Origin of the sequence: Pseudomonas oryzae (assembly GCF_900104805.1) — a bacterium.
Taxonomy (GTDB): domain Bacteria; phylum Pseudomonadota; class Gammaproteobacteria; order Pseudomonadales; family Pseudomonadaceae; genus Geopseudomonas; species Geopseudomonas oryzae.
On record NZ_LT629751.1, the window covers coordinates 1035001 to 1091240 of the forward strand.

The 56240-nt window shown below is 69.5% G+C and carries 50 protein-coding genes and 2 rRNA genes (2 of these 52 only partly in view); 37 read left to right on the forward strand and 15 right to left on the reverse strand.

From position 1 onward, the window contains the following. Nucleotides 1-516, forward strand: a 23S ribosomal RNA gene (locus BLT78_RS04760) (it extends 2376 nt beyond the left edge of the window). Between the two features lie 130 nt (nt 517-646). Next, nucleotides 647-762 (forward strand): 5S ribosomal RNA (gene rrf, locus BLT78_RS04765). Between the two features lie 94 nt (nt 763-856). Here rrf and BLT78_RS04770 read toward each other — a convergent pair. The 4 genes from BLT78_RS04770 to BLT78_RS04785 form a co-directional block, all read right to left on the reverse strand. Beyond that, on the reverse strand, nt 857-1303 hold the full coding sequence (locus BLT78_RS04770; RefSeq protein ID WP_090347870.1) for a nuclear transport factor 2 family protein: 447 nt from the start codon (nt 1301-1303) through the stop codon (nt 857-859). Nucleotides 1304-1452: 149 nt separating this feature from the next. Then, nucleotides 1453-3582: an FAD-dependent oxidoreductase gene (locus BLT78_RS04775; RefSeq protein WP_090347871.1), complete on the reverse strand. Its 2130-nt coding sequence runs from the start codon at nt 3580-3582 to the stop codon at nt 1453-1455. A gap of 219 nt (nt 3583-3801) precedes the next feature. Further along, nucleotides 3802-4638 carry an alpha/beta fold hydrolase gene (locus BLT78_RS04780; RefSeq protein WP_090347872.1) on the reverse strand — a complete coding sequence of 279 codons (837 nt, stop codon included), beginning with the start codon at nt 4636-4638 and terminating at the stop codon, nt 3802-3804. Nucleotides 4639-4652: 14 nt separating this feature from the next. Then, nucleotides 4653-5987, reverse strand: coding sequence for a spinster family MFS transporter (locus tag BLT78_RS04785; RefSeq protein WP_090347873.1), 1335 nt, complete (start codon nt 5985-5987; stop codon nt 4653-4655). A 179-nt stretch (nt 5988-6166) separates the two neighbouring features. Here BLT78_RS04785 and BLT78_RS04790 point away from each other — a divergent pair, with 179 nt between their 5' ends. The 9 genes from BLT78_RS04790 (at nt 6167) to BLT78_RS04830 (ending at nt 16521) form a co-directional block, all read left to right on the forward strand. Beyond that, the gene (locus tag BLT78_RS04790) at nt 6167-6904 is read left to right on the forward strand and encodes an SDR family NAD(P)-dependent oxidoreductase (protein WP_090347874.1); all 738 of its coding nucleotides are present in this window, start codon (nt 6167-6169) and stop codon (nt 6902-6904) included. Between the two features lie 13 nt (nt 6905-6917). Then, complete coding sequence (locus BLT78_RS04795) at nt 6918-7691, forward strand: SDR family NAD(P)-dependent oxidoreductase (protein WP_090347875.1); 774 nt, start codon at nt 6918-6920, stop codon at nt 7689-7691. 73 nt (nt 7692-7764) lie between these two features. Beyond that, nucleotides 7765-8397: a nuclear transport factor 2 family protein gene (locus tag BLT78_RS04800; RefSeq protein ID WP_090347876.1), complete on the forward strand. Its 633-nt coding sequence runs from the start codon at nt 7765-7767 to the stop codon at nt 8395-8397. A 10-nt stretch (nt 8398-8407) separates the two neighbouring features. Continuing rightward, the gene (locus tag BLT78_RS04805; protein WP_090347877.1) at nt 8408-9481 is read left to right on the forward strand and encodes an alkene reductase; all 1074 of its coding nucleotides are present in this window, start codon (nt 8408-8410) and stop codon (nt 9479-9481) included. A 21-nt stretch (nt 9482-9502) separates the two neighbouring features. Then, complete coding sequence (locus tag BLT78_RS04810) at nt 9503-11362, forward strand: long-chain-acyl-CoA synthetase (protein ID WP_090347878.1); 1860 nt, start codon at nt 9503-9505, stop codon at nt 11360-11362. Next, the gene (locus BLT78_RS04815) at nt 11355-12440 is read left to right on the forward strand and encodes an MBL fold metallo-hydrolase (RefSeq protein WP_090352141.1); all 1086 of its coding nucleotides are present in this window, start codon (nt 11355-11357) and stop codon (nt 12438-12440) included. The genes BLT78_RS04810 and BLT78_RS04815 overlap by 8 nt, the downstream gene beginning before the upstream one ends. A gap of 70 nt (nt 12441-12510) precedes the next feature. Beyond that, complete coding sequence (locus tag BLT78_RS04820; RefSeq protein ID WP_090347879.1) at nt 12511-14106, forward strand: DUF1302 domain-containing protein; 1596 nt, start codon at nt 12511-12513, stop codon at nt 14104-14106. Between the two features lie 259 nt (nt 14107-14365). Next, nucleotides 14366-15577 (forward strand): thiolase family protein, encoded by a 1212-nt coding sequence (locus BLT78_RS04825; RefSeq protein ID WP_090347880.1) that lies wholly within the window; start codon nt 14366-14368, stop codon nt 15575-15577. A gap of 5 nt (nt 15578-15582) precedes the next feature. Beyond that, complete coding sequence (locus BLT78_RS04830) at nt 15583-16521, forward strand: bifunctional OB-fold nucleic acid binding domain-containing protein/MaoC family dehydratase (RefSeq protein WP_090352142.1); 939 nt, start codon at nt 15583-15585, stop codon at nt 16519-16521. 85 nt (nt 16522-16606) lie between these two features. On the opposite strand, the gene BLT78_RS04835 is transcribed toward BLT78_RS04830, so the two are convergent. Continuing rightward, the gene (locus tag BLT78_RS04835) at nt 16607-17002 is read right to left on the reverse strand and encodes a DUF892 family protein (RefSeq protein ID WP_090347881.1); all 396 of its coding nucleotides are present in this window, start codon (nt 17000-17002) and stop codon (nt 16607-16609) included. Between the two features lie 331 nt (nt 17003-17333). On the opposite strand from BLT78_RS04835, the gene BLT78_RS04840 reads away from it, so the two are divergent. Then, nucleotides 17334-18197 (forward strand): LysR family transcriptional regulator, encoded by an 864-nt coding sequence (locus BLT78_RS04840; protein WP_090347882.1) that lies wholly within the window; start codon nt 17334-17336, stop codon nt 18195-18197. 51 nt (nt 18198-18248) lie between these two features. Here the strand turns inward: BLT78_RS04840 and BLT78_RS04845 are convergent, their stop codons facing one another. Further along, on the reverse strand, nt 18249-18728 hold the full coding sequence (locus tag BLT78_RS04845) for a SixA phosphatase family protein (RefSeq protein ID WP_090347883.1): 480 nt from the start codon (nt 18726-18728) through the stop codon (nt 18249-18251). A 213-nt stretch (nt 18729-18941) separates the two neighbouring features. Here BLT78_RS04845 and BLT78_RS04850 point away from each other — a divergent pair, with 213 nt between their 5' ends. Next, nucleotides 18942-19625 (forward strand): TetR family transcriptional regulator, encoded by a 684-nt coding sequence (locus BLT78_RS04850; protein WP_197673138.1) that lies wholly within the window; start codon nt 18942-18944, stop codon nt 19623-19625. Between the two features lie 3 nt (nt 19626-19628). Next, on the forward strand, nt 19629-20675 hold the full coding sequence (locus BLT78_RS04855) for a metal-dependent hydrolase (RefSeq protein WP_090347884.1): 1047 nt from the start codon (nt 19629-19631) through the stop codon (nt 20673-20675). A 46-nt stretch (nt 20676-20721) separates the two neighbouring features. Here the strand turns inward: BLT78_RS04855 and BLT78_RS04860 are convergent, their stop codons facing one another. The 6 genes from BLT78_RS04860 to BLT78_RS04890 form a co-directional block, all read right to left on the reverse strand. Continuing rightward, nucleotides 20722-21123 carry a helix-turn-helix domain-containing protein gene (locus BLT78_RS04860; RefSeq protein ID WP_090347885.1) on the reverse strand — a complete coding sequence of 134 codons (402 nt, stop codon included), beginning with the start codon at nt 21121-21123 and terminating at the stop codon, nt 20722-20724. Nucleotides 21124-21292: 169 nt separating this feature from the next. Further along, nucleotides 21293-22219, reverse strand: coding sequence for a TauD/TfdA dioxygenase family protein (locus BLT78_RS04870; protein ID WP_090347886.1), 927 nt, complete (start codon nt 22217-22219; stop codon nt 21293-21295). A gap of 20 nt (nt 22220-22239) precedes the next feature. Next, a complete protein-coding gene (locus BLT78_RS04875; RefSeq protein WP_090347887.1) occupies nt 22240-23010 on the reverse strand; it encodes a class II aldolase/adducin family protein in 771 nt (256 codons plus the stop codon). Nucleotides 23011-23220: 210 nt separating this feature from the next. Beyond that, nucleotides 23221-24294, reverse strand: coding sequence for an AraC family transcriptional regulator (locus BLT78_RS04880; protein ID WP_331715151.1), 1074 nt, complete (start codon nt 24292-24294; stop codon nt 23221-23223). A gap of 33 nt (nt 24295-24327) precedes the next feature. Further along, the gene (locus BLT78_RS04885) at nt 24328-25506 is read right to left on the reverse strand and encodes an acyl-CoA dehydrogenase family protein (RefSeq protein ID WP_090347889.1); all 1179 of its coding nucleotides are present in this window, start codon (nt 25504-25506) and stop codon (nt 24328-24330) included. Further along, on the reverse strand, nt 25503-26663 hold the full coding sequence (locus tag BLT78_RS04890; protein ID WP_090347890.1) for an acyl-CoA dehydrogenase family protein: 1161 nt from the start codon (nt 26661-26663) through the stop codon (nt 25503-25505). The genes BLT78_RS04885 and BLT78_RS04890 overlap by 4 nt, the downstream gene beginning before the upstream one ends. A 254-nt stretch (nt 26664-26917) precedes the next feature. On the opposite strand from BLT78_RS04890, the gene BLT78_RS04895 reads away from it, so the two are divergent. The 11 genes from BLT78_RS04895 to BLT78_RS04945 all read left to right on the forward strand — a co-directional run bounded on the left by BLT78_RS04895 (nt 26918) and on the right by BLT78_RS04945 (nt 37992). Further along, nucleotides 26918-27808 (forward strand): VOC family protein, encoded by an 891-nt coding sequence (locus BLT78_RS04895; protein WP_090347891.1) that lies wholly within the window; start codon nt 26918-26920, stop codon nt 27806-27808. Nucleotides 27809-27819: 11 nt separating this feature from the next. Next, nucleotides 27820-28698 (forward strand): CoA transferase subunit A, encoded by an 879-nt coding sequence (locus tag BLT78_RS04900; protein ID WP_090347892.1) that lies wholly within the window; start codon nt 27820-27822, stop codon nt 28696-28698. 12 nt (nt 28699-28710) lie between these two features. Then, nucleotides 28711-29517: a CoA-transferase subunit beta gene (locus BLT78_RS04905; RefSeq protein WP_090347893.1), complete on the forward strand. Its 807-nt coding sequence runs from the start codon at nt 28711-28713 to the stop codon at nt 29515-29517. Nucleotides 29518-29527: 10 nt separating this feature from the next. After that, nucleotides 29528-30451, forward strand: coding sequence for an enoyl-CoA hydratase (locus BLT78_RS04910; protein WP_090347894.1), 924 nt, complete (start codon nt 29528-29530; stop codon nt 30449-30451). Continuing rightward, nucleotides 30448-31545 carry an NAD(P)H-dependent flavin oxidoreductase gene (locus tag BLT78_RS04915; protein ID WP_090347895.1) on the forward strand — a complete coding sequence of 366 codons (1098 nt, stop codon included), beginning with the start codon at nt 30448-30450 and terminating at the stop codon, nt 31543-31545. The genes BLT78_RS04910 and BLT78_RS04915 overlap by 4 nt, the downstream gene beginning before the upstream one ends. Before the next feature lie 31 nt (nt 31546-31576). Beyond that, nucleotides 31577-32329 (forward strand): enoyl-CoA hydratase family protein, encoded by a 753-nt coding sequence (locus tag BLT78_RS04920; protein WP_090347896.1) that lies wholly within the window; start codon nt 31577-31579, stop codon nt 32327-32329. Nucleotides 32330-32338: 9 nt separating this feature from the next. Then, nucleotides 32339-33496 carry an acyl-CoA dehydrogenase family protein gene (locus BLT78_RS04925; protein WP_090347897.1) on the forward strand — a complete coding sequence of 386 codons (1158 nt, stop codon included), beginning with the start codon at nt 32339-32341 and terminating at the stop codon, nt 33494-33496. A 10-nt stretch (nt 33497-33506) separates the two neighbouring features. Next, nucleotides 33507-34565, forward strand: coding sequence for an acyl-CoA dehydrogenase family protein (locus BLT78_RS04930; protein WP_090347898.1), 1059 nt, complete (start codon nt 33507-33509; stop codon nt 34563-34565). A gap of 3 nt (nt 34566-34568) precedes the next feature. Then, the gene (locus tag BLT78_RS04935; protein WP_090347899.1) at nt 34569-35720 is read left to right on the forward strand and encodes an acetyl-CoA C-acetyltransferase; all 1152 of its coding nucleotides are present in this window, start codon (nt 34569-34571) and stop codon (nt 35718-35720) included. A 110-nt stretch (nt 35721-35830) separates the two neighbouring features. Then, nucleotides 35831-36709, forward strand: a complete 879-nt coding sequence (locus BLT78_RS04940; RefSeq protein ID WP_090347900.1) for an SDR family oxidoreductase — start codon at nt 35831-35833, stop codon at nt 36707-36709. A 287-nt stretch (nt 36710-36996) separates the two neighbouring features. Further along, complete coding sequence (locus BLT78_RS04945; protein ID WP_090347901.1) at nt 36997-37992, forward strand: AraC family transcriptional regulator; 996 nt, start codon at nt 36997-36999, stop codon at nt 37990-37992. A 104-nt stretch (nt 37993-38096) separates the two neighbouring features. Here the strand turns inward: BLT78_RS04945 and BLT78_RS04950 are convergent, their stop codons facing one another. Further along, nucleotides 38097-39767, reverse strand: coding sequence for an arylsulfatase (locus BLT78_RS04950; protein WP_090352146.1), 1671 nt, complete (start codon nt 39765-39767; stop codon nt 38097-38099). A 72-nt stretch (nt 39768-39839) separates the two neighbouring features. Then, on the reverse strand, nt 39840-41048 hold the full coding sequence (locus BLT78_RS04955) for an OprD family porin (RefSeq protein ID WP_231975779.1): 1209 nt from the start codon (nt 41046-41048) through the stop codon (nt 39840-39842). A gap of 308 nt (nt 41049-41356) precedes the next feature. Here BLT78_RS04955 and BLT78_RS04960 point away from each other — a divergent pair, with 308 nt between their 5' ends. The 10 genes from BLT78_RS04960 (at nt 41357) to BLT78_RS05005 (ending at nt 54485) form a co-directional block, all read left to right on the forward strand. Beyond that, entirely contained in the window at nt 41357-43687 is a 2331-nt protein-coding gene (locus BLT78_RS04960) for a multiheme c-type cytochrome (RefSeq protein ID WP_090347903.1), read from the forward strand. Nucleotides 43688-43799: 112 nt separating this feature from the next. Further along, the gene (locus BLT78_RS04965; protein ID WP_090347904.1) at nt 43800-44585 is read left to right on the forward strand and encodes an SDR family oxidoreductase; all 786 of its coding nucleotides are present in this window, start codon (nt 43800-43802) and stop codon (nt 44583-44585) included. 10 nt (nt 44586-44595) lie between these two features. Then, on the forward strand, nt 44596-45054 hold the full coding sequence (locus tag BLT78_RS04970; protein WP_090347905.1) for a MaoC family dehydratase: 459 nt from the start codon (nt 44596-44598) through the stop codon (nt 45052-45054). A 13-nt stretch (nt 45055-45067) separates the two neighbouring features. Then, nucleotides 45068-46282, forward strand: coding sequence for an acetyl-CoA C-acyltransferase (locus tag BLT78_RS04975; protein ID WP_090347906.1), 1215 nt, complete (start codon nt 45068-45070; stop codon nt 46280-46282). A gap of 272 nt (nt 46283-46554) precedes the next feature. Continuing rightward, nucleotides 46555-47529 (forward strand): WD40/YVTN/BNR-like repeat-containing protein, encoded by a 975-nt coding sequence (locus tag BLT78_RS04980; RefSeq protein WP_090352147.1) that lies wholly within the window; start codon nt 46555-46557, stop codon nt 47527-47529. A gap of 10 nt (nt 47530-47539) precedes the next feature. Then, nucleotides 47540-49969 (forward strand): efflux RND transporter permease subunit, encoded by a 2430-nt coding sequence (locus BLT78_RS04985; protein WP_090347907.1) that lies wholly within the window; start codon nt 47540-47542, stop codon nt 49967-49969. 261 nt (nt 49970-50230) lie between these two features. After that, nucleotides 50231-51424: a helix-turn-helix transcriptional regulator gene (locus tag BLT78_RS04990; RefSeq protein ID WP_231975706.1), complete on the forward strand. Its 1194-nt coding sequence runs from the start codon at nt 50231-50233 to the stop codon at nt 51422-51424. Nucleotides 51425-51504: 80 nt separating this feature from the next. After that, complete coding sequence (locus tag BLT78_RS04995; RefSeq protein ID WP_090347908.1) at nt 51505-52269, forward strand: SDR family oxidoreductase; 765 nt, start codon at nt 51505-51507, stop codon at nt 52267-52269. A 189-nt stretch (nt 52270-52458) separates the two neighbouring features. After that, nucleotides 52459-53307 (forward strand): SDR family NAD(P)-dependent oxidoreductase, encoded by an 849-nt coding sequence (locus tag BLT78_RS05000; RefSeq protein ID WP_090347909.1) that lies wholly within the window; start codon nt 52459-52461, stop codon nt 53305-53307. 137 nt (nt 53308-53444) lie between these two features. Beyond that, nucleotides 53445-54485, forward strand: coding sequence for a Rieske 2Fe-2S domain-containing protein (locus BLT78_RS05005; protein ID WP_090347910.1), 1041 nt, complete (start codon nt 53445-53447; stop codon nt 54483-54485). A gap of 176 nt (nt 54486-54661) precedes the next feature. Here BLT78_RS05005 and BLT78_RS21310 read toward each other — a convergent pair whose 3' ends face one another. Further along, nucleotides 54662-54832, reverse strand: coding sequence for a hypothetical protein (locus BLT78_RS21310; RefSeq protein ID WP_157719480.1), 171 nt, complete (start codon nt 54830-54832; stop codon nt 54662-54664). A gap of 331 nt (nt 54833-55163) precedes the next feature. On the opposite strand from BLT78_RS21310, the gene BLT78_RS05010 reads away from it, so the two are divergent. Both BLT78_RS05010 and BLT78_RS05015 read left to right on the forward strand, forming a co-directional pair. Next, entirely contained in the window at nt 55164-56222 is a 1059-nt protein-coding gene (locus tag BLT78_RS05010) for a WD40/YVTN/BNR-like repeat-containing protein (RefSeq protein ID WP_157719481.1), read from the forward strand. A gap of 17 nt (nt 56223-56239) precedes the next feature. Further along, nucleotide 56240, forward strand: a 1-nt sliver of a protein-coding gene (locus tag BLT78_RS05015) for an efflux RND transporter permease subunit (RefSeq protein ID WP_090347912.1). The gene runs 2408 nt beyond the window's last position; a 1-nt sliver of its 2409-nt coding sequence is all that appears in the window; its start codon straddles the right edge of the window (only 1 of its three bases is visible, at nt 56240); the stop codon falls past the right edge of the window.

A 56240-nucleotide genomic window follows, 5' to 3' on the forward strand; every position in this document is an offset into this window, starting at 1 on the left:
GTGATCCGGTGGTTCTGTATGGAAGGGCCATCGCTCAACGGATAAAAGGTACTCCGGGGATAACAGGCTGATACCGCCCAAGAGTTCATATCGACGGCGGTGTTTGGCACCTCGATGTCGGCTCATCACATCCTGGGGCTGAAGCCGGTCCCAAGGGTATGGCTGTTCGCCATTTAAAGTGGTACGCGAGCTGGGTTTAGAACGTCGTGAGACAGTTCGGTCCCTATCTGCCGTGGACGTTTGAGATTTGAGAGGGGCTGACCTTAGTACGAGAGGACCGGGTTGGACGAACCTCTGGTGTTCCGGTTGTCACGCCAGTGGCATTGCCGGGTAGCTATGTTCGGAAAAGATAACCGCTGAAAGCATCTAAGCGGGAAACTTGCCTCAAGATGAGATCTCACTGGAGCCTTGAGCTCCCTGAAGGGCCGTCGAAGACTACGACGTTGATAGGCTGGGTGTGTAAGCGTTGTGAGGCGTTGAGCTAACCAGTACTAATTGCCCGTGAGGCTTGACCATATAACACCCAAACAATCTGATTGTTTGCGTGAGACAGGCCGAAAGCTTGCAGAACCGCAAGACAGATACCGAATACGACTATCACGTACCCGATTCGGGGTAGCGCCACGGCGATGCCCCAACCGAATTGCTTGACGACCATAGAGCGTTGGAACCACCTGATCCCATCCCGAACTCAGCAGTGAAACGACGCATCGCCGATGGTAGTGTGGGGCTTCCCCATGTGAGAGTAGGTCATCGTCAAGCACCTATACAGAGACCCCGATCAGCTCATGCTGGTCGGGGTTTCGTCTTTTCAGGTCTGAAAAGCTCTGCCATGCGGGATGCAGCCACCAGCTCCTTACTTCCCCGAGACTGGCAATGCTCGCAGGTGTTGGCTCAGATCACCCACCAGATCCAGCCGATACTCCCGCGCCGTGAAGCACCACTCCCCATCGATACGCGCGAAGCAGTCGAGGTAGCGGCCGCTGGCGATGGCCTGCAGCGGCAGCTGCTCGGTAGCCTGGAGCACCGTGTAGCAGGAGCGGGCCTCGGCGGTGCCGGCCGCCTCGTCGATCTCGACGATGGGGTTGGAGATCAGGTGACGGGTGCGCGGGGTGCCGCAGGGGTAGAGGACGATGATCCGCCGCCACAGGGCGAGCAGGCCGGCGTGGTCCAGGGTGCCGTTGCCGCCGGCTTCGATGCGCGCGTGGTGGAACAGTGCGGCGGCCTCCGCGAGCTGCCCTGCGTCGATGGCTTCGGCGTAGCGGTAGAGCAGGTTGTGGATGGCGCGGGTCGCGTCGTTCATGGGCAGTCCTCTTGGGCAGGGCAAGCGCTCCCGCTCCGTAGGGGCGAATTTATTCGCCAAAACACGCCGGCAAGGCGAATGAATTCGCCCCTACAGCCATGCATGCGATTGATGAGGCCGCTGCGGGAGGCCCCGCAGCGGCCGCAGGCTCACACCGCGCAGCCGGCGCGCAGGCCCGAGGCCATGGCGCCCTCGATGTAGCCCAGCTCGTGGCAGTCGCCCAGGCGGGTGACGGCGAAGCCGCTGGCTTCCAGCGTGCGCGCCAGGCTGTCGTCCGGCTCGGCGCCGGTGGCCAGCACCACCGAGTCGGCGGCGATTTCCGCGCTGGTGCCGTCGGCGTTGCGGTAGGCGACCTTACTGCGGCCGATGGACTGGACCTCGACGGCGGTGAGCAGCTGTGCCTGGTGCTCCTGCAGGCCGTGCAGCACCCGCCAGCGGCGCACGATGGCCAGCTCGCGGCCGAGGCTCGGGCCGCTCTCCAGCACGCACACCTCGCGGCCGCGCTCGATGAGGAACTCGGCCAGTTCGAGGCCGACCAGGCCGCCGCCGACGATCACCACGCGCTTGCCCAGCGGCATCCACACATGGGAGAGCTTCTGCATGGCGGAGGTCGAGTCGGTGACGCCGACCAGGCTGCCGGCCTTCATCATCGCCCGCTGGGTCAGCGACAGCTTGCGCTTGGCGATCTCCTCGGCGCGGTCGCCGGTGAGCAGGCGGCGCAGCTCGTCACCGCTCCACACGTGATCCTGCTCGGCGCCGGGAATGGCCGGCGCAGCGCGCCGTGCGCCGGTGGCGACCAGCACCGTCTCCGCGCCCAGCTCGCGCAGCAGCTGCGGGGTGGCCTCACTGTTATAGCGCACCTCGATCGGCAGGTTGCGCACCTGCTCCACCAGATGGTCGAGCAGCCGGCCGTTCTCGGCGTAGGCGAGGGCGGCGAAGAACAGGGTGCCGCCCAGGCGGTCGCTGCGCTCCAGCAGGGTGACGCGGTGGCCGCGCAGTGCGGCGACGCGCGCCGCCTCCATGCCGGCCGGTCCGCCACCGACCACCACCACGTGGCGCAGCGTGGCGGCAGGGGTGATGACCAGCTCGGCCTCGTGGCCGGTGCGCGGGTTGACCGCGCACTTGACCCGCTGGTTGATGAAGATCTGGCTGACGCACACGTAGCAGTAGATGCACGGGCGGACGTCCTGCGGGCGGCCGGCGATCAGCTTGTTGGGCAGCTCGGGGTCGGCCAGCAGCTTGCGCGCCATGGCGACGAAGTCGTACTGGCCGCGGGCGATGCCCTGGTCGCCGACCTCGGGCTCGACGCGGCCGACGGCGATCACCGGGATGTCGACTTCCTTGCGGATCGCCGCGGCCCACTCCAGGAAGCCGCCCGGCTGCTGCACCAGCGGCGCCTCGGTGAAGGCCACGCCCTCGGTGACCGCGGCGTAGGCGGATACGCTGACCGCGTCGGCGCCGGCCGCCTCGGCCATCACCGCCACCGTCTTGGCGTCCTCCAGGCTGATGCCGCCGGGGGTGCGCAGCTCGTAGGCGTCCAGGCGCAGCCACACCGGGAAGTCCTTGCCCACCCGCGCGCGTACCGCGGCGAGCACCTCCATGAGCAGGCGCGCGCGGTTCTCCAGCGGGCCGCCGTACTCGTCGTCGCGCTTGTTGAAGTAGGCGGAGAGGAAGCCGGCGATGATGTAGTTGTGCGCGGCGTGGATCTCCACGCCATCGAAACCGGCACGCTGGGCGCGCTCGGCGGCGGCGGCGAACCACTCGACCATCTGCGCGATGTCGGCCCGGTCCATCACGCGGATCTGCGCGCCGCCCTCGCGGCGCTTGCTGGAGCTGACGAAGGTGCCCAGCTCCTCGCGGGTCAGCGCCGCCATCATGTTGGTGTTCAGCGCCGGCGGGATCGACGGCACCCAGATCGGCCGGCCCTCGGCCATGTCGCGCACGGCGACCTTGCCGGCGTGCTGCAGCTGCATGGCGATCTTCGCGCCGTGCTTGTGTACCCGGCTGGCCAGGGCGGACAGGCCGGGCAGGAACTCGTCGCTGGACACGCCGACCTGGTAGGGCTCGGCGGTGCCGTGCGGGTAGGCGATCGAGCACACGCCCATGATCAACAGGCCGGCGCCGCCAGCGGCGCGCGCCTCGTAGTAGGCCTGGATGCGCTCGCCGCAGTGGCCGTCGGCCTCGGCGAAGTTGGAGCCCATCGGCGCCATGACGATGCGGTTGCGCAGTTCGAGCTGGCCGATGCGCCCGGGGGCGAGCAGGTGGTTGAAGCTGGTCATGAAAGGATCTTCCCTTGCTGGCGGATTGCCGCAGCGCGGCAACCCGCTGATTGTTCGAGCTTCGCCGAGGAGTCAGGGTAATTGCACGAAGCCGAAAAGGCTCGACATGAGCTGACTGCCGCCTGCAGGAGCGGATTCATCCGACCGCCCCGAGGTGCGGCAGCTCGGTGGCTTGCCGCGCCATGGGCGCGGTTGGCGAATGAATTCGCCCCTACGGTTTCATGCACTTGCTTCGCCGAGGAAGTCCAGGCAGGTGCGGTTGAACAGCTCGGTGTGCTCGACCTGCACCCAGTGGCCGCAGCGGTTGAGCAGCAGGCAGCGCGCCTGCGGCGCCTTGTCCAGCAGCTTGAGCGCGCCGCCGACCGGGTTGAAGCGGTCGACCGTGCCCCAGAAGGCCAACACCGGGCAGGTCAGCTCGCCGAGGCGTTCGGTCATGTTGGCCACGCGCATGCCGGCGAACAGGCTGCGTGGCTGGGTGGCTGCCACTGCAGCGCGCTCGGCGAGCAGGGTGTCGTCGAGCAGCGCCGGGTCGAACAACTGCAGGGTCATCACCTGGCGCATCTCCTCGACGCCCATCGGCCCTCTGCCGTACACCTCGACCATGCGCTGGATGCCCTCCATCTGGAAGTAGGTCTCGCGCTCCTCGAGGCCGCCCGGGGCCATCAGGATCAGCTTCTCGACGGTCTGCGGATGGGCCAGCGCCTGGCCGAGGGCGATGGCGCCGCCCAGCGAGTTGCCGACCAGGGTGCAGCGCTGGATGCCGACGGTCGCGAGGAAGGCGTTCAGCGCGGCGACGAAGAAGTCCAGGCAGTACTCGATGTCCTCGGGCTTGTCCGAGCGGCCGAAGCCGGGCAGGTCGAGGACGATGTTGCGGTAGCCGGCGGCGGCGAATACCGGGTAGTTGGACTTGAAGTTGCTGTAGCCGCTGGCCCCCGGGCCGCTGCCGTGCAGCCAGAGCACCACCGGGCCCTGGCCCTCGTCGAGGTAGTGCAGGCGCAGGCCGTCGGGCAGGCTGGCGAAGTGGCCGAGGGGCAGCGGAAGGTCTTGTGCGGACATGCGTTATCTCCGGGTCAGGCGGTAGCGGTGGTCGCGCCGGGGGCGGCGCTGGAAGGCGAAGACTGGCCGAGCAACTGGCGGCGATAGCGCGGCAGGGCCAGGGCGAGGAACAGCGCGGCCAGCAGCAGCAGGGACATCGAGGCGGCCAGCGAGTAGCGCAGCGCCTCGCTGCCGGCGATAGGCGTGAAGTAATCACTGAGCATGCCGGTGACCAGCGGGCCGAGGCCGACGCCGAGCAGGCTCATGCCCATCACGAAGATCGAGGTGGCCTGGGCCAGGCGGCTGGCCGGGAATAGGTGGCTGATCGCGCCCAGGCAGGGGGTCGCCCACCAGGTGCCGAAGAAACCGAACGGGATGTAGAGCAGGAAGGCCGTCGGCACGCCGATACCGAAGGCGGAGAAGGCGACGCCAGCCGGCCAGAGGAAGTAGGCGAGGCCGAAGGGAATGCTGATCAGGGTGCCGAGCAGGGGCACGCCGATCTGCCAGCCGCAATCGCGGCGCGCCATGCGATCGGTGACCCAACCGCAGGCCAGGGTGCCGAGGGCCGCGCAGCTGCCGCCGACCACGCCGACCAGCAGGCCGGCCTCCTTGATCGACAGGCCGTGGGAGCGGATCAGGTAGCTCGGGCTCCAGGTGCCGATGGCGTAGCCGGCGACGGCGGCGGCCGAACCGGTCAGCACGATCCACATGAAGCCCGGGGTTTGCAGCAGCAGGCCGAGGGTCTGCAGCCAGCTCTCCTGGGCGCGGCCGGCGCCGGCCGGGGCGACCGTGTGCGGCGCGCGCACCGTGGCCCACAGCAGCAGGGCGAGCACGATGCCCGGGGCGCCGAGGACCAGGAACGCGGCGCGCCAGCCGTGGTGCTCGGCGATCCAGCCGCCCAGGCCCAGACCGAACACCGCGCCCAGACTGGAACCGAGCATCAGCACCGAGATCGCGCTGGAGCGGCGCTGCGGCGGGTAGAGGTCGGAGACCATCGCCACCGAGGGCGCGGTGCCGCCGGCCTCGCCGATGGCCACGCCGATGCGCGCCAGCACCAGGAACAGGAAGCTGCCGGCCAGGCCGCAGAGCATGGTCATCACGCTCCAGCCGATGCAGGCCATGACGATCACCGGCTTGCGGCCGATGCGGTCGGACAGCCGGCCGAGCGGGAAGCCGAACAGGGTGAAGAACAGCGCGAAGGTCAGCCCGGAGAGCAGGCCGATTTGGGTGTCGGAGATGGCGAACTCGGCCTTCACCGGCTCGATGAGGATCGCCATCAGCTGCCGGTCGATGTAGTTGAACACGTAGATGACGGTCAGCACCGCCAGGGCGTAGTGGCTACGCCAGGTGACACGCGCAGGTGAGTTCACGGGCAGGTCCTCTTGTTGTTCTTCTGCAGAAGTTGAGCGAGAGGCTCCGCTTTGCCCCCCGTCACGGGCATCGTCAAATCGGACGATGCCCCCCCGCCGCCCGCCGCCAATCATGAGTCCCGTGGTCGCTGCGGGACTTTCCCCGCCGCGATGGAACATTCGCTTGCGGGAGAACGCACATGAAGCTGGTGAACAAGGTGGCCTTCGTCACCGGAGCAGGACAGGGCATGGGGCGGGCGATGGTGCGCCGCTTCGCCGAGGAGGGCGCCGTGGTGGTGGCGGCGGACATCAACCTGGACGCCGCGCGCGCGACCATCGAGGGCCTGGCCGGGGGCAGCGCCCTGGCGCTGGCCTGCAACGTCGCCGACAGCGCCTCGGTGGCCGCGGCCATGGCTGCCGTGGTCGAGCGCTTCGGCCGTCTCGACGTGCTGGTCAACAACGCCGGTGTCGGCTCGGTCGACGCCTTCCTCGACACCCCCGACGAGCACTGGCAGCGCGTCATCGGCGTCAACCTCACCGGCGTGTTCCTGTGCAGCCGCGAGGCCGCGCGCCTGATGCACCAGAGTGGCGAGGGCGGAGTGATCGTCAACCTGTCGAGCACCGCGGCCATCTCCGGCGAGGGGCCGAGCCACTACTGCGCTTCCAAGGCCGGCGTGATGGGCCTGACCCGCAGCCTGGCCCGCGAGCTGGCGCCCAGCCGGATCCGCGTCAACACCATAGTTCCCGGCCCGACCAACACCCCGATGATGGCCGGCATCCCCGACGACTGGATGCAGAGCATGGTCAAGGCCATCCCGCTCGGCCGCATGTGCGAGCCGGCCGAGATCGCCGCCGTGGCGGCCTTCCTGGCCAGCGACGACGCCAGCTTCATCACCGGCCAGAACATCGCCGTCAACGGCGGCATGGCCTTCATCTGAGGAGGGGAGAACGATGACAGCACGTCTTGCAGGCAAGGTCGCCTTCATCACCGGCGGCAGCTCGGGGATCGGTGAGGCCACCGCCCACCGCTTCGCCGAGGAAGGCGCCACCGTGGTCATCTGCGGCCGCCGCGCCGAGCCGCTGGAAGCGGTGGTCGCCGCCATCCGCGACAAGGGCGGCAACGCCGAATGCGTGGTCGCCGACGTCAGCGACGAACAGGCCTTCGTCGCCGCCATCGAGGCGGCGGCGCAGCGCCACGGTCGCCTGGACATCATGGTCAACAACGCCATGGCCTACAGCTGGGGCGCCATCACCGGCACCGACACTGCCACCTGGCACGGCAACTTCTCCACCACCGTGGACGGCACCTTCTGGGGCACCCGCACCGCGATGCGCCTGATGCAGCAGCAGGGCGGCGGTTCCATCGTCAACCTGGCGTCGATCTGCGGTCTGTTCGGCACCGCCTGGATGGCCGGCTATTCGGCGGCCAAGGCGGCGGTGATCAACTTCAGCCGCGCCGCCGCCTCCGAAGGCGCGGCGGCCAACATCCGCTGCAACGTGGTGATCCCCGGCGTGGTCGCCACCCCGGCCACCGCCGGCATGCTGGCCGACGACAAGGGCCGCGCCAACACCGAGAAGCTGATCCCGATGCGTCGGGTCGGCGAGCCGGTGGAGCTGGCCAACGCCATCCTGTTCCTCGCCTCCGACGAAGCCTCCTACGTCACCGGCGCCTGCCTGACCGTGGACGGCGGGCGCAGCTCGGACCTTTACACCGTACTCGAATAACGCCACGCGCCTACCACCCGCGCGCGGCGGCTGGCCCGCGCGGGGCCGAATCACCCGCAGCAAGGGCACCCCAATGGACAACAACAACAGCCTCGCCGCGCGCCTGGACCGCCTCGAATCCATCGAGGAAATCCGCCAGCTGGCCGGCAAGTATTCGCTGTCGCTGGACATGCGCGACCTCGACTCCCACGTCAACCTGTTCGCCCCGGACATCCGCGTCGGCCGCGACAAGGTCGGCCGCGCCCACCTCAAGGCCTGGCTCGACGACACCCTGCGCAACCAGTTCGACGGCACCTCGCACCATCTCGGCCAGCACATCATCGAGTTCGTCGACGCCGACCACGCCACCGGCGTGGTGTACTCGAAGAACGAGCACGAGACCGGCGCCGAGTGGGTGATCATGCAGATGCTCTACTGGGACGACTACCAGCGCATCGACGGGCGCTGGTACTTCCGCCGCCGTCTGCCCTGCTACTGGTACGCCACCGACCTCAACAAGCCGCCGATCGGCCAGCGCAAGATGCGCTGGCCCGGCCGCGAGCCCTACCACGGCACCTTCCACGACCTGTTCCCCTCCTGGACCGAGTTCTGGGCCGCGCGCCCGTACAAGGAAACCCTGCCCGAGGTCGCCGAGCCGGCGCCGCTGGAAGGTTTCCTCGCCACCCTGCGCCGCGGTGCCGGCGCGCCGAAGATCCGCGTGCGCTGAGGAGATGGCCATGAATCCGCTGTTCCAACCCGTTCGCCTCGGCGACATCGAACTGGCCAACCGCGTGGTGATGGCGCCGATGACGCGCAGCCGCGCCGCCGAAGACGGCATGCCGACCCTCGACATGGTCGAGTACTACGCCCAGCGCGCCAGCGCCGGGCTGATCGTCGCCGAAGGCACCGCGCCTTCGGCCGCCGGCCTCGGCTACTGCCGCACCCCGGGCATCTACAGCGCCGCGCAGATCGCCGCCTGGCGCGGCGTAACCGCGGCGGTGCACGCCGCCGGCGGGCGCATCGTCCTGCAGCTGATGCACGTCGGCCGGGTCGCCAGCCACCACAACAAGCCGGCCGGCGCGCCGACCGTGGCGCCCTCGGCGCTGCGCGCGCGCACCCAGCTGTTCAGCGACGCCGCCGGCATGGTCGACACCGACCAGCCTGAGGAACTCAGCACCGCACAGGTCCGCGAAGTGATCGAAGAGTTCGCCCAGGCCGCGCGCAACGCCCGCGCCGCCGGCTTCGACGGCGTCGAGCTGCACTGCACCAGCGGCTACCTGCCGATGCAATTCATGGCCGACGGCAGCAACCGCCGCAGTGACGAATACGGCGGCAGCCTGGAAAACCGCGTGCGCTTCCCCGCCGAGGTGCTCGCCGCCATGGCCGAGGCCATCGGCCCCGGCCGGGTCGGCCTGCGCATCTGCCCGGGTAACCCCTACAACGACACCGAGGACAGCGATCCGGCCGCCACCGCCGCAGCGCTGCTGGATGCCATCGCCCCGCTGGGCCTGGCCTACCTGCACGTGATGCGCGCGCAGGTGCCGGGCCTGGACGCCTTCGCCCTGGCCCGCCAGCACTTCCCCGGCGCGCTGATCCTCAACGACGGCTTCGACGGCCACAGCGCGCGCCAGGCCATCGAGGCCGGGCAGGGCGAGGCGGTGTCCTTCGCCCGCCACTACATCGGCAACCCGGACCTGGCCGAGCGCCTGCGCGTCAACGCGCCGCTGGCTGGCTTCGACCGCAGCTCGCTGTACACCGCAGGGCCGCGCGGCTACCTCGACTACCCGCGCTGGCCGGTGCCGGCGCAGTGAGCGCGACTACAGGGGAATGACATGAACGATCGCATTGATGCGCAGACCGTGGCCGCGCTGGACGCCGCCCCGGTGCCCCGCGAGGTCACCCAGGCGCGCCTCGACCGCCGCGCGGCGGCCAGCGCGCTGGTCAAGCCGCGCGACCTCTACACCATCGCCGACCGCCTCGAGCAGCAGGCGCAGCGCCATGTCGCGCGGCCCCTGCTGATCTACGGCGGCGAACGCTACAGCTACGCCGAGGTGGACGCGCGCGCCAACCAGGTGGCGCACGCCGCTCTGGCCCGCGGCCTCAAGGCCGGCGACGTGTGCGCGCTGGCCCTGGAGAACCGCCCGGAGTTCTTCTTCGCCTGGTTCGGCCTGGTCAAGCTCGGCGTGGTGGTGGCGCCGCTCAACACCCACGTCAGCGGCAAGCCGCTGGCCCACGCCCTGGAAACCACCGGCGCGCGCGCCGTGCTGGCCGGCGAGGAATGCCTGGCCAACTTCGCCGCCACCGACGGCCTGCCGGGCGTGCCGCTGTGGCTGGTGCCGGACGCCGAGAAGCCGGCGGCAGCCGAGCTGCGCGCGCTGGCCGACGCCGGCTTCGCCGCCGAGGTGGCGGCTGCCTCGCGCCAGGCGCCGCCGCGCGAGCTGCGCGCAGGCATCGCCGCCGAGACGCCGAGCCTGCTGATCTTCACCTCCGGCACCACCGGCCTGCCCAAGGCGGCGCGCTACAGCCACATGCGCTGGATGAGCTCCGGCGACGTGATGGTGGAGACCCTCGAGGCCACTCCGGACGACGTGTTCTATTGCTGCCTGCCGCTCTATCACGGCGCGGCCGCCACCTCGGTGACCTCCACCGCGCTCAAGGCCGGCGCCGCCATCGTGGTGCGCCGACGTTTCAGCGTGCGCGAGTTCTGGAACGACGTGCGCAACAACGGCATCACCGTGCTGCAGTACATCGGCGAGATCTGCCGCTACCTGCTCAACCTGCCGGAGGATCCGCGCGACCGCGAGCACAGCCTGCGCGCCATGCTCGGCGCCGGCCTGTCGCCGGAGTCCTGGCAGCGCTGGGTCGAGCGTTTCGGCCCGGTGCAGGTCTTCGAGGGCTGGGGTTCCACCGAGGCCAACACCAACCTGATCAACGTCGACAACCGCATCGGCTCCTGCGGCCGTGTGCCCTACTGGGAGAAGACCAACTTCCGCCTGGTGCGCTTCGACGTGGAGAGCGAGTCGCACCCGCGCGACGCCAACGGCTTCTACCTGCTGTGCCAGCCGGGCGAAGTGGGCGAGGCCATCGGCTACATCGTCGACCACCCGGACATCGGCGGCGGCCGCTTCGAGGGCTACACCTCGGCCGAGGCCACCGAGAAGAAGATCCTCCGCGACGTGTTCCAGAAGGGCGACGCCTACTGGAGTTCGGGCGACCTGCTGCGCTACGACGAGGAAGGCTACTTCTACTTCGTCGACCGCATCGGCGACACCTTCCGCTGGAAGAGCGAGAACGTCTCGACCCTGGAGGTGGCCGACGCCCTGGCCGACTACCCGGGCCTCGAGCTGATCAACATCTACGGCGTGCAGGTGCCGGGCCAGGAGGGCCGCGCCGGCATGGCCGCGGTGCTGATGCAGGACGGCCAGGCGTTCGACCCGCACAGCTTCTACGCGCTGACCGAGCAGCGTCTGCCGCGCTACGCCGCGCCGGTGTTCGTGCGCGTGTCGCCCGCCGCCGACCTGACCAGCACCTTCAAGCTGCGCAAGGTCGACCTGCAGCGCCAGGGCTACGATCCGGCGAATTTCGCCGATCCGCTGTACGTGCGCGACGACGCGGCCGGCACCTACCGACCGTACTCGGCCGAGGCGCTGGCGGCCATCGGCCTGGCGCCGTTCGGTGCCGCCCATGGCTGACCTCGACCACAACGGCCACGAGCTGAAGGCCGGCCTGCGCTTCCCCTGGGTGGCGCCGCCGGCCAACGGCGAGACCCTGGAGGTGGCGCCCGGCGTGCTCTGGCTGCGCATGCCGCTGCCGTTCGGCCTCGACCACATCAACCTCTACCTGCTGCGCCACGACGACGGCTGGGTGGCGGTGGACAGCGGCCTGTGCACCGAGCAGAGCCGCGCGGTGTGGGAGACGGTGCTGGCCGGCGTGCTGGAGGGCCGGCCGCTGCTGGCGCTGATCTGCACCCACTTCCACTACGACCACAGCGGCCTGCTCGGCTGGCTGGCCGAGCGCTTCCACTGCCCGGTGTACATGACCCACGCCGAGTACCAGGCGATCCACGTCGCGCCGCCGCGCAGCGACGAGCCGGACTGGGCCTTCCACCAGTTCTACCGCCAGGCCGGGCTGAGCGAGGAGGATTCGGCGGCCTTCCTGCCGATGATCCGCCAGGAGCACTTCCGGCCGACGCCGCCGGCGGCCTTCCACCGCCTGCGCGAGGGCAGGGTGCTGGCCATCGGCGGGCGGCGCTGGCAGGTGGTGGTCGGCCGCGGCCATTCGCCCGAGCACGCCTGCCTGTACTGCGCCGAGGACGGCCTGCTGATCTCCGGCGACCAGGTGCTGCCGCGCATCACCCCGACGGTCGGCGTCGCGGTCGACGAGCCGGATGGCGACCCGCTGCGCGACTGGCTGGCGTCCATCGAGCGGCTCGGCGAGTTGCCCGACAGCGTGCTGGTGCTGCCGGCCCACGAGCGGCCGTTCCACGGCCTGCACACGCGCCTCGGGCAGTTGCGCGAGCACCACCGCCGGCATCTCGACCTGGTGCTGGAACGCTGCGCGCAGCCGTGCACGGCGGCCGAGCTGATGGTCGAGCTGTTCCCGCGGCTGAAGAGCCGCTTCGACGAGCTGATGGCCATCGGCGAGACCCTGGCCCACGCCAACTACCTGATCGCCGAGGGATTGCTGGTGCGCGAGGAGCTGGCGGGCGTGCACCGCTACCGCCGCGCCCGCGCCGAAGAGACGGTCGGCGAGCGTTCTAGTCCTTTTTGACGACGAGTTCGGTCGAGCGAAGTCTGGAAACTCGACTCGGCCGGTTGGCCTCAATTAGGAGAGAAGCAGCATGCACAATAAGAAAAATCCACGTTGCACCACTCTGGTTGCCCAGAGTTTCCCGCTCTTGGGCCTGGCCACCGCGGTGGCCTTGGCCAGCTCGATGGCCCAGGCCGGCGAGACCATCGAGTTCGACAACGGAGCCACCCTCGACTGGACCCTCACCACCAGCTACGGCATCGGCATGCGCACCGAGTCGCCCGATAGTGCGCTGATCGACGGCCCGCTGACCCTCAACATGGACGACGGCAACCGCAACTTCGATCGCGGCAGCCTGGTCACCCACCGCGTCGGCGCCCTCGCCGAACTGATCCTGCGCAAGGACGATTACGGCGCGGTGCTGCGCGCCAGCACCTTCTACGACGACGTCTACCACAACGCCAACGACAACGACGCGCCCGGCCGGGTCAACAAGTTCGGCGAGCACGACGAATTCACCAGCGACGCCAAGTACTACAGCGGCGGGCGCAGCCGCATCCTCGACGCCTACGTGTTCGGCGGCTGGCGCACCGACGATGGCCAGAGCATCGACGTCAAGGGTGGCCGCCACGTGGTGTCCTGGGGCGAGAGCCTGATCTATCCGGGCGTTTCCGGCGCCCAGTCGCCGGTCGACGTGGTCAAGGCCTCGCTGCCGGGCATCGAGACCAAGGAAGTGCTGCTGCCGGTCGGCCAGGTGTCCGGCCAGTGGAGCCTCAACGAGTCGCTCAGCTTCGGCGGCTACGTGCAGTACGAGTGGAAGGGCAACGAGCTGGCGCCGGTCGGCAGCTACCTGTCCACCAGCGACGTCACCGGCCCGGGCCGCGAGCTGCTGCGCGCCGGCTTCTTCAATCTGCCGTACCTCGACACCAACGAGCCGCGCGACAGCGGCCAGTGGGGTCTGCAGGTGCGCTACCGGCCGGCCCCGGATCTGGAGCTGTCGCTGTTCCGCATCAACTACCACGACCGCAACCCGTCCGGCATCGACATCAGCTTCCCGCCGGCCGGTCCGCTGGGCTACAAGGTCAACTACTTCGAGGACATCCACCTCACCGGCCTGAGCTTCTCCACCAAGATCGGCGACACCCAGGTCGGCGGCGAGTGGTCGTATCGCGACGGCGCGCCGGTGCAGGTGCTAACCGCCGGCGGCCCCAAGCCGACCAAGGGCCAGGGCCAGCAGATGCAGCTGTCGTTCATGCGCATCCTCGGCGACCGCCCGTGGGCCAGCCAGACCACCTTCATGGGCGAGGTGGTGCACGTGCGGGTCGACGACGTGGACGAGCTCAACGGCGCCGACGACTACAGCTTCAAGACCGCCTCGGCGTGGAAGAGCAAGACCGCCACCGCCTACTCGCTGGTCGGCGTGTTCAACTACCCGGGCGTGTTCACCGGCTGGGACCTGGACGTGCCGGTGCGCTTCTCCCACGTCGTGGAAGGCGCCACGCCGATGTCCGGCACCATCTCCGGCGCCCAGGGCGACCGTCGCCTGACCGTCGGCACCACCTTCAAGTACATGGGCAACCTGGAAGTGGCGCTGGCCTACAACGCCTTCCTCGGCGAGGCCGACCCGATCAGACGCCAGCTGGCCGACCGGGACTATGCCACGCTGTCCGCCAAGTACTCGTTCTGACCCGGCTGCGCCGGGCGGCGTCTGCTGCCCGGCCTGTCCGAGCAGGGCAATGGCATCAATCCGGTCGATCCGTTGTAGGGGCGAATTCATTCGCCATGGGCCGCAACGCGGCCCCGGAGGTTGCCAAGGGCAGGCCGCTGGCCTGCTTGGCGAATGAATTCGCCCCTACAGGGCCCGGTCTAGTCGATTCGAACGATTCGCGCCGGGGGCGACTGCGGCATAGTGGCGGCAGTCGCGCCCCGCACCAGTGGAGACAACCATGGGACTCAAAGGCAACGCCGCCATCGTCGGGGCGGCCCAGTACAAACCGGAGAAGTACGCCACCGCGCCGCGCATGTTCCATCTGGAACAGGTGGCCGATCTGGCCGCGCGCGCCCTGGCCGACGCCGGCCTGCAAGCCTCGGATCTCGACGGCCTGGTGATCAACGGCCCGCAGTTCCACGAAGCCTCGGTGTTCGTCCCGGCGATGGCCGCCGAATACCTGGGCATGAAGCTCAACTTCGCCGAAGTGGTCGACCTCGGCGGCTGCACCTCGGTGGGCATGGTCTGGCGCGCCGCCGCCGCCATCGAACTGGGCCTGTGCCAGGCGGTGCTCTGCGTGCTGCCGGCGCGCATGGCCCCCTTCGGCCCCGACGAGGACCCGAGCTGGATGGCCCGCGCCATGCGCTTCGGCGGCCACAGCACGGCCTTCGGCGCGCCCGAGGCGGAGTTCGACCTGCCCTACGGGCACATGGGCCAGAACACCGGTTACGCGATGATCGCCCAGCGCTACGCCGCGCAGTACGGCTACGACGCCGAGGCGATGGCGAAGATCGCCGTCGATCAGCGCTTCAACGCCCAGTTCAACCCCGAGGCCATGTTCTACGGCCAGCCGCTGACGGTCGAGCAGGTGCTGGCCAGCAAGATGGTCGCCGACCCGCTGCACGTGCTGGAGATCGTCATGCCGGTGGCCGGCGGCGCGGCGCTGATCGTCGCCTCCAAGGAGGTCGCCGCCCGCGCGCGCAACCGCGGCGCGGTGGTCACCGGCTTCGGCGAACACCTGGAATTCAAGTCGCCGTCCTACGCCGACGACATGACCCGCACCCCGGTCGGCCCGGCCTCGGACCGCGCCTTCGCCATGGCCGGCTTGAAGCCCGCCGACATGCACGCGGCGCAGATCTACGACTGCTACACCATCACCGTGCTGCTGACCCTCGAGGACGCCGGCTTCGCGCCCAAGGGCGAGGGCCTGCGCTTCGTCCGCGAGCACGACCTGACCTGGCGCGGCGATTTCCCGATGAACACCCACGGCGGCCAGCTCAGCTTCGGCCAGGCCGGCTCGGCCGGCGGCATGTCGCAGGTCATCGAGGCCTTCCACCAGATCGCCGGCCGCGCCGGCGACCGCCAGCTCGCCCGTTGCGACAACGTCTACGTCTCCGGTACCGGCGGCGTGATGAGCGAGCAGGGCGCACTGATTCTCCAGGGAGCATGAGCGAGATGTCGACCAACAAACCGATGCCCGTGCCGACGGAAATCTCGGCGCCGTTCTGGGCTGGCCTCAAGGAGCAGCGCCTGACCATCCCGCAGTGCCAGGCCTGCGGCCACTGGATCTTCTATCCGCGCCGCCACTGCGACCGCTGCTACTCCCACGACCTCAAGTGGCAGGAGGTCTCCGGCGCCGGCACGCTGTACAGCTTCACCGTGGCGCGCATCCCGACCCTGCCGGACTTCGCCGACGAGGCGCCGCAGAAGCTCGCCGTGGTCGAGCTGGACGAGGGCGTGCGGATCAACACCACCCTGGTCGGCCTCGAAGAGGGCGAGATCAAGGTCGGCATGCGCCTCAAGCCGGTGTTCGACACCGTCGACGCCGAAGGCAGAACCCTGCTGCGCTTCACCGGCATCGACAAGGACGTGGCTCCGCGCCGCTTCGACGAGCCTGAGGCAGTCGAGCAGGTCGAGGAACAGACGCCGCGCCGGCAGATCCGCGTCGACGACGCCGAAGCCCTGCACGCGCTGGTCAGCGAGCAGTTCACGGAGTGGAGCAACCAGATCGTCGTCGACCAGGCACTGATCGACGAGTTCGCCCGGCTGTCCGGCGACGACTACTGGATCCACACCGACCCGGAACGCGCCCGCAAGCAGGGCCCGTTCGGCGGCACCATCGCCCACGGCGCGCTGGTCCAGGTGCTGATGTCGCGCCTCAAGGTGCCGTTCGCGCACGAGATCGTCGGCTTCACCAACATGGTCAACTACGGCTCCGACCGCCTGCGCTTCCCCAGCCCGGTGCCGGCCGGCTCGCGCATCCACGCCCGCGGCCGGGTCAAGGCCGTGGAGATCGGCAAGCGCGGCACCCAGCTGACCCTGGAGCTGAACATCCACGTGGTCGGCAGCGAGCGCCCGGCGGTGATCAACGATCTGGTCGTGCTGTACATGTAAGTGCAAGGCCCCTGCGAAGCGTCACCCTTTCCCGCCCAGCGCATGCGCTGGGCGGTTTTTTTCGTGGGCGCCTTGCGGCCGCCGTCTAGGCGGCGCTCGCCGCACTGTTCTGCTCGTGGATGCGCAGCACTTCCTCGAGTTCGGCCTGCACGGTGCGATCCGTGCAGTCGGGCAGGCTTTCGCGCAGCTTGCGGATCACCCAGCGCTGGCCGCGATCGATGAACGCCATGCGCTCGTGCAGGTCGGCGATGGCCATCGCCTTGGCGTAGAAGTCGCCGGTCTGCCGGTTGGGCTGCACGCCCAGATGCTGCAGGCAGGTCAGCAGGCGGCGGCAGCTCTCGCCCTCGCCGGCCAGGATCTGCTCGAGCAGCGGGCGTAGGGCCGGATCCCGGCATTCGCGCATGCTCGCCGAGGCCACCTGGACGCCGGCGCGTTCGGCGCTGAGCAGGGTCTGCAGCAGTTCATCGAGCGGTGTGGACATGATCGCAACTCCTGTAGGGACGGTCACCGGTTCGGCATTTCGCGCCTGGCCGCTGCCAGGCAGTTCCAGTCTGACGCTGGGCGATCATGCTGGCTAATGAATACGGATGCTCGCTGAGTGCAATTTTATTGAATCATCGGTCGCGCCCGGCGCTGGTCGTTCGCCACGCAAGGGGGCTCGGCAAGGGCGGACGCGGTTCTGACATGCAGTGAAATTTCAACTGACTGATAATGCTCGCTGAGAAGTGCAGTATTTTTGATATTTCAGCGAGCGGCGTGCAGCATTGGCGGTCGCCCGCCCGTACCTGGCAGCCTCCACCGGACCGCGCAACATGGACATCGAACTGGCTCGCACCTTCCTCGAAATCGTCCGCTGCGGCAGCTTCATCGCTGCAGCCGAGCGCCTGCACGTCACCCAGACGGCGATCACCGCGCGGGTGCAGAACCTGGAGGGGCAGCTCAGCTGCAAGCTGTTCGTGCGCAACCGCTCCGGCGCCACGCTCACCGCCAACGGCACGGCGTTCGTCGCCTACGCCAACCAGATGGTGCAGACCTGGGAGGCCGCCCAGCGCGACCTGCCGCTGCCCGAGGGCTACCGCCAGCTGCTGCATGTGGGCGGTGAGGTCAGCCTGGGCAGTCCGCTGCTGCTGCAGTGGGTACGGCGCTTGCGCGAGCACTTTCCGCAGCACGCCATCCGCGCCGAGATCGGCGCGCCCGCGCAACTGCTGGAGCAGCTCGAGGATGGCCGCCTGGACGCGGCGCTGGTCCACAGCCCGGTGTACTGGGCTGGCCTGCAGGTCGAGCCGCTGCTGGAGGAACGGCTGATCCTGGTGCGCTCGGTGAAGAATCCCGAGCCCTACCTGTACATCGACTGGGGCGAGGATTTCCGCCGCAGCCACGACGCCGCGCTGCCCGAACATGCGCGAGCCGGACTCAGTTTCAATCTCGGCCCGCTGGCCCTGCAGTACCTGTTGGAGCAGGGCGGCACCGGCTATTTCCGCACCCGGGTGGTCCAGACCTACCTGGAGCGCGGCCTCCTCGAGCGGGTGCCTAAGGCCCCCGAGTTCAGTCATCCCGTGTACCTGGTCTACGTCCGCGAGCGCGACAGCGCCGAGCTGCAGCAGGCCTGCGCGCTGCTGCGCGAGGTGGCCGGCCAGGAGAAGGACTGGTCGCAACGCTGGGATCCGCTGATGTAGCGCATGCCCGCCTGCGCGCGGCCGCGACATGCCCCGGCCAGTCGATGGCGGTCACGAATACTTGATCGTCACCTTGTCGAGCTTCTGCCGGCCGATCTTCGCCCACGACTTGGTGTCGAACCTCAGCACCGCCACGGCGCAGGTCGGCAGGTTGACGTCCTTGTCCGCCAGGCGCAGCACCAGCTCCGACAGCAGCGGGTTGTGGCCGACCAGCATCAGCCGCTTGTGCTCGCCGCCGATCTCCTCGATCAGCTCCAGCAGCTCGTCCACCTGGCCGCTGTACAGCCGCTCGTCCTGCACGATGTGCCGGCGCTTGAAGTCGAGCTTGCGGGCGATGGCCTTCGCCGTGGCCAGCGCGCGCAAGGCCGGGCTGGACAGCAGCGCATCGACGGCGACCTCGGCCTCGGCCAGGCGCTTGCCCATCTTCACCGCATCGCGCTTGCCCTTGTCGGTCAGCGGTCGGTCCCGGTCGGTCAAGCTGACATCGTCCCAGCTCGACTGGCCGTGGCGGACGAGAAACAGCGTCTTCATGTGACGCACCTCTGCTGTATGCGATGGATTCGGCTTGAGGTTACAGCGCGCTGCTTACAAACAGATGCACGCGGCCGTGAGGAGGCGCGTCGGCTCTATCGCCCCTGTGGCCGACGCCATGTGCGGCGCTCCGCCAGGCGGCACCCCGGTGGCCGCCAGCGCATCTACGCTTCCAGAAGACGGTTCGGCACCTCTGGCAGCGGAGACGATGCGATGAGCGAAATGGCGGCCCCCGGCATCCTCGATCAGACCGAGCTCAGATGCCGGATCATCGACACCGCGCTGATGCTCGGCGTCGAGCGCGGCTGGGACGGGTTTCATCTCCATGACCTCGCGGCGCGGCTGGATATCGGCATGGCCGACATCGCCCGACACTTCGCCGGCAAGGACGCGATTGCCGAAGCCTGGTTCGAGCGTGCCGATGCCGCCTTGCTGGCCGCGCCGCAGGCGCCGGGCTGGTCGTTCCTCAGTCCTCGCCAACGCCTGCAGCGCGCGATCTTCGCCTGGTTGCAGGCGCTGGCCCCGCATCGCCAGCTGGCCGCCGAGATGCTGCGCTACAAGCTGCAGCCCGAGCATGTGCATCTCCAGGTTCAGGGCGCGCTGCGGGTCAGTCGCACCGTGCAATGGATCCGCGAGGTGGCCCTGCTGCCGGCGACCGGCTGGCGACGCGAATGCGAGGAGGCGGCGCTCACCGCCATCTACCTGGCCACCTTCGCCTGCTGGCTGCGCGACGACAGCCCCGACTCCAGCCGGACCCACGACCTGCTCGACCGGCTGCTCGCCCGCGCCGAGTGGCTGGCCGGCTGGCTCGCCGGGAGCGAGCGCGGCGCAGCGCCGGCCAGCCGCAGCGGGGCCGCGCCGAGCCGAGCCGGCAACGGGGCCGCTGGCGGCGGCTGAACGGTGGACGCGCTCGCCCACGCGCTGCTGGGCGCCACGCTGGCGCAAGCCACCCCGGCGCGCCGCAGCGCGCTGTCGCCACGGCAGCGCCTGGCGATCTGCAGCGGCGCGGCGGTCTTCCCCGATCTCGACTTCATCGGCTTCCTCGTCGATCCGCTGCGCTTTCTCGCCGATTGGCACCAGGGCCCGACCCATTCGCTGCTCCTGCTGCCGCTGTGGGCCGCGCTGATCGCCGGCGCCTTCGCCCTGGCGGGCCGGCGCAAGGCGGCGTTCCTGCCCGCCTGCGCGTTCGCCGCCGCCGGGCTTGCCTCGCACATCGCGCTCGACCTGATGACCGCCTACGGCATCGCGCTCTTCCATCCGCTCAGCCCGCGGCGGTTCTGGATCGGCAGCCTGTTCCTGGTGGACCCGCTCTTCCTGCTGATCGCCCTGGGCGCGCTGATCGCCAGCCTGAGGCGGCGCAAGCGCTGGCCGGCCATCGCCGGTCTCGCGCTGCTGATGCTCTATGCGGGCGCGCAGACGCTGCAGCAGCTGCGCGCCAGCGACATCGCGCACCAGTGGGCGCAGGCCAATGGCATAGCGCCGACGCGGGTGACGGCGCTGGCCCAGCCGCTCTCGCCCTTCCACTGGAAACTGCTCGTGGTCGATGGCGAGCGTTATCACCAGGCCCATCTGCGGCTCGGCGCTGGCGCCGCAGCGCTGCCGCTCCCGGGGCCGCTGGGCGAGCTGGCCCGGGCCTACCGGCCGTCGCAGCAACTGGTCTGGCAGCTGCGCCAGCGCTACGGCGCGGACGCGACCCTGCAGGCGCAGGTGCAGGCGCGCTGGCACGACCCGCGCTTCGCGCCCTACCGGCGCTTCGCGGTCTTCCCGGCGCTGTCGCGGATCGACCGCGGCCACGACACCTGCATCTGGTTCACCGACCTGCGCTACGACCTGCCGACCCTGCCCGAGACCTTTCGCTACGGCTTCTGCCGCAGCGGCGAGCCCCAGCCCTGGCGGCTGTATCGCCTGCGCTACTTCTCGGCCGATTCGCGGCAAGGGCTGGATTGAGCCACCGGTCCCGACCGCTGGAGCACCACAGAAGGCATGTGCAGCCTCAGAAAAACACGTCTGCAGGCACGCCAAAACGCTCGGACAGCGCGCGGATGTGGCGGACATTGAGCTGGCGCTTGCCGCCAAGGATCTCGGAAATGACCGATTGCGCGCCGACCTCGGGCAGGTCGGCCTGGGTCAGGCCGTGCTCCTGCATCAGGTAGCGCAGCACCTCCACACCACTGGCCTTGGGCAGGGGGCGGTGCGCTTCATCGTAGGCCAGCAGCATGTCGCCGATGTGCGAGGCGAGGCTGGCCAGCGGGTGATCTTCGTCGTTGCCGACGATGACCAGCAGTTCGTCCAGGGCTTCGACCCGGGCGTCGTAGTCTTCTTTGTTCGCGGGCTTGCGGAGCAGGGGAGCCACATAGCGCCAGTGCTCGCAGGCCTGTTCGATCAGTGCGGACATGGTTACTCCCTCCACTTGCCTTTGTCGTATTCAGCATGATCCAGCACGTGCTGGATGAACAGCTGCTGCGCTTGGTACTGGACGATGGTAAGCGGTGATCTGTCCGATCAGCCAAACGCAAATGCCCGGCGGGTGCATCGACACCAGCCGGGCAGGGTAGACGCTGCTGTCACTCCCCGCTCAACACCCGCCCCAGCATCCGATCACCCTCGATGGTGGTGCGGTTGATCACCCGGCGCACGCCCGGCTTGGTGCCGGTGGCGCAGTGCATGGCGCGCCAGTTGTCCCAGAGGACCATGTCGCCCTGGCGCCATTGGTGGAAGTAGTGGAATTCCGGCTTGCGGGTATGCGCCACCAGGCGTTCGAGCAGTTCGATGGCTTCGTCGTTGCACAGGCCGAAGCGCTGCGGGGTGACGATGCGGTCGAGGAACTGCTCGACCACGCCGAGCACCTTGCGGCCGCTGACCGGGTGGGTGAGCACCGCCGGGTAGACCGCATCGGCGAAGTCGGGGAAGCCGATGTCGGCGGGCTTCTTCGGCAGGCCGGGGCCGGGCACGTAGCCGTCCAGGTCGACGTAGCGCATGTGGCGGCGTTGCATGCTGAACGAGTAGGCCACCTCGAGCTTCTCCAGCAGCGCCTTGGTCTCGTCATCGAGGGCGTCGTAGGCCTTGGCCAGGTCGCCGAAGCCGGTCATGCCGTCTTCGCGGGCGACTTCCACGGCGGTCAGCACGGCGCCGTGGTTGGGGCGGCCGGTGTAGTGCAGGTCGATGTGCCAGTCGAGGCGGCCGACGATCTCCTCGCCGTGGTACCAAGCGGTGGCGAACCTGTCCTTGGCGCCGTTGTTCTCCAGCACGAAGAGTTCCGGGTACTGGTCCGAGGTGGTGACCTTGAGCGGGTGCATCTCCAGCTTGCCGAACAGGCGGCTGAAGCGGATCTGGCTTTCCGGGGTGATCTGCTGGTCGCGGAACAGCAGGATGGCGTGTTCGTACCACAGCGCCTTCAGCTCGGCCTGCAGTGCCTCGCTGTAGGGGCCGTTGATGTCGAAGCCGGAGACTTCGACGCCGACGTTGTTCAGGGGGGTGACGATGAGGCTCATGGTGGCTCTCCTTATTGTCGTTATTCGAGGACCGACGGGTCGTTGCGCAGCTCGCGGCGGGCCATGGCTTCCCAGAGGAAGGGGAAGCCGTTGGCGTCGGCGATGGCGAGGCGTTCGACCACTTCGTCTGCCAGCGGGCGACCACCGCCGGCCAGCTTGACCTCGTAGGCGCGGCGGCAGCGCCATTCCAGGGTGACCACCCGCAGGTGGGCCTGGCGCAGGTCGCGGCCGACCACCAGCGAACCGTGGTTGGCCAAGAGCGCCCACTTGGCGTCGCCCAAGGCCTCGGCGGCGGACAGGCTGGTCTGCTGCTTCTCGAAGGTGCCGGCGTAGTCGTCGTACAGCGGCAGCTCGACGCCACAGTAGGCGCCGGACTGGTCGTAGACCGGCGGCACCTGCTGCAGGTCGGCCCAGATGCCGCTCCACCTGGCGTGGTTGTGGATCACCACGTTGGCGTCGGGACGCAGTTCGTGCAGCTGCAGGTGCAGGCCGAGGGCGGGGGTGACGTTCCAGTCGCTGTCGAGGATCTTGCCGTGGCGGTCGAGGGTGACGATGTCGCTGGCGCGCAGCTCGTCCCAGGCCAGCTCCCAGGGATTGGTCAGCACCGTGCCATCCGGCTGGCGCACGGTGATGTGCCCGGCGATGTGGTCGTCCCAGCCTTCGCGGCGGAGTATCCGGCACATCAGCGCGACCTGCGCCTTGGGACTGAGTTCGGGCAGCAGCGGACGGGCGCCGGGGTTGGGGGTGAACTTCTCCAGCAGGTGGGCGTTGATGCCCTCGGTTCTCAGCATGGCGGTGCTCCGGTGTTGGTTTAGCGGGTCTTGTCGTGGGGTCGATGCTAGAGCTGCGAGCCGGTGCGGGCATTGCGGATGCGGACAGATCGCTGGCCGATCCGGCCATGTTGGCGGGCGGTTTTGCACCATCCGCTGTAGGGGCGAATTCATTCGCCAAGACGCTCCGGCAAGGCGAATGAATTCGCCCCTACAGCGATTGCCCGGCGTTCAGCCCAGCAGCCGCTCGCGGAAGGCGCTGGGCGACAGCCCGGTCCACTTCTTGAAGGCGCGGAAGAAGCCCGAGTTGTCGGCGTAGCCGAGCTGCTGGGCGATGCGGGTGATGCTCTGGGTCGGGTCGCTGAGCGCGCGGCGGGCGTGGATCTCGCGCACCTGGTCGACCAGCTGCTGGTACTGCCAGCCTTGGGCGAGCAGCTTGCGGCTGAGGGTGCGCGGACTGCAGTGCAGGGCATTGGCTGCGGCGGCCAGGTCCGGTGGCTCGGCGATATGCTCGACGATCAACTGCGAAACCCGCGCGGCCACGTCGCCCCGGCTGAGTTCGATGCTGCGCCGCTCGCACAGGCTGGCGTACAGCGCGGCGCTCTGCGGGCTGGCGTGGGGCAGCGGCTGGTCGAGCACGGCGGCGTCGAAGAACAGCTGGGTGGCCGGTGCGTCGAACTGGATCGGGCAGGCGAACACCGTGTGGTACTGCTCGGCATGGGGCGGCGCGGGGAAGTCGCAGCGCAGGCGGGTGACCGGCAGGGGACGGCCGAGCACCCAGCGGGCAGTGGCGACGATGCTGCCTAGCACGTCCTCCACGGCGAGCAGGCGCAGCGGGCCGAGGTCGTCCTTGACCTGGATCTGGTAGCAGCCGTGGCCTTCGATCTCGCTGAACGAGGTGACGATCGAGCGCCCGGAGAAGCGTCCCGGGTAGTTCTGGTAGCGCAGGCCGGCGTGGCTCGCCTCGCGCAGCGTGCGGCTGCTCATCATCAGGTAGCCGAGCTGGTCGAGAGTGGCCAGCGAGCGCTGGATGCCCAGTTGCAGGCCGAGGCCGCCGTTGCCGCTCAACTGCAGCGCATCAAGCAACAACTGGCGGTGCAGCTCGGTGCTGACCACGGTATCGGGGGCCAGTAGGCGCGCGGGGGCCAGCCGGTGCCGGCGTGCCAGTTGCGCGCTGTCGATGCCCTGGCCGGCGAGGAAGTCGAGCAGCCAGACGATGTAGCGGGAATCGGTGTTGATGGCGGCCTCCCGGTAGTCTGTAGGGGCGAATTCATTCGCCTTGGCGAGGCGTGTTGGCGAATGAATTTGCCCCTACAGTGGATTGGTCGCCCGTGACGCTCAGCGCGGCTCGCGCGGCATTCCCAGCGCCCGTTCGGCGATGATGTTGCGCTGGATCTCGTTGCTGCCGCCGTAGATGGTGTCCGAGCGGGTGAACAGGAACAGCGACTGCAGGCGCGACAGCTCGTAGGGCTCGCCGTCGAGGATCTCCGCCTGCGGGCCGAGCACGTCCATCGCCAGCTTGCCCAGTTCGACGTGCCAGGTGGACCAGGCCAGCTTGTAGCTCATCGCCTCGGGGCGCAGCGTGCCGTCCTGCGGGCCGGAGAGCATGCGCAGCGAGTTGTAGCGCAGGGTGCGCAGGCCGGCCCAGGCGCGGGCGAGGCGCTGGCGCAGCATGGGGTCGGCGGCGGCGCCGTTGGCGCGGGCGTGCCGGATGACCTCGTCCAGCTCGTTCTGGAACAGCATCTGCTGGCCGAGGGTGGAAACGCCGCGCTCGAAGCCGAGCAGGGCCATGGCGATCTTCCAGCCCTCGCCGGGCGCGCCGACGATGTTGTCGGCGGCGGTTTCGGCGTCGTCGAAGAACACCTCGTTGAACTCGCTGGTGCCGGTGATCTGCTGGATCGGCTGCACGCGGATGTTGGCCTGATGCATCGGCACCAGGAAGAACGACAGGCCCTTGTGACCGACGCTGCCCGGCTCGGTGCGGGCGATCACGAAGCACCAGTCCGACTCGTGGGCCAGCGAGGTCCACACCTTCTGGCCGTTGATCAGCCAGCGATCGCCCTCCAGGCGGGCGCGGGTCTTCACCCCGGCCAGGTCGGAGCCGGCACCCGGCTCGGAGTAGCCCTGGCACCAGAACTCGCGGCCTTCGAGGATGCCGGGCAGGAAGCGGCGCTTCTGCTCCTCGCTGCCGAAGGCGGCGATGGTCGGCCCGGCCAGCCCCTCGCCGATGTGGCCCATGCGGCCTGGGCCGCCGGCGCGGGCGTACTCCTCGTGGAAGATCACCTGCTGGCTGATCGACAGGCCGCGCCCGCCGCACTCGCGCGGCCAGCCCAGGCCGATCCAGCCGCCCCTGGCCATCTCGCGCTCCCACGCCTTGCGCTCCTCGGGGAACATGTGTTCGTCGCCGGGGCCGCCGCGAAAGCGCAGCTGCTCGAATTCGCCTTGCAGGTGCTGTTGCAGCCAGTGGGCGACTTCCTGACGGAAGGCTTCGTCCTCGATGCCGAATCCGATTTTCATGGGCGGGTCTCCAGAATCAGGGTGGCCAGGCGCTCGCGGTGCCAGCTCGGGGTGCCGAGCAGCTGCTCGCTGGCGCGGGCGCGCTTGAAGTAGAGGTGCGGGTCGTACTCCCAGGTGAAGCCGACGCCGCCGTGCAGCTGGATCGACTCCGCCGCGCAGTGCATGAAGGTCTCGCTGGCCTGGCTCTGGGCGATGGCGCAGGCCTCGGCCAACTGGGCGGCCAGGTGCGCGTCGCCGTCCTCGAGCAGCGCCTCGCGGGCCACGCAGGCGGCGTAGTAGCCGGCCGAGCGGGCGCACTCGATGGCCAGCATCAGATCGGCGCAGCGGTGCTTGATGGCCTGGAAGCTGGCGATGGTGCGGCCGAACTGCTTGCGCTCGCCGATGTAGGCGAGGGTCAGGTCGAGGGTGCGCTGGGCGGCGCCGGTCTGCTCGCAGGCCAGGGCGATGGCGGCGATCTGCAGGACCTTGTCGAGCAGGGCTTCGCCTTGGCCATCGCCGTGCAGGCACTGCTCGGCGGTGACCGTCACGGCGTCCAGCTCGATGCGCGCGCGGCGGCGGGTCTGGTCGAGGGTCGGCAGCGCCTGGCGGCGGATGCCGGCCTGCTCGGCGGGCACGGTGAACAGGCGCAGCGCGCCGGCGTCGTCGCGGGTGGCGACGACCAGCAGCCCGGCGCTGGCGCCGTCGAGCACAGCTTCATATATACCGTCGAGGTGCCAGCCGTCGCCGTCACGCGTGGCGCGCGGCTGCTCGGCGGCATGCCAGCCGTCGCGGCTTTCGTGGTAGGCGAGGGTGGCGGTCAGGCTGCCGGCGGCCAGTTCGGGCAGCCAGCGCGCGCGCAGCGCCTCGTTGTCGCCCAGCAGCAGCGCCGGGGTGGCCAGGCAGGCGCTGGCGAAGAACGGCGAGCAGAGCAGGTGGTTGCCCATCTGTTCGAGCAGGATGGCCTGCTCGACGAAGCCCAGGCCGACGCCGCCGTACTGCTCGGGAATCATCAGCCCCGGCCAGCACAGCTCCTCGGCGATCTGCCGCCACAGCTCGCCATCGAAGCCCTGCGGGCTGGCCATGGCGGCGCGCACCGCCACCGAATCGGAAGCCGCGGCGAGAAAGCCCGCCGCGCTCTCCTGAATCATCAATTGTTCGTCACTCAGCGCGAAGTCCATTACCGGCTCCTCTGGCCCATTAGCAGGACAGGAGTGTGCGAGGGGAGCGGACGGCGGGAATCCCCGAAACGGACTAGGAGCCGCGCTGTCCGGGGCCGTGTAGGGGCGAATTCATTCGCCTGCATGCCCCGGTCGGGCGAATGAATTCGCCCCTACAGGTCTCGCCCCTGCTTAGTCTCAACGGACGATGAGCCCCTGGTGCGGCCTGCGCAGAATCGCCCCAAGTCATGAAACGATCTTTCAGGAGCAGGGGCATGATCGACATCCGTGGACTGAGTTACTTCGTTGCCCAGGTCGGCAATCTCGGCGACTGGCAGTGCTACGCCGAGGACGTGCTGGGCATGCCGACCAGCCCCGCGCCGGGCGGCGGCCTGTACGTGAAGATGGACGAGCGTCCCTTCCGCATGCTGGTGGTCGAGGGCGATGCGCCGCGCTACCTGGCCTCGGGCTGGGAGCTGGCCGGGGAGAAGGCCTTCCGCAACGCCCTCGCGCACCTCGAGGCCAAGGGCGTCGAGTGGCAGGCCGGCAGCGCCGAGGAGATCGACCAGCGCGGCGTGCAGGCGCTGGCCATCGTCGTCGACCCGGCGGGCAACCGGCACGAACTGAGCTGGGGCCATCGCTCCGACTGCCTGCCGTTCGTCTCGCCGCAGGGCGTGCCGCGCTTCGTCACCGGCGACATGGGCCTCGGCCACACCGTGCTGCCGGCGCCGAACTTCGACGCCACCCTGGCCTTCGCCACCGAGGTGCTCGGCTTCGAGGTTTCCGACATCTTCAACTTCCGCCCGGACCCCAACGGCCCGGCGACCCGCATCCACTTCCTGCACTGCGCCAACGCCCGCCACCACAGCCTGGCGCTGGCCGAGTACCCGGTGCCGAGCGGCTGCGTGCACGTGATGGTCGAGGTCGACTCGATGACCGAGGTGGGCCGCGCCCACGACCGCATGCAGGCGCACGGCGTGCCGCTGTCGGCGACCCTCGGTCAGCACCTCAACGACCGCATGACCAGTTTCTACATGAAGACCCCCTCGGGCTTCGACCTGGAATACGGCTACGGCGGCCTGCAGCTCGACTGGGCCGAACACAGCGCCTTCGAGTTCACCCGCGTGAGCATCTGGGGCCACGACTTCTCCGCCGGCCGGCAATAAGGAGCACATATATGAACAAGCAACTGACGGCGGCCGATGCGGTCGCCCAACTGCGCGACGGCATGACCGTCGGCTTCGGTGGCTGGGGCCCGCGGCGCAAGCCGATGGCCATCGTCCGCGAGATCCTCCGCTCGGACGTCAAGGGCCTCACCGTGGTCGCCTACGGCGGCCCCGAGGTCGGCATGCTGTGCGCCGCCGGCAAGGTGAAGAAGCTGGTGTTCGGCTTCGCCACCCTCGACGCCATCCCGCTGGAGCCGTGGTTCCGCAAGTGCCGCGAGAGCGGCCAGCTCACCGAGCTGATGGAGCTGGACGAGGGCATGTTCGAGTGGGGCCTGCGCGCCGCCGGCATGCGCCTGCCGTTCCTGCCGACCCGCTGCGGCCTGGCCACCGACGTGCTGACCCACAACCCCGAGCTGAAGACCATCGCCTCGCCCTACGCCGACGGCGAGGTGCTGCTGGCCATGCCGGCGCTCAATCTCGACGTGGCCTTCCTGCACGTCAACGACGCCGACCGCCTGGGCAACACCCTGGTGACCGGTCCGGACCCGTACTTCGACCACCTGTTCGCCCGCGCCGCCAAGCAGTGCTTCGTGTCCTGCGAGCGCCTGCACGAGCGCTTCGCGTTGACCGCTCAGGAGGCGCGCAACAACACCTTCGAGCGCTACCTGGTGACCGGCGTGGTGCACGCGCCCTTGGGCGCCCACCCGACCTCCTGCCCGTCCGACTACGGCTGGGACATGAGCCATTTCAAGCGCTACGTCGCCAGCGCGGCGGAAGAGGGCGGCTGGCAGGCCTACGTCGACGAGTTCGTGAACGTGAGCGAGACGGCCTACCAGGAAAAGAACGGCGGCGCCGAGCGCCTGGGCAAGCTGCCCCTGCCGGTGTTCTGAGGAGAACCAGCGATGACCGATACCCGTGATTTCACCCTGGCCGAACTGCTGATCGTCGCCGCCTCGGAAGCCTGGCGCGGCAACGGCGAAGTGCTGGCCTCGGGCCTGGGCGTGATCCCGCGCCTGGGCGCCAGCCTGGCCAAGCTCACCCACAGCCCGGAACTGCTGATGACCGACAGCGAGGCGTTCCTGGTCGAGGAGCCGATCCCGCTCGGCCCGCGCGGCGACTACGTGCCCAGGTACTCCGGCTGCATGAGCTTCGAGCGGGTGTTCGAGTGCGTGTGGGGCGGCCGCCGCCACGCGATGATCGGCCCGACCCAGGTCGACCGCTGGGGCCAGACCAACCTGTCGGTGGTCGGCGACTACCGCCAGCCGAAGATCGCCATGCTCGGCGTGCGCGGCCTGCCGGGCAACAGCATCAACCACATCAACTCGTTCTTCGTGCCCAGCCACAACAAGCGGGTGTTCGTTGCCGGCGAGGTGGACATGGTCTCCGGCGTCGGCTTCAAGCCCGAGCGCTGGCTGGAGGGTTCGCGCCGCGACCTGATGGACATCCGCCGCGTGGTCAGCGACCTCTGCGTGATGGACTTCGAGGGGCCGGAGCGCGCGGTGCGCGTGCGTTCGCTGCACCCGGGGGTGAGCTTCGAGGAAGTGCAGGACAACACCGGCTTCCCGCTGCTCAAGGCCGACGGCATGGGTGAGACCGCGCATCCGACCGCCGAGCAGCTGGCGATCATCCGCCGCCTCGACCCGCACGATATGCGTGCCTCCGCCCTCAAGGGCAATCCGCCCGGCATCCGTGCCGCCACCCAGGCCTGAGGAGTCGACCATGAGCGTCCCGAGCAGCGACAGCGAATTCGTCACCCGCGCCGACGCCTCGGTCTATGAGACCGACGAGCCGGTGCTGTATACGGTGGCCGACGGCATCGCCACCCTGACCATGAACCGTCCGGGGTTCAACAACGCGCAGAACTCGCAGATGACCTACGCCCTCGATGCGGCCCTGCGCCGCGCCGTGGACGACGACGCGGTCAAGGTCATCGTGCTGTGCGGCGCCGGCAAGCACTTCTCCGCCGGCCACGACATCGGCACGCCGGGACGCGACATCAACAAGCCGTTCGAGCGTGCCCACCTGTGGTGGGACCACACCAACAAGCCCGGCGGCGAGTACCTGTACGCCCGCGAGCAGGAGGTCTATCTGGGCATGTGCCGGCGCTGGCGCGAGCTGCCCAAGCCGACCATCGCCATGGTCCACGGCGCCTGCATCGCCGGCGGCCTGATGCTGGCCTGGGTCTGCGACCTGATCGTGGCCAGCGACGACGCCTTCTTCCAGGACCCGGTGGTGCGCATGGGCATTCCGGGGGTGGAGTACTTCGCCCACCCCTACGAGATGAACCCGCGCATCGCCAAGGAATTCCTCATGTGCGGCGACCGCATGCCGGCCAGCCGTGCCTACGAGGTGGGCATGGTCAACCGCGTGGTGCCGCGCGACGAGCTGCAGGCCACCACCTACGCGCTGGCGGCGAAGATCGCCGCCCAGCCGCGCATGGGCCTGGCGCTGACCAAGCAGGCGATCAACCACGTCGAGGACCTCTCCGGCAAGCGCACCGCGATGGACGCGGTGTTCGCCTGGCACCACTTCGCCCACGTACACAACGAGCTGCTGTCCGGCGACAAGCTGGGCGGCTACGACGCCAAGGCCATGGCCAAGGCCAACAAGCAGGCCGCGGCCAGCGAAGGGGAAAGCGCATGAGTGCCCTGCTGCAGACCCCGCTGACCGAGGCGCTCGGCTGCCGCTACCCGATCGTGCAGACCGCGATGGGCTGGGTGGCCGACGCCAACCTGGTGATCGCCACCACCCGCGCGGGCGGCTTCGGCTTCCTCGCCGGGGCGACCATCCCGGCCGCCGCGCTGGAAGGCGAGATCCAGAAGGTGATCAAGGCCACCGGCGGCAGCAACTTCGGCCTCAACTTCCACATGTTCCAGGAAAACGCCGCGCAGTGCGTGGATCTGGCGATCCAGTACCGCCTGCGGGCGGTGAGCTACGGCCGCGGTCCGGACAAGCAGACCATCGCCCGCTTCAAGGCCGCCGGCGTGCTGTGCATCCCCACCGTCGGCGCGCTCAAGCACGCGCAGAAGGCCGTGGAGCTGGGCGCCGATCTGATCACCATCCAGGGCGGCGAGGGCGGCGGCCACACCGGCGGCGTGCCGACCACCATCCTGCTGCCGCAGGTGCTCGATGCGGTGAAGGTGCCGGTGATCGCCGCCGGCGGCTACTCCACCGGCCGCGGCCTGGCCTCGGCGCTGGCCGCCGGCGCCGCCGGCATCGCCATGGGCACGCGTTTCCTGATGACCAGCGACTCGCCGACCCCGCGCGCCACCCTGGAGCGCTACCTCAAGGTCAACGACCCGCAGCGCATCCGCGTCACCCTGGCGGTGGACGGCATGCGCCACCGGATGATCGACAACCCGTTCATCAACCGCCTGGAAGGCGCCGGCCCCTTCGGCCGCCTGCGCATCGCCCTGTCCAGCGCCTGGCAGTGGAAGCAGCAGACCGGCATGAGCCTCACGCACATGCTCGGCGTGCTGCGCCAGGCGCTCAAGGAAGACCCGGGCGCGGTGTCGCAGACGGTGATGGCCGCCAACCAGCCGGTGCTGCTGCAGCGCTCGATGGTCGACGGTTTCCCCGACGAGGGCATCCTGCCCAGCGGCCAGGTGGCCGCCGCCATCGGCGAGCTGCAGAGCTGCCAGCAACTGATCGACGAGATGGTCGCCGAGGCCGAGCGCTGCCTGGCCGCGCTCTGCGCCCGCCAGGCCGCGGCGAAGGCCGCGCCGGCCATCTCCTGAACCCCGCCATGCCTACCAGGAGCCAACAACAATGAGCCAGGCATTCACGACCCGTATCGAGGCGGGCATTGCCGAACTGACGATCGCCAAGCCGCCGGTCAACGCGCTGGACAGCCAGGAATGGCTGGGCCTGGCGCGCTCGATCGACGAGCTGGGCGCCAACCCGGAAGTGCGCGTGATCGTCATCCGCGCCGAGGGCCGCGGCTTCTGCGCCGGGGTCGACATCAAGGAACTCGACGCCCATCCCGAGCGCATCGTCGCCGTCAACAAGGGCAACTACGAGACCTTCCGCGCCGTGCACCGCAGCCCGGTGCCGGTGATCGTCGCGGTGCACGGCTTCGTGCTCGGCGGCGGCATCGGCATCACCGGCGCGGCCGACATCGTGGTCGCCGCCGAGTGCGCCACCTTCGCCCTGCCGGAAGTCGACCGCGGCGCCATGGGCGGCGGCGCCCACCTGCAGCGCCTGTTCCCGGTGCAGAAGGTCCGCTACCTGTTCTTCACCGGCGAGAAGATCGGCGCTCGGGACGCGGAGCGCTACGGCTTTATCGAGCGCGTGGTGCCGAAGGAAGAGCTGCGCGAGGCCGCCCTGGAAATCGCCGCCAAGATCGCCGCCAAGAGCCCGGCGATGATCCGCATCGCCAAGGAAGCCCTCAACGGCATCGAGGACGGCAACCTCGAAGACAAGTACCGCTGGGAGCAGGGCTTCACCCTGCAGGCCTACACCAGCCCGGACTCCGCGGAGACCCGCCGGGCCTTCGTCGAGAAGCGCGACGCCAAGTTCTGAGGACGCACCATGGATCTTGCCTATACCCCCAAACAGAAGGCCTTCCGCGCCGAGGTGCGGGCCTGGCTGGCGGACAACCTGCCGCGCGAGCCACTGGCCAGCTACGACACCCGCGAAGGCTTCGAACAACACCGCGAATGGGAGCGCCGCCTGTTCGACGCCCGCCTGTCCATGGTGATGTGGCCGGCCGAACTCGGCGGGCGCGGCTGCGACCTCACCGAATGGCTGATCTTCGAGGAGGAGTACTACGGTGCCGGCGCGCCGATGCGCGTCAACCAGAACGGCCAGCTGCTGCTCGGCCCGACCCTGATGGAGTTCGGCACCGAGGAGCAGAAGAAGCGCTTCCTGCCGCGCATGGCCGCCAGCGCCGACATGTGGGCGCAGGGCTGGTCGGAGCCGAACGCCGGCTCGGACATGGCGGCGATCACCAGCAAGGCGATCCGCGACGGCGACCACTACGTGCTCAACGGCCAGAAGACCTGGTCGACCCGCGCGATCTTCGCCGACTGGCTGTTCGGCCTGTTCCGCAGCGACCCGGCCTCCAGCCGCCACCACGGCCTGTCCTTCCTGCTGGTGCCGCTCGATGCGCCGGGGGTGACCATCCGCCCGATCAAGGCGCTCAACGGCAAGGACGCCTTCGCCGAAGTGTTCTTCGACGACGTGCGCGTGCCGGTGGACAACCGCATCGGCGCCGAAGGGCAGGGCTGGCACGTGGCGATGGCCACCGCCGGCTTCGAGCGCGGCCTGCTGCTGCGCTCGCCGGCGCGCTTCCAGGCCACCGCGCGCAAGCTGGTCGAGCTGTACCAGGCCAACCGCGCCAGCGCCGACCGCGACCCGAGCATCGGCGAGGCGGTGGTCCAGGCGTGGATGGACGCCCAGGCCTACGCGCTGTCCGCCTACCACACGGTCGGCCGCCTGGCGCGCGGCGCGCGCATCGGCGCCGAGTCGAGCACCAACAAGATCTTCTGGTCCGAGCTGGACCTGCGCATGCACGAGACCGCCATGCGCATCCTCGGCGCACGCGGCGAGCTGCTGGAAGGCAGCGAGGGCGAGGCCAACGGCTGGCTGGAGGGCTTCCTGTTCGCCCAGGCCGGGCCGATCTACGCCGGCACCAACGAGATCCAGCGCAACATCATCGCCGAGCGCATGCTCGGCCTGCCGAAGTAAGGAGCGGGCCATGGACTTCACCTTCAACGACGACCAGCTCGCCTTCCGCGAGGCGATCAGCCGCTTCCTGATGACCGAGGCGGCCCCCGAGATGCTGCGCGACGTCTGGGAAACCGACGCCGGCCGCTCCCCGGAGCTGCGCAACAAGATCGCCGAACAGGGCCTCACCGCCCTCTCGGTGCCGGAAGCCTGCGGCGGCCTGGGCATGGACGACGTGGCCTGGGCGCTGATGACCCAGGAGCTGGGCTACTACGCGATTCCCGACTCGCTGGCCGACACCGCCTACGTGGCCGCCGGGCTGCTGACGGCCCTGGGTGCCGATGTCGCCGGGCGCGACGACACCCTGGCGCAGATCGCCGACGGCAGCATCCGCGTCGCCGTCGGCCACCCGATCAACCCGCTGGTGGCCGACGCCCACCTGGCCAACCAGCTGCTGCTCGCCCACGGCGACGAGGTGCACCTGCTGCCGCGCCAACTGGTCGACGTGATCGCCACGCCGAGCATCGACGCCTCGCGCCGCCTCAGCCAGGTGGTCTGGGAGCCGAGTTCGGCGACCCGCGTGGCCACGGGCGAAGCCGGCCGCGCGCTGTGGGCGCAGACCCTCGACCGCGGCGCCCTGGCGGTGGCCGGGCAGGCCCTGGGCCTCGCCCAGCGCATGCTCGACCTGTCGGTCGACTACGTCGCCCAGCGCAAGCAGTTCGGCAAGCCGATCGGCAGCTTCCAGGCGGTCAAGCACCACCTGGCGGACGTGGCGACCAGGGTCGAGTTCGCCAAGCCGGTGCTGTATCGCGCCGCCCACGCCTTGGCCAGTGGCGCCTCCGATGCCGCGGTGCATGTCTCCCACGCCCGCCTGGCCTGCGCCGAGGCGGCCTGGCTGTCGGCCCGCCACGGCATCCAGGTGCACGGCGCCATGGGGTACACCTGGGAAGTCGACCTGCAGATGTTCATGAAGCGCGCCTGGGCGCTGGACGCCTCCTGGGGCGACCGCGCCTTCCACAAGTCCCGCGTGGCCGCCTGCGTGCTGGCCGCCGACGCCCCGCTGGCGCCGGCGCAGACCTTCGAGGAGTGAAGCATGGCTGAAGCCTATATCGTCGACGCCCTGCGCAGCCCGACCGGCAAGCGCAAGGGCGGTCTGTCCCACGTGCACGCCATCGACCTCGGCGCCCATGCGCTGAAGGCGCTGGTCGAGCGCAACCCGATCCCGGCCCACGAGTACGACGACGTGATCTTCGGCTGCGTCGACACCATCGGCTCGCAGGCCGGCGACATCGCCCGCACCAGCTGGCTGGCCGCCGGCCTGCCGCTCAACGTGCCGGGCACCACCGTCGACCGCCAGTGCGGCTCCTCGCAGCAGGCGCTGCACTTCGCCGCCCAGGCGGTGATGAGCGGCACCCAGGACGTGGTGGCGGTCGGCGGCGTGCAGACCATGACGCAGATCCCGATCTCCTCGGCCATGCTCGCCGGCCAGCCGCTCGGCTTCCCCGATCCGTTCTCCGGCAGCAAGGGCTGGCAGGCGCGCTTCGGTGATGCGCCGGTCAACCAGTTCTACGCCGCCCAGCGCATCGCCGACCACTGGGGCATCAGCCGCGCGCAGATGGAGGCCTTCGCCCTGGAGAGCCACCAGCGCGCGCTGAGCGCCATCGCCAGCGGCCGCTTCACCCGCGAGATCGTGCCGATGGAAGGCGTCTGGTACGACGAGACGCCGCGCGAGACCACCCTGGAGAAGATGGCCAGCCTGGAGCCGGTGGGGCCGGAATACCCGTCGATCACCGCCGCGGTATCCAGCCAGACCTGCGACGCCTCGGCGGCGCTGCTGGTGGTTTCCGAGGCGGCGCTCAAGCGCTACGGCCTGACTCCGCGGGCGCGCATCCACCATATCAGCGTGCGCGGCGACGACCCGATCTGGCACCTCACCGCGCCGATCGAGGCGACCCGCCATGCGCTGAACAAGGCCGGCATGACCATGGCCGACATCGACCGCGTGGAGATCAACGAGGCGTTCGCCTCGGTGGTGATGGCCTGGGCCAAGGAGCTGGACTACGACCCGGCGCGTACCAACGCCAACGGCGGCGCCATCGCCCTCGGCCACCCGCTCGGTGCCACCGGCGCGCGGCTGATGACCACCCTGCTGCACGAGCTGGAGCGCAGCGGCGGCCGCTACGGCCTGCAGACCATGTGCGAAGGCGGCGGCCAGGCCAACGTGACCATCATCGAAAGGCTGTAGCAGCGGCTGAGCACGGGCCTGTAGGGGCGAATTCATTCGCCTTTGCGGCCCGGTTGGGCGAATGAATTCGCCCCTACAGACTGACTCCACCAGAACAAGGACAACCAACCATGGCTATCTGTGCAGGAAGAACCGTGATCATCACCGGCGCCGGCGGCGGGCTGGGCCGCGCCTACGCGCTGGCCTTCGCCGCCGAGGGCGCCAACGTGGTGGTCAACGACATCCGTCAAGCCGCCGCCGAGGACGTCGCCGGCGAGATCCGCGCCGCCGGTGGGCAGGCCATCGCCAACGCCGACGACATCACCACCCTGGCCACCGCCCAGCGCATCGTCGACGCCGCCCTGGCGGCCTTCGGCGAGGTGCACGTGCTGGTCAACAACGCCGGCATCCTGCGCGACCGCATGTTCCTCAGCCTCAGCGAAGAGGACTGGGACCTGGTCATGCAGGTGCACCTCAAGGGCCACTTCTGCCTGGCCAACATCCTCGCCCGGCGCTGGCGCGACCAGGCCAAGGCCGGCCAGCCGGTCGACGCACGGATCATAAACACCAGCTCCGGCGCCGGCCTGCAGGGTTCGGTGGGGCAGTCCAACTACTCGGCGGCCAAGGGCGGCGTCGCCGCACTGACCCTGGTGCAGGCCGCCGAACTGGCCCGCTACGGCATCACCGCCAACGCCCTGGCCCCGGCGGCACGCACCGCGATGACCGAGAGCGCCATGGCCGAGGTGGTGAAGAAGCCCGAGGACGGCAGCTTCGACCTCTGGGCCGCGGAGAACGTCGCGCCGCTGGTGGTCTGGCTGGGCAGCGCGCAGTCGCGCCACGTCACCGGCCAGGTGTTCGAGAGCCAGGGCGGACGCATTTCCCTGGGCGACGGCTGGCGCACCGGCGTGACCCGCGACAAGGGCGCGCGCTGGCTGCCCGAGGAGATCGGCCCGGTGGTCGACGCCATCCTCACCGAAGCGCCCAAGGCGCAGAAGGTGTGGGGGACTTGAGTGAAGCAGCGCCATGTCCGGCCAGTGAGCAGGGCAGGGTGGTGAATCTGCCGATGCGGCCAGCCACGGCAAGCGTGGCTGGCCGCTGTCGTTTTCGACGCACCGTTGCCCCGGCGGCGCGGCACCTCCGTGCGGGGCGAAGATCTTTTTCCGTACCGCTCATGCACCTGTGATTTTCACCAGCCAATGGCAGTAGACTGTCCCGCGTTTGATCGCCAGCCCGAAAATAACAACAGTAGCCCCGATGACCCCCCAGCGGCAGTCGGGGCCCATGAGAGGCTACCGTGATGGACAGTCACGCCCATTCCCTTGCGACGCGCTCGAAGAGCGGCAGGTTGCCGTTCGCCGGGCAACCCTGGTTGGTTTCCCGCGATCTCGACGAGGTGGCCGCGCTGCTCAGCAGCCAGGTCGAGGAGCGCAGCCTGCAGCCCGGTCGGCGCGGGCAGGCCGATATCCATTTCAACATGCAGGTCATGCCGCAGCTGAAACTGTTCGGCGCCGACTGGGGGCTGGAGATCGGCGTCCGTTCGCTGCCGCTGGCCAGCTGGCATGGCATCCTGCCCTTGCAGGGCGGAGTGACCAGTCGTCCGGACGGGCAGAGCGCGGCGGCCGGCGAGCTGCTGGTGTTCACCCCCGGGCACAAGGTGGACGTGGTCTGGCACGAGGGCACCCAGGCGGTGGTGATCGCGCTGGATGCGGCTTGCCTGGTTGATCACGTCAGGCGCCAGCACTGCAGCGAAGTGGCGCGGGTGCCGGCCCAGGCGCAGCTGATCGGCCGTCAGCATCCGGCGTTGGTCAGTCTCGGCAATTTGCTCGGCCTGGTGGACCGCGAGGCCGGCAGTCCCTCGGGGCTGCTGGCCTCGCCGATCGGCCAGCAGCATCTGCAGCACTTGTTCTGCGAGAACCTGCTGAACATGATCCCTTCCCTCAGTGCCCTGCCGCAGCGCAGCCTGTTGCCCGGCACGGTGAAGCGGGTGGTGGACTTCATCCATGCCCATCTCGATCAGCCGCTGTGCATCAGCCAGCTGGTGGCCGTCAGCGGTGCCAGCCGGCGCAGCCTGGAGCAGGCATTCCAGCGCAGCTTGGGCACCAGTCCGCAGCGCTACATCCAGCGCTGCCGGCTGGAGGCGATCCGCGAGCTGCTGCTGCGCCACCAGCCGGGCGAGCTGCAGCTGTCCGAGCTGGCCTTCCGCTGGGGTTTCGCCCAGCCCAGCCATTTCACCACGGCCTACAAACAGGCCTTCGGCGAGCTGCCTTCGCAGACCCTGGCCCGCAGGTCCTGAATCCGGTGGGGCCGGTCCCGCCGCGCTCTCCGTGCTTGTCCCCCGAAAATGCGACACCCCCGCGAGGAGATACTCGCGGGGGTGTCATGGGTGTTGCCGGGGGGTTACTTGAAGCAGTGGTCGTAGAGGCAGGTCTCGAAGCCGTACTTGATCTTCACCGGGCCGAGCAGCACGTTGTTGCGCTGCACGTAGGCTTCCCACTCCTGGGTCAGTTCGGCCAGCTTGGCCGGCTCCTGTCTGGCCAGGTCATGGGCCTCGACCGGGTCCTTGGCCAGGTTGTACAGCTGCCACTGCCCGGTGCCGTAGGGCGCGGTCATCCAGGTCATCTTCCAGTCACCCTTGCGCAGGGCGCGGCGGCCGAACAGTTCCCAGCCCACGGCGCGCTCGGGCATCGCCTGGCCGTGCAGGCCCGGCAGCATGGACACGCCCTGCATGGGCTGGACCTCGCGGCCGCGGAACTGCGTGCCGGGGTGCTTGACTCCGGCCAGCTCGAGGATGGTCGGCATGACGTCCATCACGTGGAAGAACTGGCCGTTCAGCTGGCCGGCCTGCGCCTTCAGGCTGGGGTGGCTGACGATCACCGGCACCGTGGTGCCGCCCTGGCTGGTGAAGCCCTTGAAGAACGGGAAGGGCGTGGCACCGACCTGCGCCCACTGCGCGCCGTAGTCGATGTAGGAGCCCTTGCGGCCCATGTTCTGCAGGCTGTTGTCGAAGTCCTTGGCCATCCATTCGCGGTTGCCCGGCAGGTCGATGGGGCTGTTGCCGTCGGCGCCGTTGTCGGACATGAACAGCACGAAGGTGTTGTCCAGCTTGCCACTCTGGCGCAGGTAGTCGAGCAGGCGGCCGATGTGATGGTCCATGTTGTCGACCATCGCGGCGTACACCTCCATGCTGCGCGCCTCGCGCTGGCGCTCCTCCTCGCTGAGCTGTTCCCAGGTCGGCAGGCCACCCGCCATCGGTGTGTTGGCGCTGACCCCCTTGGGCACTATGCCCAGATCCTGCATGCGCTTCAGGCGCTGCTGGCGCAGGGCCTCGTAGCCCTCGGCGTAGCGACCCTGGTACTTGTCGATCCACTGGTCCGGGGCGTGCAGCGGCCAGTGCGGCGCTGTGTAGGAGAGCACGGCCATGAACGGCTTGCCTGCGGCCTTGTCCTTCTCGATGTAGTCGATCAGGCGGTCGGTGTAGAACTCGCTGGAGAAGAAGCCCTTGGGCACCTCGACCTGCTTGCCGTCTTCGCGGTAGATGGCCTTGGGATCGACGCTGATGATCGCCTTCTGGTCGTCGAAGTGGCTGGCGCCGCCCTGCACCAGGATGAACGAGCGGTCGAAGCCGCGCGCCTTGGGGCTGAGTTCCTCGGTGCGACCCAGGTGCCACTTGCCGGTGGTGTAGGTGTTGTAGCCGGCATCCTGCATCACCTCGGCGAGGTTGGCGACGCGCTGGTTCAGGTAGCCCTCGTAGCCCGGCTGGCCCTTCTGGAAGTCCTGAGTCAGTTCGCCCATGTTGCCCAAGCCCGCCTGGTGGCTGTCGGTGCCGCTGAGCAGCATCGAGCGGGTCGGCGAGCAGGTCGGCGCGGCCTGGAAGTTGGTCAGGCGCACGCCCTCGCTGGCCAGGGCGTCGAGGTTGGGCGTCGCGATCTCGCCGCCGAAGCTGCCCAGGTCGCTGTAGCCCAGGTCGTCGGCGACGATGATCAGGAAGTTCGGCTTCTCGGCGGCCTGACTGCTCAGACTGACAAGGCCGGTGATGCAGAGCGCCAGGCTCAGGTGCCTCAGGTTCATGGTGGAGTCCTTCTTCTTGTTGTTGGTGGCCATGGCTGGCCGGATCGCACTCGAGGGGGTGTGGCAGTCGACCTACCAGAGTTTCCAGGTGTAGGTGGCGATCAGCCGGTTCTCGTCGTAGTCGCTGCCGTGCTCGAACTTGGCGTCGATGTTCATCCAGGCGAGGCCGACGCCCTTGAGCGGGCCGCTCTGCACCACGTAGCTCAGCAACAGGTCGCGCTCGGTCTCGCTCGAATCGCTGAGGTTGCCGCCACGATCGATGCCGCTGCCGCGGATGTAGCGGGTCATCAGCTGCAGCCCCGGCACGCCGAGCGCGGCGAAGTCGTAGTCGTAGCGCGCCTGCCAGGAGCCCTCGTTCGCCCGGATGAAGGCCACCGCCGACCAGTTCACCAGCCAGGGCTGCGGGGTGAAGCCGTTCAGGGTGGGGAAGGCGCTGTCGCCGAGCATGCGCTGGTAGGCGAGGGTGAAGGTGTTGCCGCCCTTCTTCAGGGCGGCGAGCAGGCCGTAGGCGCGATTGTCGATGTCGCCGTACAGTGCGTCGCCATCCTCGCGGTTGTCGTAGTAGCGCAGGTCGGTCTTCAGAGAGTAGCCATCGCCGAAGGCCAGGGTGCGCGACAGGCCCAGGTAGTGCTGCTGGTAGATGTCTTCCAGCTGGCCATAAAAGTAGGTGGCCGACAGGCTCGGGGTGAAGGCGTAGGTGCCGCCGGCGAAGTTCAGCCCGTCGCTCGGGTGGCGCGGACCGTTGGGGCGGGTGAACAGGTACAGCTTCTCGTGATCGGAGGACTGGCGGGTGCTGATCTCGTTGAAGCGGCCGGCGGTGAGGCTTAGCCCGTCGATTTCCTGCGAGGCGATCTGGAAACCGTGGAAGGTGCTGACCAGCTGGCGGGAATCGTCGAAGTGGGCGACCGGCAGGCGCGGGCGATGTTCGCCGACGGTCAGCTCGGTCTTCGAGTAGCGCACCTTGGCGGTCAGCGCCGAGCGGCCGTAGTCCTGCACCTGCTCGCCCTTGCTGGCGTCGTAGGGCAGCACGGTATCCGGCCCGCGTCCGCCGCCGCCGTCGAGGCGGTAGGCGTATTGCGCCGAGGCATCCAGGCCGAACTGCAGCGGACCCTCGGTGTAGCCGGACTGGAAGCGCAGGTCGAAGCCCTGGCTCCAGCTGCCCACCCGGGAGATCGGCGCGGCGTCGCCGCGGAAGTCGCGATCCAGATAGAAGTTGCGCAGGCCGAGGTTGAGCTGGCTGTCCTCGACGAAGTCGGCGTGGGCCGCCAGCGGGCAGAGCATGCCGAGCAGGCTGGCCGCCCTGACGCAGGCCGCCGCCCGGCTGAGCGGGCCGGGCGTCCGGCGCTGTCGGGCGACGCCGGGGCGTGGAATGGCGATGGAACGCATGACGGTTGTGGCCATGGAAATCTCCGCAGGGGTCTTGTTGTTGTTGTCCCGGGGCCAGTATTTCCAAGGCGCTTCGCCGACCGTTATCCGCTGCGCGCAAGCGCTGGCGTGACAGCGCAGCTATCGTTCGCCGGGCCTGTTCGACGCGCGGCCGCGCCGGCAGCATGGGCCTCACACCCTCCATGTCAGCCCGGATGATCGCCATGCCGAACGCGCCACGCCTGTCCATCGCCTGCCGTCCGCTGTCGGGCCGGCTCCTGCTCGCGCTTGCCGTGTGGCTGCTGGTCGGGCTGCTCGGCTGGCCGCGGCCGCTGCTGGCCGCCGACTCCGGCGCGGGGGCGCCGGTGCATGTCGGCAGCCAGGCCTGCGCGGACTGCCATGGCGAGCAGTTCCAGGCCTGGCAGGGCTCGCAGCACGCCCGTGCCATGCAGCACGCGACGGGCGACACGGTGCTCGGCGACTTCGCCGACGCCACCTTCAGCTATGCGGGGATCGAGTCGCGCTTCTTTCGCCGCGACGGGCGTTTCTTCGTACGTACCGACGGCCCGGACGGCCGGCTGAGCGACTACGAGATCCGCTACACCTTCGGCGTCGAGCCGCTGCAGCAGTACCTGGTGGAATTTCCCGACGGCCGCCTGCAGGCGCTGTCCATCGCCTGGGACAGCCGCCCGGCCAGTGCCGGCGGGCAGCGCTGGTTCCACCTCTACCCCGACGAAGCGGTCGACCACCGCGACGAGCTGCACTGGACCCGGCCGGCGCAGAACTGGAACCACATGTGCGCCGACTGCCACTCGACCGCCCTGCGCAAGGGCTACGATGCGCAGCGCGACCGCTTCGCCACGCGCTGGGCCGAGCTGAACGTCGGCTGCGAGGCGTGCCATGGTCCCGGCTCGCGGCATCTGGACTGGGCGCGCGGGGCAGGGGAGATCCCGCACCAGGGCCTGACCCTGCTGCTCGACGAGCGCCGCGGCAGCGGCTGGCGCGGTGCCGTCGAGCAGCTCACCGCCCGGCGCGACCCGCTCTCGCAGGGGGAGAGCAAGGAGCAGGAGGTCTGCGCGCAATGCCACTCGCGGCGCAGCCAGATCGCCGAGGGCTACCAGCCCGGCAAGCGGCTGCTCGACCACTACAGCCCGGCGCTGCTCGAACTCGGCCTCTATCACGTCGACGGCCAGCAGCGCGAGGAGGTGTTCGTCTCCGGCTCCTTCGCGCAGAGCCGGATGCACGCGGCGGGCGTGACCTGCAGCGATTGCCACGAGCCGCACGGGCAGAAACTGCGCGCGCAGGGCAATGCGCTCTGCGCCCAGTGCCACCTGCCAAGCCACTTCGACAGTCCCAAACACCACTTCCACCCGGCGGGCTCGCCGGGAGCGCAGTGCGTGAGCTGCCACATGCCGCAGACCACCTACATGGTCGTCGATCCGCGCCGCGACCACAGCCTGCGCATTCCGCGTCCCGAGCTGAGCGCCCGTCTGGGCACGCCCAACGCCTGCAACGCCTGCCACAGCGGGGAGTCGGCCGAATGGGCGGCGCAGGCGATCCGCGAGCACCACCCCAATCCGGCCGAAGGCTTCCAGCGCTTCGCCGAGGTCTGGGCGGCGGCCGAGCACAACGCCCCCGGCGCCTCGACGGGGCTGGCAGGGCTGCTGACCAATCCGGCGCAACCGGCGCTGGTACGCGCCAGCTCCACCGCGCGCCTGCGCCAGCCCGGCCGGGCGGAGGACTGGCAGGCCCTGCGCCAGGCGCTCGGCGATCCCAGCCCGCTGGTGCGCCGGGCCGCGCTCGGCTCGCTCGAAGGGCTGCCGCCGGGGCCGCGCGGCGAGTGGCTGGCGCCGCTGCTCAGCGATCCATTGCAAAGCGTGCGCAGCGAAGCGGCCCGGCTGCTCGCCGACGTGCCGCTGCCGCAGGCCCGCCAGGCAGATTTCGAGCGCGCGCTGGGCGAGTACGAAGCCCAGCTGCAGCTGAACGCCGACCGCGCCGAGGGGCGCAGCGAACTGGCCCGCCTGCGCCGTCGCCAGGGGCGCGAGGCGGAGGCCGCGGAGCAGCTGCAGGCGGCCCTGCGCCTCGATCCGCTGTATCAGCCGGCCTACCTGGAGTTCGCCGAACTGCACCGCGGCGCCGGGCGCGAGGCGCAGGCCGAGGCGCTGCTGCGCGAGGGGCTGGCGCTGCGCCCGCAGGCCGCGCTGCTGCACTACTCGCTGGGCCTCAGCCTGGTGCGCCAGCAGCGCCGGGACGAGGCGCTCGAGCACCTGCGGCAGGCGCAGCAGCTGGCGCCGGACGATCCCCGCTTCGCCTTCGCGCTGGCCCTGGCGCTGCATCCCGGCGCTCCCGTGCAGGCGCTGGCGGTGGTGGAGAAGGTCCTGCAGGCACGCCCGCACGAGGCGGACCTGCTCTGGCTGGCCGGCGTCTACAGCCTGGAACAGGGCAAGCCGGCCGCCGCCGTCGCCTATGCCGAGCGGCTGCTGGCGGTCAGCCCCGGCTCGCCCAGGGCCACGGCCCTGTTGCGCCAGGCGAGAAGCCGGGCGACGGCGGAGTGATGAAGGGGCATGGTTGCGCCCAGGAGGGCCCAGCCCCGTCCGTTTTGACGATGTGAGGCCCTAGAGCGCCCCGTATACCTGTGGCAGACCCTTCACCAACGAGGTTTCTGCCATGCGACAAGCTCCTCCCTACGTGCCCGGCCACCAGCTGCTGGCCGGCAAGTCCGTCCTGATCACCGCCGCCGCCGGCGCCGGCATCGGCTTCGCCGCCGCCAAGCGCTGCGCGGAGGAGGGCTGCCGGGCGCTGATGATCTCCGACATCCATCCGCGCCGCCTGGAAGATGCGGTCGAGCGCCTCAAGGCGGAGACCGGGCTGGCCGAAGTGTACGGGCAGCTGTGCAACGTCGCCGTGGAGAGCGAGGTGCAGGCGCTGATCGCTGCCGCCGAGGATTGCCTGGGCGGCGTCGACGTGCTGATCAACAACGCCGGGCTCGGCGGGCAGAAGCGCGTCACCGAGATGAGCGACGAGGAGTGGAGTCGGGTGCTCGACATCACCCTGACCGGCACCTTCCGCATGACCCGCGCCATGCTGCCGCACATGCAGCAGCGCGGTCGCGGGGTGATCGTCAACAACGCCTCGGTGCTCGGCTGGCGCGCGCAGAAGGAGCAGGCCCACTACGCCGCGGCCAAGGCCGGGGTGATGGCGCTGACCCGCTGCAGCGCGCTGGAAGCCGCCGAGTTCGGCGTGCGCATCAACGCGGTGTCGCCGTCCATCGCCCTGCACGACTTTCTCAAGAAGGCCTCCAGCGAGGAGCTGCTCGCCCAGCTGGCCAGCCGCGAGGCCTTCGGCCGCGCCGCCGAGGTCTGGGAAGTGGCCAACGTGATGGTCTTCCTGGCCAGCGACTACGCCTCCTACATGACCGGCGAAGTGCTGTCGGTCAGTTCCCAGCAGGCCTGAGGAGCGCGCCATGACCACCGTCTTTTCCAGCGCCGAACAGCTGCTCGCCGCCGAGGGCCAGGACCTCGGCGCCACCGACTGGCTCGAGATCGATCAGGCGCGGGTCAACCTGTTCGCCGAGGCCACCGGCGACCACCAGTGGATCCACGTCGACCCCGAGCGCGCCGCCAGCGGCCCGTTCGGCGGCTGCATCGCCCACGGCTACCTGACCCTGTCGCTGGTCAACCTGTTCCTGCCGCAGCTGATCGAGGTCGACAACCTGCGCATGGGCGTCAACTACGGCTGCGACCGCGTGCGCTTCCCGGCGCCGGTCAGGGTCGGCGCGCGCATCCGCGGGCGCGGCGAGGTGGTGCGCGTCGAGCAGGTCGGCGCGGCGGTGCAGGCCACCGTGCGCGTCAGCGTCGAGATCGAGGGCGGCGAGCGCCCGGGCTGCGTGGTCGACACCATCAGCCGCTACACCTTCAACTGAGCGAGAGATTCCCATGCAAGCCAATCCGAACGATGCGGTGATCGTGTCCACCGCGCGCACCGCGCTGACCAAGTCCTTCCGCGGTTCCTTCAACGACACCGAGGCGCCGGTGCTCGGCGGCCACGTGGTGCGCGCGGTGGTCGAGCGCGCCGGCATCGAGCCGGGCGCGGTCGAGGACGTGATCATGGGGGCGGCGGTGCAGCAGGGCACCCAGGCCTACAACATCGGCCGCCTGTGCGCCTACACCGGCGGCCTGCCGGACAGCGTGCCGGGCATGGCCCTGGACCGCATGTGCGCCTCCGGGCTGATGACCATCGGCGTCGCCGCCAAGGGCATCATCACCGGCGAGCTGAGCGTGGCGGTGGCCGGCGGCGTCGAGTCGCTGTCGCTGACCCAGACCAAACACAAGAACAGCTACCGCGCGCAGTCGCTGGCGGTGCAGGAAGTGGTGCCGGCGGCCTACATCCCGATGCTGGAGACCGCCGAGATCGTCTCGCGCCGCTACGGCATCTCGCGCGCCGCCCAGGACGAGTACTCCCTGCAGAGCCAGCAGCGCACCGCCGCGGCGCAGGCCGCCGGGCTGTTCAATGAGGAGATCGTGCCGCTGGCCGCGCGCAAGCTGTGCTTCGACAAGGAGGGCAACCCGACCGGCCATGAGGAAGTACTCGCCGACCGCGACGAGTGCAACCGCCCGTCGACCAGGCTGGAGGATCTCGCCGCGCTCAAGCCGGTGTGGAAGGACGGCAAGTGGGTGCAGCAGGGCGAGTTCATCACCGCCGGCAACGCCTCGCAGTTCTCCGACGGCGCCGCCGCGACCCTGCTGATGAGCCGCGCCGAGGCGACGCGCCGTGGCCTGGCGCCGCTCGGCGTGTACCGCGGCATCGCCGTGGCCGGCTGCGCGCCGGAGGAGATGGGCATCGGCCCGGTGTTCGCAGTGCCCAAGCTGCTCAACCGCTTCGGCCTGACCGTGGCCGACATCGGTCTGTGGGAGATCAACGAGGCCTTCGCCTGCCAGGTGATCCACTGCCGCGACGTGCTGGGCATCCCCAATGACCGCCTCAACGTCAACGGCGGCGCCATCGCCATCGGTCATCCGTTCGGCATGTCCGGTGCGCGCATGGTCGGCCATGCCCTGCTGGAAGGCCGTCGCCGCGGCGTGCGCTACGTGGTGGTGGCCATGTGCATCGGCGGCGGTATGGGCGCCGCCGGGCTGTTCGAGATCGCCTGAGTCCCGCCCATCCCCCCTTCGGGGCTGGCGTAGGGGCGAATGAATTCGCCCCTACAGCGGGTTCATCCGCCAGCCCTGTACATCCCCATTCCCCCTCTCTGCGCCGGCGTACTCCTTATGGACGATGCCAGCGCAGGCCCCCCCTGCGGACCATCGGCTCATGCAAGAGCCTGCGTCGAACGGCCTCCGCACGGCGGCCTGTCACAACAAGAACAAGGGATAGACAGCATGAAAGCACTCGTTTGCCCATCGAAGCCCGCCCGGAGGTCGCCATGCGTCAGCTGATCGCCTACGCCGTCTCCGCGGCGGTCGCGGCGACCGCCGTGTACGCCTTCTCGCACCGCACTCCGCCGCCGCTGCCGGCCACCGAGCTGCGCACTGACCGCCTGCTGATCAACGACATGACCGTCGACGGCCGCCGGGTGGTCGCCGTCGGCGAGCAGGGCATCGTCCTCACCAGCGACGACCTCGGCCAGAGCTGGCAGCAGGCCGGCGTCGAGCCGCGCCGCGGCAGCGCGCTGACCGGCGTGGCGCGGCTGTCGGCCGAGCGCCTGGTGGCGGTCGGTCACGACGGCTGGATCCTGCGCTCCGAGGACGGCGGGCGCAGCTGGCAGGAGAGCCGCATCGACGACGAGCTGGCCGAGCCGCTGCTCGGCGTGTGGGCCGCCGGCGAGCAGGCCGTGGCCGCCTTCGGCAGCTACGGCAAGTACTTCGTCTCCAGCGACGGCGGGCGCAACTGGCAGGCCCGCGAGCTGCCGGTCGACGGCTATCACCTCAACGGCATGGACGGCGGCGCCGACGGCCGGCTGATGCTGGTCGGCGAGCAGGGCACCGCGCTGCGCTCGCTCGACGGCGGGCAGAACTGGGAGCGCCTGCCGGCCTTCTACAACGGCTCGCTGTTCGGCGTGGTGCGCCTGTCGGCCGAGCGCTGGCTGGCCTACGGCATGCGCGGCCACGTGTTCGTCAGCGCCGACTTCGGCCAGAGCTGGAGCCAGGTGCCGCTCGGCCACAGCGCGCCGCTCTACGGCCACACCCGGCTGCCGGGCGGCGACGGCGTGCTGGTGGTCGGCGCCGGCGGCTCGGTGATCCGCTTCGACCGCGACGGCCGGCTGGTCGGCAGCCTGCGCCTCGAAGGCCTGGGCACCCTGACCGCGGTATCGGCGCCGGACGACCAGGTGCTGGTGGTCGGCGGCGAGCACGGCCTGTTCAAGAGTCTGCGTGGCGGCCTGGCCGCGGTGAAGGAATGAGGGTGACGAGATGAAAGAGCAAACCTCCCGGGTGGATCGCTGGGTCGCGGCCTGCGCCGACCTGCTGATGGCCCGCCGCCGTTCGCTGCTGGCGCTGTTCGTCGCCATCACCATCGGCCTGGGCTACAGCGCCCTGCAGACCCGCCTGGACCCCGGCTTCAACAAGCTGATTCCGCTGCGCCACGAGTACATGGTGAACTTCCTCGAATACAGCAAGGTGTTCACCGGCGCCAACCGCTTCCTGGTCAGCGTGCGCTGGAAGGGCGAGGGCGACATCTACAACCCGGTGTTCCTCGATACCCTGCGCAAGGTCACCGACGACGTGTTCTTCACCTCCGGGGTCAGCCGCTCCAGCGTGACCTCGCTGTTCACCCCCAACGTGCAGTACGTCGAGGTGACCGAGGACGGCTTCTTCGGCGACGTGGTGGTGCCGCCGCGCTTCGCCGGCACCCTTGAGGATCTCGAGCAGGTGCGCAGCAACACCGCGCGCTCCGGGCAGATCGGCCGCCTGGTGGCCAACGATCAGAAGTCGGCGCTGGTGCGCGCCGACCTGCAGGACTTCGATCCGAAGACCGGCGCCAAGGTCGACTATGTCGAGGTGGCCAAGCGCCTGGAGGAGATCCGCAGCAAGTACAACAGCGACCAGGTCGAGATCAACGTGGTCGGCTTCGCCAAGCTGGTCGGCGACGTGGTCGAGGGGCTCGGCGCGGTGATGGGATTCTTCGTGGTGGCCTTCCTGATCACCGCGGCGCTGCTGTGGGGCTATTCGCGCTCGTTCAAGCTGACCGTGGTGGCGCTGCTGGTGGCGCTGCTGCCGGTGGTCTGGCTGCTCGGCCTGCTGCCGCTGCTGGGCCTGGGCATCGACCCGATGTCGATCCTGGTGCCGTTCCTGATCTTCTCCATCGGCGTGTCCCACGCGGTGCAGATGACCAACGCCTGGAAGCAGGACGTGCTGGCCGGCGCCAGCTCGGAGGCGGCGGCCCACGCGGCCTTCTGCAAGATCTTCATTCCCGGTGCGCTGGCGCTGCTGATGAACGCCCTGGGCTTCGCGGTGATCATGCTGATCGACATCCCCATCGTCCACGAACTGGGGGTGACCGCCTGCCTCGGCGTGCTGCTGATGATCGTCACCAACAAGATGATGCTGCCGATCATCATCTCCCACCTGCGCCTGGAGCGTTCGGCGCAGTCGCGCAACCAGCCGGACCCGCAGCGCAAGCACACCCTGTGGTGGCTGATCTCCGGCCTGGCCAAGCCCGGCCCTGCGCTGGTGGTGTTCGGCCTCAGCCTGGTGCTGCTCGCCGTCGGCACCCTCAAGGCCCGCGACCTGCAGACCGGCGACATCGGCGACGGCGCGCCGGAGCTGCGCAGCGACTCGCGCTACAACCGCGACAACGCGCGGATCGTCGGCAGCTACGCCATCGGTCTCGACGTGCTGACCGTGTTCGTCGAGGTCAAGGACCAGCCCGAGGCCTGCCTGACCCCGCAGGTGATGCGTGCGGTGGACCGCTTCGACTTCGCCGTGCGCCACGTCGCCGGCGTGCAGTCGGTGTCCAGCGTCACCGGCACCGGCAAGGTGGTGATCGCCGGCAACAACGAGGGCAACCCGCGCTGGTCGGCGATCCCCAACTCCGAGCGCGGCCTGCAGCAGGGTTCGCGCGCCTACTCCTCGGAGCTGGGCATGGTCAGCGACGGCTGCCAGCAGATGCAGGTCCTGGTGTTCCTCACCGACCACGAGGGGGCGACCGTCGCCCACGTGCTCAAGGAGGTCAAGCGCATCATCGCCGCCGACGTCACCCCGGGGGTCAACTTCCGCCTGGCCGGCGGCAACGTCGGCATCATGGCCGCCTCCAACGAGGCGGTGGACCGCGCCGAGGTGCTGATGCTGGCCGCGCTGTTCGGCTCGGTGGCGCTGTTCTGCTGGCTGACCTTCCGCTCGCTGCGTGCGGTGCTGTGCATCCTGGTGCCGCTGGCCATCGTGGCGATCCTCTGCAACGCGCTGATGGCGCTGCTCGGCATCGGCCTCAAGGTCGCCACCCTGCCGGTGGTCGCGCTGGGGGTCGGGGTCGGCGTCGATTATGGTATCTACCTCTACGAGCGCATCCAGCACGAGATGGAGGAGGGCCGCGACCTGCGCCACGCCTTCTACGAGGCGATGCGCCAGCGCGGCACGGCGGCGGTGTTCACCGCACTGACCATGTCCATCGGCGTGTGCACCTGGGCCTTCGCGCCGCTGAAGTTCCAGGCCGACATGGGCGTGCTGCTGGCCTTCATGTTCCTGGTCAACGTGTTCGGCGCGATCTTCCTGCTGCCGGCGCTGGCCGCCTGGTTCAACGAGGGCCGGCCGCTGGTGCGGGTGCGGGCTGCAGCCATGCCCAGTCAGGCGGTGGCGAGCACCGCTCGCCGTGAGGCGGAAGCCGAGGCAACCGTCCGGGTCTAGGGAGGAGCCGTAGAGGCGAATTCATTCGCCTGGCAGGGCCATGCTGGCGAATGAATTCGCCCCTGCGGGATTGGTCGGGCAGTCGCTCGGCGGACAGGGCTTGAACAGCGCCCCGCGTTTGTCGGAAGCTGTCTGGCCCGGGCCTGCCGGGCCGCCCCGGGGCGGCGCGGGCAGGCCAGTCTTGCGTGCCATCCTGCGATGGACGATCGATAAAAATAACAAGGGGCCGGCCAACGAGCCGGCTTCGCAAGAGGTGATAGGGTGGAAACGACTACTGCAGGCATCCATGCCCTGGCCGAACTGGATCTGGCCGAATACGACCGCCTGGTTGCGGCCCTGTACGACGCGGCGCTGGACAGCCGCCTGTGGCACATCCCCATGGAGCAGCTGCGCGACCTGTTCGCCGCCAACTACGTGACCCTGATCCTGCGCATCCCCGACCAGTCGGACGCCGGCCTGATGATCGTCGCCGGCGATGTCGAGGGCGAGGGCAAGGTCACCTACCTGACCTATCCGCACACCAGCACCCCGTTCATCAACCAGCCGGTCGACAAGGTGTTCACCGTCGACGACCTGATGAGCGAGAAGGACTGGCGCGAGTCCTCCTACTACCAGCACTGGTGCGGGCCGAAGGGCGTGTACCACGTGATGGGCGTGGACATCGCCACCCCGGATTCCGGCAAGCTGCGCTTTCGCATCACCCGCCCGGAGTCCGCGCCGAGGTTCTCGGCGCGCGACCGCGCGCTGTGCGAGCTGATCCTGCCGCACCTGCGCCGCGCGCTGAACATGCACAACCAGCTCGACCGCAGCCAGTCGATGGGTGCCCTGTACTCCCAGGCGATCAGCCGCCTGTCGGTGGCGACCATCGTCCTCGACGAGAGCGGCCGGGTGCTGCAGCAGAACGCCGTCGCCCAGGAGATCCTCGCCGGCGCCGACGGCCTCAAGCTGGTCGGCGGCCGCCTGGAGGCCTCCTATCCCAGCGACAACCGCGAGCTGCAGCGCCTGGTGCGCAACGCCTTCGCCCGCCAGGGCAAGGAGAGCCCGGCGATTGCCGAGGCGGTGTCGATCGCCCGGCCGTCCGGCCAGGTCAGCCTGGTGGTGGTGGTCGAGTCGGTGCCTTCGCTGGAGTGGGCGGAAAGCAAGGGCCAGCCGGCGGTGGTGGTGTACATCCGCGATGCGGTCGGCAAGTCGCTGACCAGCACCACGGTGGCCAAGCAGCTGTTCAACCTGACCCCGGCGGAGACTGCGCTGTGCCTCGAACTGGCCAACGGCCTGTCGCTGGAGGAGGCCGCCGAGGCGCTGAACATCCGCCGCAACACCGCGCGCGCCCACCTGCGCGCGATCTTCTCCAAGACCGGCGTGCGCCGGCAGACCGAGCTGGTGCGCATCATGCTCAACAGCGTGATGGCGGTCGGCCAGGCCGACGGCCAGGCGCCGCGGCTGCGCGCCGGCTGATATCGTCCGCACGGACGATTCGCCGCGCGCCGCGCCGCGCCTAGAGTGCGGACAGACCCAGCCATCGAGGAGAGTTCACCATGCCAGTCACAGCTGTCAGCGGTTCCGCGTCGGGCATCGGCGCCGCCGTGTGCGCCGCCCTGCACGCCGCCGGCCACGAGATCATCGGTATCGACCGCGCCAACGCCGAGGTGATCGCCGACCTGTCCACCGCCGAAGGTCGCCAGGCGGCGGTCGAGGGCGTGCTCGCCCGTTGCGACGGCGTGCTCGACGGCCTGGTGTGCTGCGCCGGCGTTGGCGTCACCGCGCCGTCTGCCGTGATAGTCGCGGTCAACCACTTCGGCGTCAGCGCGCTGCTCGACGGCCTGGCCGACGCGCTGGCGCGCGGCGAACACGGCGCGGCGCTGGTGATCGGTTCGGTGGCGGCGACCCAGCCGGGCGCCGACAGCCAGCCGATGACCGAGGCCATGCTGGCCGGCGACGAGGCGCGCGCCATCGCCCTGGCCAGCGAACTCGATCAGGCGCACGTCGCCTACGCCAGCTCCAAGTACGCGGTGACCCGCTACGCCCGCCAGCAGGCGGTGGCGTGGGGCGGCCGCGGCCTGCGCCTCAACGTGGTGGCGCCGGGTGCGGTGGAGACCCCGCTGCTGCAGTCCTCCAAGGACGATCCGCGCTTCGGCCAGGCGGTGCGCGACTTCGTCGCCCCGCTGGGTCGCTCCGGCCAGCCGGCGGAGATCGCCGCGCTGGTGGCCTTCCTGCAGTCGCCGCAGGCCAGCTTCATCCACGGCAGCGTGATGTTCGTCGACGGCGGCATGGATGCCATGGTGCGTCCGACGAAGTTCTGACTTTTCATCGCCAACGACGAGGCCACCTGCGGGTGGCCTCGTCGTATCTGGTCCGTATTGACGATGCCGGGCGGCAGGTCCGGCGCCAAGACTGCCGTAGGGGCGAATTCATTCGCCCTGGCGGGGTGATTGGCGAATGAATTCGCCCCTACAGGGGGGATTCGGGGATTTCACACAAGGGAGTCTGCAATGAACAAGGTGGCATTCATCACCGGCGCCAGCCGGGGCATCGGCCGGGCGACGGCGCTGGCCTTCGCCCGCGCCGGCTTCGACGTGGCGATCAGCGCGCGCACGCTGGAGGAGGGCGAGAGCCATCAGCACGCGCTGCGCAACCCGGACGGCACGCCGCTGCCCGGCAGCCTGGCCGCGACCGCCGCGGCGATCCGCGAACTGGGCCGCGAGGCCTTCGTGGTGCGCATGGACCTGCTCGACGGCGACTCGGTGTGCGCCGCCTGCGCGGCGGTGCTCGAGCACTTCGGGCGCATCGACGTGCTGGTCAACAACGCCATCTACCAGGGCAGCGACCTCAACCTGCCGTTCCTCGAGCTGGAGCCGGAGACCCTGCTGCGCGTCTACCAGGGCTACCTGCTGGCGCCGTTCCTGGCCACCCGCGCGGTGCTGCCGCAGATGCTCGAGCGCGGCGACGGGGTGATCGTCAACGTCACCTCCGGCGCCGGTGAGAGCGATCCGCCGGTGGCCGCCGGGCGCGGCGGCTGGGGCTACGCCTACGGCGCCGGCAAGGCCGCGGTGTCGCGCCTGTCCGGGGTGCTCGCCACCGAGCTGGGCGAGCGCGGCATCCGCGCCTTCACCGTCAATCCCGGCGTGGTCACCACCGAGGCGCTGATGGCCACCATCGGCGACAAGGGCGTGATCGCCCTGCGCGGCGGCATGGCGCCGCCCGAGGTGCCGGCGCAGGTGATGCTCTGGCTGGCCACCGCCGCCGAGGCCGCGGCGTTCCAGAAGCGCACCATCGCCGCCCAGCCGTTCGCCCTGGAGCAGGGCATAGTCGCCGACTGGCGGGTGCCGGTAGGCGCCTGAAATCGCGTCATCTAGTCCAAGCGGATGATGAGCGCCGCGCGTGCCTCGGTGAAGATCGACGGACGCCGCCGGCCGGCCCGCCCCGAGGCGCGGCCGGCCGGTGTCCCGCCTTGCGTGCGCTCAACGGAGAAAGCCTGATGACCTTTCCGGCAGACAATCACAACAGCAACAATGCCCTGCCAGCCCGCTATGCCCGTGGCTGGCACTGCCTGGGTATCGCCGACGACTACCGCGACGGCAAGCTGCACACCCTGAACATCTTCGGCAGCCGCCTGCTGGCCTTCGCCGACGACAGCGGCAAGATCAGCGTCCTCGACGCCCACTGCCCGCACATGGGCGCCGACCTGTCGCAGGGCACCCTGCAGGGCAACCGCGTGGTCTGCCCATTCCACCACTGGCAGTTCGAGGGCAGCGGCCGCTGCGTCGAGATCCCCTACTGCGAGCGCATCCCGCCCAAGGCCAAGACCCGCTCCTGGTTGACCTGCGAGGAGAACGGCCTGTTGTTCGTCTGGAACAACCCGGAAGGCAAGGCGCCGGCCGACGGCGTGGTGATTCCGCACCTGCCGGAGATGGACAGCGACGACTGGTCCCACGACTGGCACCTCGACACCCTGATCATCGAGACCAACCCGCGCGAGCTGGTCGACAACCTGGTCGACGCCCAGCACTTCGGCCCGGTGCACGGCACGCCGACCAAGTACTTCGCCAACGTGTTCGAGGGCCACATCGCCCAGCAGATCTTCCACGGCGACTCGATCCGCCTGGGTGGCGACCTGGTCGCCGAGTCGGCCTACTACGGCCCGGCCACCCACTTCACCCGCATGCGCGCGCTGTTCGAGGGGCTGGAAGTGCACTCGATCCTGCTCAACTGCCACGTGCCGATCGGCCCCAACAGCTTCGAGCTGCGCTTCGGCTGCCTGGTGAAGAAGATCCCGGGCTGGAGCGCGGAGCAGAACGATGCACTGGCCAAGGAGTACGTGCAGCAGAACCGCACCTCCTTCTACCAGGACGTGGATATCTGGAAGCACAAGGTGCGCGTCAACAACCCGGTGCTGGCCGAGGGCGACGGCCCGGTCTACCAGCTGCGCGAGTGGTACCAGCAGTTCTTCACCGACGAGGCCGCCGTGCCGCCGGCGATGTTCGAGCGCCGCGAGATCGTCACCGTCGACAAGCGCTGAGCCGCCCGCCATGCACGCAACCGCCCGGCATCTGCCGGGCGGTTTCGTTTGCGCCCCGCAGGTGTAGGCGGAGCCTGGATGGCTGCCGCACTGTAGGGGCGAATTCATTCGCCTTGGCAGGGTGTTCGGGCGAATGAATTCGCCCCTGCGGGCTGGGGGCGGTTGGCGTGCGCCGCTCAGAGAAACAGCTGACCGAGCGAAATCGAGGGCGCAACCAGCTGCGCCGGACAGTGCTGGCAGCTGTCCGCCTGGGCGAACAGCCGGGACTGACCACCGGACAGCAGGGCGGGGGAAAGGGTGGTGCAGGCAGAGAAGAGGGCCAGATAGATCAGCTTTCTTGTTTTCATTGTTGTGCTCTCGCTATCGAACTGCAGGCAGCGAGCCGACGGTGTGCCGTCGTGTCTCGAGGCCACCATAGGAAGCCGGAATGCCTTTGTCCTAGTCCGAACGGACTAGATGCGACGAGCGGTTCCCCACCTGCTGCAGGCATGGCTGGCGCAAGGCCGGCCGGGAGCTTCCGCCACCTCCAGCGCCAGCGCATCGTCCGAACGCAGGAGGGATGACCCCCCTTGTCTGATCGGACGATGCGACGCCCCCTGCGCGCCGCCACAGTCTGGCCATCTCCCAGCGCCGCAGTCTGCCTTGGGCTGGCCGGGGCTGGGTCGACGAGGAGGAGTCATGCAGCCAGTCACAACAATCAACAACGAATCGGCCTTGCGCGCGCTACCGCCTGCGGAGGTCGGCGCGCGGCAGGCCCCCGGCCGTTCCCGCATCCTGGTCGGCCTCTGCATCGTCGGTCTGGTGGCCGCCGGTACGGTCGCTTCGTTCCTGCCCCGTCCCGCGCCGGCGTTCCCGCCCAGCCTCCCCCGGCCGCAGCTGATGCTGATCAACGGCGCGGCGCAGGCCGCCGGCGCACAGCTGGTCGTCGCCGGCGAGCTGGGCCACCTGTTCCACAGCCCGGGCGTCGGCCAGCCGTGGAGCGAGGCAACGGTCGCTCCCCAGCGCGGCTCGACCCTGACCCAGGTGTTGTTCGCCGATCCCTCGCTGGGCCTGGCGGTCGGTCACGACAACTGGATCCTGCGCAGCGAGGACGGCGGGCTGAGCTGGCAGGAGGCGCATTTCGACGGCGAAGCCGCCGAGGCGCTGATGGGCGTGTGGGGCAGCGCGCGCGGGCCGCTGTTCGCCGTCGGCAGCTTCGGCCGCCTGCTGGTCTCGGACGATCGCGGCAGGACCTGGCAGCCGCGCGACACCGGCCTCGGCGACCGCCACTTCTACGGCATCGCCGGCGCCGGCGGCCAGCACCTGATGCTGGTCGGCGAGAGCGGCCTGGTCGCGCGCTCGACCGATGGCGGGCAGCGCTGGGAGCGCCTGCCGGACTTCTACAACGGCAGCTTCTTCGGCCTGCTCGCCCTGTCGGCCAGCGACTGGCTGGTCTACGGCATGCGCGGCAAGGTGTTCCGCACCGCCGACTTCGGCGCGAGCTGGCAGGAGATCGACGCCGACACCGGCCTGTCGCTCTACGGCGGCACCCGTACCGGCGACGGCCGGGTGGTGCTGGTCGGCGAGGGCGGGGTGGTCACCCAGTCCGCCGACGGCGGGCGGACCTTCAGGCGCCTCAACGACGGCGGCGCCGGCAGCCTGTCCGGCGTCGCCGAGCTGGCCGATGGCCGGCTGATCTTCACCGGGCAGGCCGGCATCGCCGTGGCCGGCGCACCGGCCCAATCCCCGACCCCCTGACCCGAGCGGACTTTCCCA

What these genes read in the sequence shown, in the direction of transcription:
- BLT78_RS04770 (WP_090347870.1), bottom strand. Translation starts at nt 1,303, where the DNA reads ATGAACGACGCGACCCGCGCCATCCACAACCTGCTCTACCGCTACGCC.
- BLT78_RS04775 (WP_090347871.1), bottom strand. Translation starts at nt 3,582, where the DNA reads ATGACCAGCTTCAACCACCTGCTCGCCCCCGGGCGCATCGGCCAGCTC.
- BLT78_RS04780 (WP_090347872.1), bottom strand. Translation starts at nt 4,638, where the DNA reads ATGTCCGCACAAGACCTTCCGCTGCCCCTCGGCCACTTCGCCAGCCTG.
- BLT78_RS04790 (WP_090347874.1), top strand. Translation starts at nt 6,167, where the DNA reads ATGAAGCTGGTGAACAAGGTGGCCTTCGTCACCGGAGCAGGACAGGGC.
- BLT78_RS04795 (WP_090347875.1), top strand. Translation starts at nt 6,918, where the DNA reads ATGACAGCACGTCTTGCAGGCAAGGTCGCCTTCATCACCGGCGGCAGC.
- BLT78_RS04800 (WP_090347876.1), top strand. Translation starts at nt 7,765, where the DNA reads ATGGACAACAACAACAGCCTCGCCGCGCGCCTGGACCGCCTCGAATCC.
- BLT78_RS04805 (WP_090347877.1), top strand. Translation starts at nt 8,408, where the DNA reads ATGAATCCGCTGTTCCAACCCGTTCGCCTCGGCGACATCGAACTGGCC.
- BLT78_RS04810 (WP_090347878.1), top strand. Translation starts at nt 9,503, where the DNA reads ATGAACGATCGCATTGATGCGCAGACCGTGGCCGCGCTGGACGCCGCC.
- BLT78_RS04815 (WP_090352141.1), top strand. Translation starts at nt 11,355, where the DNA reads ATGGCTGACCTCGACCACAACGGCCACGAGCTGAAGGCCGGCCTGCGC.
- BLT78_RS04820 (WP_090347879.1), top strand. Translation starts at nt 12,511, where the DNA reads ATGCACAATAAGAAAAATCCACGTTGCACCACTCTGGTTGCCCAGAGT.
- BLT78_RS04825 (WP_090347880.1), top strand. Translation starts at nt 14,366, where the DNA reads ATGGGACTCAAAGGCAACGCCGCCATCGTCGGGGCGGCCCAGTACAAA.
- BLT78_RS04830 (WP_090352142.1), top strand. Translation starts at nt 15,583, where the DNA reads ATGTCGACCAACAAACCGATGCCCGTGCCGACGGAAATCTCGGCGCCG.
- BLT78_RS04835 (WP_090347881.1), bottom strand. Translation starts at nt 17,002, where the DNA reads ATGTCCACACCGCTCGATGAACTGCTGCAGACCCTGCTCAGCGCCGAA.
- BLT78_RS04840 (WP_090347882.1), top strand. Translation starts at nt 17,334, where the DNA reads ATGGACATCGAACTGGCTCGCACCTTCCTCGAAATCGTCCGCTGCGGC.
- BLT78_RS04845 (WP_090347883.1), bottom strand. Translation starts at nt 18,728, where the DNA reads ATGAAGACGCTGTTTCTCGTCCGCCACGGCCAGTCGAGCTGGGACGAT.
- BLT78_RS04850 (WP_197673138.1), top strand. Translation starts at nt 18,942, where the DNA reads ATGAGCGAAATGGCGGCCCCCGGCATCCTCGATCAGACCGAGCTCAGA.
- BLT78_RS04860 (WP_090347885.1), bottom strand. Translation starts at nt 21,123, where the DNA reads ATGTCCGCACTGATCGAACAGGCCTGCGAGCACTGGCGCTATGTGGCT.
- BLT78_RS04870 (WP_090347886.1), bottom strand. Translation starts at nt 22,219, where the DNA reads ATGAGCCTCATCGTCACCCCCCTGAACAACGTCGGCGTCGAAGTCTCC.
- BLT78_RS04875 (WP_090347887.1), bottom strand. Translation starts at nt 23,010, where the DNA reads ATGCTGAGAACCGAGGGCATCAACGCCCACCTGCTGGAGAAGTTCACC.
- BLT78_RS04885 (WP_090347889.1), bottom strand. Translation starts at nt 25,506, where the DNA reads ATGAAAATCGGATTCGGCATCGAGGACGAAGCCTTCCGTCAGGAAGTC.
- BLT78_RS04890 (WP_090347890.1), bottom strand. Translation starts at nt 26,663, where the DNA reads ATGGACTTCGCGCTGAGTGACGAACAATTGATGATTCAGGAGAGCGCG.
- BLT78_RS04895 (WP_090347891.1), top strand. Translation starts at nt 26,918, where the DNA reads ATGATCGACATCCGTGGACTGAGTTACTTCGTTGCCCAGGTCGGCAAT.
- BLT78_RS04900 (WP_090347892.1), top strand. Translation starts at nt 27,820, where the DNA reads ATGAACAAGCAACTGACGGCGGCCGATGCGGTCGCCCAACTGCGCGAC.
- BLT78_RS04905 (WP_090347893.1), top strand. Translation starts at nt 28,711, where the DNA reads ATGACCGATACCCGTGATTTCACCCTGGCCGAACTGCTGATCGTCGCC.
- BLT78_RS04910 (WP_090347894.1), top strand. Translation starts at nt 29,528, where the DNA reads ATGAGCGTCCCGAGCAGCGACAGCGAATTCGTCACCCGCGCCGACGCC.
- BLT78_RS04915 (WP_090347895.1), top strand. Translation starts at nt 30,448, where the DNA reads ATGAGTGCCCTGCTGCAGACCCCGCTGACCGAGGCGCTCGGCTGCCGC.
- BLT78_RS04920 (WP_090347896.1), top strand. Translation starts at nt 31,577, where the DNA reads ATGAGCCAGGCATTCACGACCCGTATCGAGGCGGGCATTGCCGAACTG.
- BLT78_RS04925 (WP_090347897.1), top strand. Translation starts at nt 32,339, where the DNA reads ATGGATCTTGCCTATACCCCCAAACAGAAGGCCTTCCGCGCCGAGGTG.
- BLT78_RS04930 (WP_090347898.1), top strand. Translation starts at nt 33,507, where the DNA reads ATGGACTTCACCTTCAACGACGACCAGCTCGCCTTCCGCGAGGCGATC.
- BLT78_RS04935 (WP_090347899.1), top strand. Translation starts at nt 34,569, where the DNA reads ATGGCTGAAGCCTATATCGTCGACGCCCTGCGCAGCCCGACCGGCAAG.
- BLT78_RS04940 (WP_090347900.1), top strand. Translation starts at nt 35,831, where the DNA reads ATGGCTATCTGTGCAGGAAGAACCGTGATCATCACCGGCGCCGGCGGC.
- BLT78_RS04945 (WP_090347901.1), top strand. Translation starts at nt 36,997, where the DNA reads ATGGACAGTCACGCCCATTCCCTTGCGACGCGCTCGAAGAGCGGCAGG.
- BLT78_RS04950 (WP_090352146.1), bottom strand. Translation starts at nt 39,767, where the DNA reads ATGAACCTGAGGCACCTGAGCCTGGCGCTCTGCATCACCGGCCTTGTC.
- BLT78_RS04955 (WP_231975779.1), bottom strand. Translation starts at nt 41,048, where the DNA reads ATGCTCTGCCCGCTGGCGGCCCACGCCGACTTCGTCGAGGACAGCCAG.
- BLT78_RS04960 (WP_090347903.1), top strand. Translation starts at nt 41,357, where the DNA reads ATGCCGAACGCGCCACGCCTGTCCATCGCCTGCCGTCCGCTGTCGGGC.
- BLT78_RS04965 (WP_090347904.1), top strand. Translation starts at nt 43,800, where the DNA reads ATGCGACAAGCTCCTCCCTACGTGCCCGGCCACCAGCTGCTGGCCGGC.
- BLT78_RS04970 (WP_090347905.1), top strand. Translation starts at nt 44,596, where the DNA reads ATGACCACCGTCTTTTCCAGCGCCGAACAGCTGCTCGCCGCCGAGGGC.
- BLT78_RS04975 (WP_090347906.1), top strand. Translation starts at nt 45,068, where the DNA reads ATGCAAGCCAATCCGAACGATGCGGTGATCGTGTCCACCGCGCGCACC.
- BLT78_RS04980 (WP_090352147.1), top strand. Translation starts at nt 46,555, where the DNA reads ATGCGTCAGCTGATCGCCTACGCCGTCTCCGCGGCGGTCGCGGCGACC.
- BLT78_RS04985 (WP_090347907.1), top strand. Translation starts at nt 47,540, where the DNA reads ATGAAAGAGCAAACCTCCCGGGTGGATCGCTGGGTCGCGGCCTGCGCC.
- BLT78_RS04995 (WP_090347908.1), top strand. Translation starts at nt 51,505, where the DNA reads ATGCCAGTCACAGCTGTCAGCGGTTCCGCGTCGGGCATCGGCGCCGCC.
- BLT78_RS05000 (WP_090347909.1), top strand. Translation starts at nt 52,459, where the DNA reads ATGAACAAGGTGGCATTCATCACCGGCGCCAGCCGGGGCATCGGCCGG.
- BLT78_RS05005 (WP_090347910.1), top strand. Translation starts at nt 53,445, where the DNA reads ATGACCTTTCCGGCAGACAATCACAACAGCAACAATGCCCTGCCAGCC.
- BLT78_RS21310 (WP_157719480.1), bottom strand. Translation starts at nt 54,832, where the DNA reads ATGAAAACAAGAAAGCTGATCTATCTGGCCCTCTTCTCTGCCTGCACC.
- BLT78_RS05010 (WP_157719481.1), top strand. Translation starts at nt 55,164, where the DNA reads ATGCAGCCAGTCACAACAATCAACAACGAATCGGCCTTGCGCGCGCTA.